Origin of the sequence: Dactylosporangium sp. NPDC005555 (assembly GCF_040605635.1) — a bacterium.
In the GTDB taxonomy this organism is placed as follows: Bacteria; Actinomycetota; Actinomycetes; order Mycobacteriales; family Micromonosporaceae; genus Dactylosporangium.
Genome location: NZ_JBEXDG010000020.1, coordinates 1 through 56,676 on the forward strand (window position 1 = coordinate 1; position 56,676 = coordinate 56,676).

At 71.1% G+C, this 56,676-nt stretch carries 56 protein-coding genes (1 of these 56 only partly in view); 32 read left to right on the forward strand and 24 right to left on the reverse strand.

Annotation, left to right across the window (positions count from 1 at the left end):
- The first annotated feature begins 163 nt into the window (after window positions 1-163).
- Entirely contained in the window at window positions 164-1,465 is a 1,302-nt protein-coding gene (locus ABZS58_RS22905) for a M20/M25/M40 family metallo-hydrolase (RefSeq protein ID WP_354784546.1), read from the forward strand.
- Between the two features lie 49 nt (window positions 1,466-1,514).
- A complete protein-coding gene (locus tag ABZS58_RS22910; RefSeq protein ID WP_354784548.1) occupies window positions 1,515-2,228 on the forward strand; it encodes a hypothetical protein in 714 nt (237 codons plus the stop codon).
- Window positions 2,229-2,749: 521 nt separating this feature from the next.
- On the opposite strand, the gene ABZS58_RS22915 is transcribed toward ABZS58_RS22910, so the two are convergent.
- The 3 genes from ABZS58_RS22915 to ABZS58_RS22925 all read right to left on the reverse strand — a co-directional run bounded on the left by ABZS58_RS22915 (window position 2,750) and on the right by ABZS58_RS22925 (window position 4,886).
- On the reverse strand, window positions 2,750-2,941 hold the full coding sequence (locus ABZS58_RS22915; RefSeq protein ID WP_327010753.1) for a DUF5703 family protein: 192 nt from the start codon (window positions 2,939-2,941) through the stop codon (window positions 2,750-2,752).
- A 12-nt stretch (window positions 2,942-2,953) separates the two neighbouring features.
- The gene (locus tag ABZS58_RS22920) at window positions 2,954-3,649 is read right to left on the reverse strand and encodes a hypothetical protein (protein ID WP_354784550.1); all 696 of its coding nucleotides are present in this window, start codon (window positions 3,647-3,649) and stop codon (window positions 2,954-2,956) included.
- A gap of 265 nt (window positions 3,650-3,914) precedes the next feature.
- On the reverse strand, window positions 3,915-4,886 hold the full coding sequence (locus ABZS58_RS22925) for an aldo/keto reductase (RefSeq protein ID WP_354784552.1): 972 nt from the start codon (window positions 4,884-4,886) through the stop codon (window positions 3,915-3,917).
- A 106-nt stretch (window positions 4,887-4,992) separates the two neighbouring features.
- Here ABZS58_RS22925 and ABZS58_RS22930 point away from each other — a divergent pair, with 106 nt between their 5' ends.
- The 6 genes from ABZS58_RS22930 (at window position 4,993) to ABZS58_RS22955 (ending at window position 10,137) form a co-directional block, all read left to right on the forward strand.
- Window positions 4,993-6,042, forward strand: coding sequence for an LLM class F420-dependent oxidoreductase (locus ABZS58_RS22930; protein ID WP_354784554.1), 1,050 nt, complete (start codon window positions 4,993-4,995; stop codon window positions 6,040-6,042).
- Window positions 6,039-6,737 (forward strand): MSMEG_4193 family putative phosphomutase, encoded by a 699-nt coding sequence (locus tag ABZS58_RS22935; RefSeq protein WP_354784556.1) that lies wholly within the window; start codon window positions 6,039-6,041, stop codon window positions 6,735-6,737. Before ABZS58_RS22930 ends, ABZS58_RS22935 begins: the two co-directional genes overlap by 4 nt.
- A gap of 140 nt (window positions 6,738-6,877) precedes the next feature.
- Window positions 6,878-7,441, forward strand: coding sequence for a DUF3090 domain-containing protein (locus ABZS58_RS22940; protein ID WP_354784558.1), 564 nt, complete (start codon window positions 6,878-6,880; stop codon window positions 7,439-7,441).
- A gap of 5 nt (window positions 7,442-7,446) precedes the next feature.
- Window positions 7,447-8,250, forward strand: coding sequence for an SCO1664 family protein (locus tag ABZS58_RS22945; RefSeq protein ID WP_354784560.1), 804 nt, complete (start codon window positions 7,447-7,449; stop codon window positions 8,248-8,250).
- Window positions 8,251-8,334: 84 nt separating this feature from the next.
- Window positions 8,335-9,585 carry a cysteine--1-D-myo-inosityl 2-amino-2-deoxy-alpha-D-glucopyranoside ligase gene (mshC, locus tag ABZS58_RS22950; RefSeq protein WP_354784562.1) on the forward strand — a complete coding sequence of 417 codons (1,251 nt, stop codon included), beginning with the start codon at window positions 8,335-8,337 and terminating at the stop codon, window positions 9,583-9,585.
- A gap of 144 nt (window positions 9,586-9,729) precedes the next feature.
- Window positions 9,730-10,137, forward strand: a complete 408-nt coding sequence (locus ABZS58_RS22955) for a hypothetical protein (protein WP_354784564.1) — start codon at window positions 9,730-9,732, stop codon at window positions 10,135-10,137.
- Window positions 10,138-10,200: 63 nt separating this feature from the next.
- Here the strand turns inward: ABZS58_RS22955 and ABZS58_RS22960 are convergent, their stop codons facing one another.
- Window positions 10,201-11,298, reverse strand: coding sequence for a LysR substrate-binding domain-containing protein (locus ABZS58_RS22960; RefSeq protein ID WP_354784566.1), 1,098 nt, complete (start codon window positions 11,296-11,298; stop codon window positions 10,201-10,203).
- Window positions 11,299-11,369: 71 nt separating this feature from the next.
- On the opposite strand from ABZS58_RS22960, the gene ABZS58_RS22965 reads away from it, so the two are divergent.
- The 3 genes from ABZS58_RS22965 (at window position 11,370) to mctP (ending at window position 14,370) form a co-directional block, all read left to right on the forward strand.
- A complete protein-coding gene (locus ABZS58_RS22965; protein ID WP_354784568.1) occupies window positions 11,370-12,284 on the forward strand; it encodes a pyridoxal-phosphate dependent enzyme in 915 nt (304 codons plus the stop codon).
- A 178-nt stretch (window positions 12,285-12,462) separates the two neighbouring features.
- Window positions 12,463-12,708 carry a DUF3311 domain-containing protein gene (locus tag ABZS58_RS22970; protein WP_354784570.1) on the forward strand — a complete coding sequence of 82 codons (246 nt, stop codon included), beginning with the start codon at window positions 12,463-12,465 and terminating at the stop codon, window positions 12,706-12,708.
- 6 nt (window positions 12,709-12,714) lie between these two features.
- The gene (mctP, locus tag ABZS58_RS22975) at window positions 12,715-14,370 is read left to right on the forward strand and encodes a monocarboxylate uptake permease MctP (protein ID WP_354784572.1); all 1,656 of its coding nucleotides are present in this window, start codon (window positions 12,715-12,717) and stop codon (window positions 14,368-14,370) included.
- A 5-nt stretch (window positions 14,371-14,375) separates the two neighbouring features.
- Here mctP and ABZS58_RS22980 read toward each other — a convergent pair whose 3' ends face one another.
- From ABZS58_RS22980 to ABZS58_RS22995, 4 genes are all read right to left on the reverse strand, one after another.
- Window positions 14,376-14,801, reverse strand: coding sequence for a MarR family winged helix-turn-helix transcriptional regulator (locus ABZS58_RS22980; protein ID WP_354784574.1), 426 nt, complete (start codon window positions 14,799-14,801; stop codon window positions 14,376-14,378).
- Window positions 14,802-14,922: 121 nt separating this feature from the next.
- Window positions 14,923-16,032 carry a hypothetical protein gene (locus ABZS58_RS22985; protein WP_354784576.1) on the reverse strand — a complete coding sequence of 370 codons (1,110 nt, stop codon included), beginning with the start codon at window positions 16,030-16,032 and terminating at the stop codon, window positions 14,923-14,925.
- Window positions 15,968-16,558: a sigma-70 family RNA polymerase sigma factor gene (locus ABZS58_RS22990; RefSeq protein WP_354784578.1), complete on the reverse strand. Its 591-nt coding sequence runs from the start codon at window positions 16,556-16,558 to the stop codon at window positions 15,968-15,970. The genes ABZS58_RS22985 and ABZS58_RS22990 overlap by 65 nt, the downstream gene beginning before the upstream one ends.
- Before the next feature lie 860 nt (window positions 16,559-17,418).
- The gene (locus ABZS58_RS22995) at window positions 17,419-18,213 is read right to left on the reverse strand and encodes a GntR family transcriptional regulator (protein WP_354784580.1); all 795 of its coding nucleotides are present in this window, start codon (window positions 18,211-18,213) and stop codon (window positions 17,419-17,421) included.
- Between the two features lie 126 nt (window positions 18,214-18,339).
- Here ABZS58_RS22995 and ABZS58_RS23000 point away from each other — a divergent pair, with 126 nt between their 5' ends.
- Complete coding sequence (locus ABZS58_RS23000; RefSeq protein ID WP_354784582.1) at window positions 18,340-19,554, forward strand: pyridoxal phosphate-dependent aminotransferase; 1,215 nt, start codon at window positions 18,340-18,342, stop codon at window positions 19,552-19,554.
- A 159-nt stretch (window positions 19,555-19,713) separates the two neighbouring features.
- Here the strand turns inward: ABZS58_RS23000 and ABZS58_RS23005 are convergent, their stop codons facing one another.
- The gene (locus ABZS58_RS23005; RefSeq protein ID WP_354784584.1) at window positions 19,714-20,598 is read right to left on the reverse strand and encodes a PAC2 family protein; all 885 of its coding nucleotides are present in this window, start codon (window positions 20,596-20,598) and stop codon (window positions 19,714-19,716) included.
- An 87-nt stretch (window positions 20,599-20,685) separates the two neighbouring features.
- On the opposite strand from ABZS58_RS23005, the gene ABZS58_RS23010 reads away from it, so the two are divergent.
- A complete protein-coding gene (locus ABZS58_RS23010) occupies window positions 20,686-22,242 on the forward strand; it encodes a DUF2142 domain-containing protein (RefSeq protein WP_354784586.1) in 1,557 nt (518 codons plus the stop codon).
- Window positions 22,243-22,276: 34 nt separating this feature from the next.
- Here ABZS58_RS23010 and ABZS58_RS23015 read toward each other — a convergent pair whose 3' ends face one another.
- Window positions 22,277-23,983: a hypothetical protein gene (locus tag ABZS58_RS23015; protein ID WP_354784588.1), complete on the reverse strand. Its 1,707-nt coding sequence runs from the start codon at window positions 23,981-23,983 to the stop codon at window positions 22,277-22,279.
- Window positions 23,984-24,044: 61 nt separating this feature from the next.
- On the opposite strand from ABZS58_RS23015, the gene ABZS58_RS23020 reads away from it, so the two are divergent.
- Together ABZS58_RS23020 and ABZS58_RS23025 are read left to right on the forward strand one after the other, a co-directional pair.
- Entirely contained in the window at window positions 24,045-25,019 is a 975-nt protein-coding gene (locus ABZS58_RS23020; protein WP_354784590.1) for a 2-dehydropantoate 2-reductase N-terminal domain-containing protein, read from the forward strand.
- 54 nt (window positions 25,020-25,073) lie between these two features.
- Entirely contained in the window at window positions 25,074-25,712 is a 639-nt protein-coding gene (locus tag ABZS58_RS23025) for an HAD family phosphatase (protein ID WP_354784833.1), read from the forward strand.
- Window positions 25,713-25,775: 63 nt separating this feature from the next.
- On the opposite strand, the gene ABZS58_RS23030 is transcribed toward ABZS58_RS23025, so the two are convergent.
- The 7 genes from ABZS58_RS23030 to ABZS58_RS23060 form a co-directional block, all read right to left on the reverse strand.
- Window positions 25,776-28,331, reverse strand: coding sequence for an FtsX-like permease family protein (locus tag ABZS58_RS23030; protein WP_354784592.1), 2,556 nt, complete (start codon window positions 28,329-28,331; stop codon window positions 25,776-25,778).
- A complete protein-coding gene (locus tag ABZS58_RS23035) occupies window positions 28,331-29,101 on the reverse strand; it encodes an ABC transporter ATP-binding protein (protein ID WP_354784594.1) in 771 nt (256 codons plus the stop codon). The genes ABZS58_RS23030 and ABZS58_RS23035 overlap by 1 nt, the downstream gene beginning before the upstream one ends.
- Window positions 29,102-29,324: 223 nt before the next feature.
- Window positions 29,325-31,874 carry an FtsX-like permease family protein gene (locus ABZS58_RS23040; RefSeq protein WP_354784596.1) on the reverse strand — a complete coding sequence of 850 codons (2,550 nt, stop codon included), beginning with the start codon at window positions 31,872-31,874 and terminating at the stop codon, window positions 29,325-29,327.
- Between the two features lie 3 nt (window positions 31,875-31,877).
- A complete protein-coding gene (locus ABZS58_RS23045; protein ID WP_354784598.1) occupies window positions 31,878-32,663 on the reverse strand; it encodes an ABC transporter ATP-binding protein in 786 nt (261 codons plus the stop codon).
- Window positions 32,664-32,775: 112 nt separating this feature from the next.
- The gene (locus ABZS58_RS23050) at window positions 32,776-33,447 is read right to left on the reverse strand and encodes a response regulator transcription factor (protein ID WP_354784600.1); all 672 of its coding nucleotides are present in this window, start codon (window positions 33,445-33,447) and stop codon (window positions 32,776-32,778) included.
- A 19-nt stretch (window positions 33,448-33,466) separates the two neighbouring features.
- Entirely contained in the window at window positions 33,467-34,675 is a 1,209-nt protein-coding gene (locus tag ABZS58_RS23055) for a sensor histidine kinase (RefSeq protein ID WP_354784602.1), read from the reverse strand.
- A gap of 358 nt (window positions 34,676-35,033) precedes the next feature.
- Window positions 35,034-35,885: a RecB family exonuclease gene (locus ABZS58_RS23060; RefSeq protein WP_354784604.1), complete on the reverse strand. Its 852-nt coding sequence runs from the start codon at window positions 35,883-35,885 to the stop codon at window positions 35,034-35,036.
- 79 nt (window positions 35,886-35,964) lie between these two features.
- Here ABZS58_RS23060 and ABZS58_RS23065 point away from each other — a divergent pair, with 79 nt between their 5' ends.
- Genes ABZS58_RS23065 through ABZS58_RS23075 form a run of 3 tightly spaced genes read left to right on the forward strand, consistent with a single transcriptional unit; the run spans window position 35,965 to window position 38,634 of the window.
- Complete coding sequence (locus ABZS58_RS23065) at window positions 35,965-37,155, forward strand: site-2 protease family protein (protein WP_354784606.1); 1,191 nt, start codon at window positions 35,965-35,967, stop codon at window positions 37,153-37,155.
- A complete protein-coding gene (locus ABZS58_RS23070) occupies window positions 37,152-38,087 on the forward strand; it encodes a tRNA (adenine-N1)-methyltransferase (RefSeq protein WP_354784608.1) in 936 nt (311 codons plus the stop codon). Before ABZS58_RS23065 ends, ABZS58_RS23070 begins: the two co-directional genes overlap by 4 nt.
- The gene (locus ABZS58_RS23075) at window positions 38,065-38,634 is read left to right on the forward strand and encodes a hypothetical protein (RefSeq protein WP_033362888.1); all 570 of its coding nucleotides are present in this window, start codon (window positions 38,065-38,067) and stop codon (window positions 38,632-38,634) included. The genes ABZS58_RS23070 and ABZS58_RS23075 overlap by 23 nt, the downstream gene beginning before the upstream one ends.
- Here ABZS58_RS23075 and ABZS58_RS23080 read toward each other — a convergent pair.
- Window positions 38,629-38,904 carry a ferredoxin gene (locus ABZS58_RS23080; protein ID WP_354784610.1) on the reverse strand — a complete coding sequence of 92 codons (276 nt, stop codon included), beginning with the start codon at window positions 38,902-38,904 and terminating at the stop codon, window positions 38,629-38,631. The two genes, ABZS58_RS23075 and ABZS58_RS23080, sit on opposite strands and share 6 nt — an antisense overlap.
- 146 nt (window positions 38,905-39,050) lie before the next feature.
- Here ABZS58_RS23080 and arc point away from each other — a divergent pair, with 146 nt between their 5' ends.
- On the forward strand, window positions 39,051-40,817 hold the full coding sequence (gene arc / locus ABZS58_RS23085) for a proteasome ATPase (protein WP_354784611.1): 1,767 nt from the start codon (window positions 39,051-39,053) through the stop codon (window positions 40,815-40,817).
- 240 nt (window positions 40,818-41,057) lie between these two features.
- Here the strand turns inward: arc and ABZS58_RS23090 are convergent, their stop codons facing one another.
- A complete protein-coding gene (locus ABZS58_RS23090) occupies window positions 41,058-42,326 on the reverse strand; it encodes a condensation domain-containing protein (protein WP_354784613.1) in 1,269 nt (422 codons plus the stop codon).
- 107 nt (window positions 42,327-42,433) lie between these two features.
- Between ABZS58_RS23090 and dop the strand changes: the two genes are divergently transcribed.
- The 6 genes from dop (at window position 42,434) to ABZS58_RS23120 (ending at window position 47,054) form a co-directional block, all read left to right on the forward strand.
- Entirely contained in the window at window positions 42,434-43,951 is a 1,518-nt protein-coding gene (dop, locus tag ABZS58_RS23095) for a depupylase/deamidase Dop (RefSeq protein WP_354784615.1), read from the forward strand.
- 45 nt (window positions 43,952-43,996) lie between these two features.
- Entirely contained in the window at window positions 43,997-44,212 is a 216-nt protein-coding gene (locus ABZS58_RS23100; RefSeq protein ID WP_033362892.1) for a ubiquitin-like protein Pup, read from the forward strand.
- Between the two features lie 98 nt (window positions 44,213-44,310).
- Window positions 44,311-45,150, forward strand: coding sequence for a proteasome subunit beta (gene prcB, locus ABZS58_RS23105; protein WP_354784617.1), 840 nt, complete (start codon window positions 44,311-44,313; stop codon window positions 45,148-45,150).
- Window positions 45,151-45,196: 46 nt separating this feature from the next.
- Window positions 45,197-46,033 carry a proteasome subunit alpha gene (gene prcA, locus ABZS58_RS23110; protein WP_354784619.1) on the forward strand — a complete coding sequence of 279 codons (837 nt, stop codon included), beginning with the start codon at window positions 45,197-45,199 and terminating at the stop codon, window positions 46,031-46,033.
- 428 nt (window positions 46,034-46,461) lie between these two features.
- On the forward strand, window positions 46,462-46,737 hold the full coding sequence (locus tag ABZS58_RS23115) for a hypothetical protein (protein WP_354784621.1): 276 nt from the start codon (window positions 46,462-46,464) through the stop codon (window positions 46,735-46,737).
- A complete protein-coding gene (locus tag ABZS58_RS23120; protein ID WP_354784623.1) occupies window positions 46,734-47,054 on the forward strand; it encodes a hypothetical protein in 321 nt (106 codons plus the stop codon). The genes ABZS58_RS23115 and ABZS58_RS23120 overlap by 4 nt, the downstream gene beginning before the upstream one ends.
- Before the next feature lie 55 nt (window positions 47,055-47,109).
- On the opposite strand, the gene ABZS58_RS23125 is transcribed toward ABZS58_RS23120, so the two are convergent.
- The 4 genes from ABZS58_RS23125 to rfbB are packed head-to-tail and all read right to left on the reverse strand — an operon-like array spanning window position 47,110 to window position 50,036.
- Window positions 47,110-47,811 (reverse strand): glycosyltransferase family 2 protein, encoded by a 702-nt coding sequence (locus ABZS58_RS23125; RefSeq protein WP_354784625.1) that lies wholly within the window; start codon window positions 47,809-47,811, stop codon window positions 47,110-47,112.
- The gene (locus ABZS58_RS23130; protein WP_354784627.1) at window positions 47,798-48,190 is read right to left on the reverse strand and encodes a DUF2304 domain-containing protein; all 393 of its coding nucleotides are present in this window, start codon (window positions 48,188-48,190) and stop codon (window positions 47,798-47,800) included. The genes ABZS58_RS23125 and ABZS58_RS23130 overlap by 14 nt, the downstream gene beginning before the upstream one ends.
- Window positions 48,187-49,056 (reverse strand): dTDP-4-dehydrorhamnose reductase, encoded by an 870-nt coding sequence (gene rfbD / locus ABZS58_RS23135; protein ID WP_354784835.1) that lies wholly within the window; start codon window positions 49,054-49,056, stop codon window positions 48,187-48,189. Before rfbD ends, ABZS58_RS23130 begins: the two co-directional genes overlap by 4 nt.
- Entirely contained in the window at window positions 49,053-50,036 is a 984-nt protein-coding gene (gene rfbB / locus ABZS58_RS23140) for a dTDP-glucose 4,6-dehydratase (protein WP_354784629.1), read from the reverse strand. Before rfbB ends, rfbD begins: the two co-directional genes overlap by 4 nt.
- A gap of 73 nt (window positions 50,037-50,109) precedes the next feature.
- On the opposite strand from rfbB, the gene rfbA reads away from it, so the two are divergent.
- From rfbA to ABZS58_RS23165, 5 genes are all read left to right on the forward strand, one after another.
- A complete protein-coding gene (rfbA, locus tag ABZS58_RS23145) occupies window positions 50,110-50,979 on the forward strand; it encodes a glucose-1-phosphate thymidylyltransferase RfbA (protein WP_354784631.1) in 870 nt (289 codons plus the stop codon).
- Between the two features lie 64 nt (window positions 50,980-51,043).
- Window positions 51,044-51,643, forward strand: coding sequence for a dTDP-4-dehydrorhamnose 3,5-epimerase (gene rfbC, locus ABZS58_RS23150; RefSeq protein WP_354784633.1), 600 nt, complete (start codon window positions 51,044-51,046; stop codon window positions 51,641-51,643).
- A gap of 35 nt (window positions 51,644-51,678) precedes the next feature.
- Window positions 51,679-53,037, forward strand: a complete 1,359-nt coding sequence (pafA, locus tag ABZS58_RS23155) for a Pup--protein ligase (protein ID WP_354784635.1) — start codon at window positions 51,679-51,681, stop codon at window positions 53,035-53,037.
- Window positions 53,038-53,098: 61 nt separating this feature from the next.
- Entirely contained in the window at window positions 53,099-53,320 is a 222-nt protein-coding gene (locus ABZS58_RS23160) for a hypothetical protein (protein WP_354784637.1), read from the forward strand.
- A complete protein-coding gene (locus ABZS58_RS23165) occupies window positions 53,317-53,895 on the forward strand; it encodes a hypothetical protein (RefSeq protein WP_354784638.1) in 579 nt (192 codons plus the stop codon). The genes ABZS58_RS23160 and ABZS58_RS23165 overlap by 4 nt, the downstream gene beginning before the upstream one ends.
- Here ABZS58_RS23165 and ABZS58_RS23170 read toward each other — a convergent pair.
- Window positions 53,863-54,963 carry a DUF3866 family protein gene (locus tag ABZS58_RS23170; protein ID WP_354784640.1) on the reverse strand — a complete coding sequence of 367 codons (1,101 nt, stop codon included), beginning with the start codon at window positions 54,961-54,963 and terminating at the stop codon, window positions 53,863-53,865. The genes ABZS58_RS23165 and ABZS58_RS23170 overlap by 33 nt on opposite strands.
- Before the next feature lie 105 nt (window positions 54,964-55,068).
- Between ABZS58_RS23170 and ABZS58_RS23175 the strand changes: the two genes are divergently transcribed.
- Window positions 55,069-56,070: a WYL domain-containing protein gene (locus ABZS58_RS23175; RefSeq protein WP_354784642.1), complete on the forward strand. Its 1,002-nt coding sequence runs from the start codon at window positions 55,069-55,071 to the stop codon at window positions 56,068-56,070.
- Window positions 56,071-56,242: 172 nt separating this feature from the next.
- A protein-coding gene (locus ABZS58_RS23180) for a WYL domain-containing protein (RefSeq protein ID WP_354784644.1) crosses the window boundary here: on the forward strand, window positions 56,243-56,676 show its 5' end (the start). Its footprint extends 532 nt past the window's final position; the window shows 434 of its 966 coding nt (coding positions 1-434); its start codon is at window positions 56,243-56,245; its stop codon lies off the right edge, out of view.

The window sequence follows — 56,676 nt, forward strand, 5'->3', positions numbered from 1 at the left end:
CCGATGGCTCCACGTCCATCTCCAGCACCGTCCGCTATGTGTGCAAAGTCCGTGTCGCGCCGCTACGTGCGATCGAACTTGGTGAGATCACCTCAGTGACGCGCCGGGGTAGCCCACCGGACCACCCGCCGAAATTGTCACAGCCGCCTGGTATGACTTCTCCATGGACGCCACCGACGAGGTCATCGAGCTCTGCCGCGACCTGCTGCGCATCGACACCACCAACACCGGCGACCTGGAGACCAGCGCCGGGGAGCGGCTCGCCGCGGAATACGTCGCGGAGAAGCTCGCCGAGGTCGGCCTCGAGCCGCAGATCCACGAGAGCGCGCCCGGCCGGGCCAGTGTCGTCGCCCGGTTCGAGGGCAGCGACCCGACGCGCGACGCGCTGCTCATCCACGGGCACCTCGACGTGGTCCCGGCCGACGCGTCGGAGTGGTCCGTCGACCCGTTCGGCGGCGAGATCCGCGACGGCTATCTGTGGGGGCGCGGCGCCGTCGACATGAAGGACTTCGACGCGATGGTCCTCGCGCTGGTGCGGCAGATGAAGCGCGAAGGCCGCAAGCCGCCGCGCGACGTGGTGCTCGCCTTCGTCGCCGACGAGGAGGCCGGCAGCACCTATGGGGCGCAGTATCTCGTCGAGCACCACCGGCACCACTTCGACGGGGTGACCGAGGCGATCGGCGAGGTCGGCGGGTTCTCCGTCAGCGTCGGCGGTGACCAGCGGCTCTATCTCATCGAGACCGCGCAGAAGGGCATCGACTGGCTGCGCCTGCACGCCAAGGGCCGCCCCGGGCACGGCTCGATGATCAACGACGACAACGCGGTGACCGCGGTCGCCGCGGCCGTCGCCAAGGTCGGCCGGCACAGGTTCCCGGTGACCATGACGCCGACCGTGCGCGCGTTCCTCGAGCAGGTCTCGGAGATCCTCGGCATCGAGCTCGACCTCGACGACCCCGAGCGGGCCGTGGAGAAGATCGGCCCGATCGCGATGATCATCGGCGCGACCCTGCGCAACACGGCCAACCCGACCCGGCTCGCCGCCGGGTACAAGGACAACGTCATCCCCGGCCGCGCGTCCGCCACCATCGACTGCCGCACCCTGCCCGGCCAGTCCGAGCTGTTCGAGCAGCAGCTGCGCGACCTCGTCGGCCCCGACATCGAGCTGGAATACATCCACCGCCAGGCCGCCCTGGAGACCACCTTCGACGGCGCCCTCGTCGAGGCCATGACCGCGGCGCTCAAGGCCGAGGACCCGGGGGCGCTGCCCGTGCCGTACATGCTCAGCGGCGGCACCGACGCCAAGCAGTTCGACAAGCTCGGCATCCGCTGCTTCGGCTTCTCACCTGTGCGTCTGCCCGCCGACCTGAACTTCGGCGCGTTGTTCCACGGCATTGACGAGCGCGTTCCCCTGGAGGGACTACAGTTCGGCGTGCGAGTCCTCGACAGGTTCCTGCAGCAGTCCTGATCAACCCGACAGTCACCACCGACAGCCACCAATCAGGGGGAGTCCCATCATGACCGACCGGCACGCGGAGCTTGACGCCGCGCTCGAGCGCGTGATCACGGCGGCCCGCGACCACCTTGCCGCGGTCAAGGCCGCCGACGGGCGGGCCGACGACGACGAGGTGTGGCGCGCCTACGTCGAGCTCAACAACGCCTCCAACGGCTATGACGAGCTCCTGCTCGACGCCTTCGGCGAGGTCACCCCGTGGGACGTCGAGGCCATCGACCCCGACGAGGCCGACCGCCAGTTCGGCGTGGGCATCGGCGGCGTCGACGGCACCGAGGCCGAAGACCCGCACCCGCAGATCATCTCCGTCCGCCAGCGCCGCGACTACCGCGTCCCCAGCGTCGCCGCCCTGCTCCGCCTCGCCGACGCCGCCCGCCGCACCAACCCCGGCGACGGCGACACCGCCGCCGTCGAGACCGTCGGCGAAGCCGTCCTTGAGCTCATGCAGGCCGGCGACGGCTCCCTCGGCGCCCTCGACATCCCCGAGCTCGAATCCCTCGACGGCGTCGTCGTCGTGGCCGAGGTGGCCACCCCCCTCGACCCCGAGGCCTATGAGGACAACGACGGCACCGGCCCCTTCGCCGTCGGTGCCGAGGACAGGGTCGTCGACCGGCTCGACGAGCACGCGTTCGTCGACCTGGAGGAGGACCTGGACGAGGACGAGGACGGCGGCCTCGCCCCCACCGGCCAGACCACCGAGCCCGCCGACCGCCGCTGACCGCCGTTCACGACTGACGGCTTCCACCGCTGACCACCGGCTGACCACGGGCTGACGACCGTCCACGGCCGACTACCAGGCCCGCCGACCGCCGTCCACCACTGACCGCTGCCGCCCCGGCCCTTCAACCGGGGCGGCGGCGGACCGGGTAAACGCGCGCACCGGCTGCCCGCACGAATTGGGCAGCCGTCCAGGGCAGCCGTGGAGGGTTCGGGGCGGACGTCGGGTGGTCGGGCTGTCACCTGGTGGTGCTGCCCGTCTGTGCGTCCGCAGGTCCATGCCTGGCGTGACCTACAGCAGCCCGGTGGTGTCGAAGATGCGGCTGGTGCCGTCCGAGGGTGACGGTCAGGCAGCCGGCGGTGCTCCATTGGGACGTCGCGAGTAGGTCGTACGTCGTCGCGTTCCAGAGGCGGAGCTTGTTGTCGCGGTACGTGATGGTGCCGAAGTCGATGCCGGTCCGGGTGCCTGCCGCAGCAGGACCATATGGGGGCGCATCGAGGCGGACGCGCCATGAAAGACAGTTACGTGCTGAGGCCGGGCATGGCGTCGCTGGTGAGTTTGCGGCGGAGCATGACCTGGCGGGTGCCGTCCGCGTAGAGGCGGACCCTGGCCAGTTCCCAGCCGCCGTATTCGGCCTGGATCGTCAGCTGTGCGTTGGCGGTGAGGCGGTCCACGTTCGACGGCAGCCGCAACGGCACGTACTCGTAGTCCATGAACCGATATTGCTACGGCGTAATCCGCTGCACCAGCCCTTCAACCGACCCGGCGACCACGACCGTGCCGGTGGCGGGGTCGGCGGCGACCGCGATCGGCAGGCGGACCGTGGGGTGGCGGGCGACCTCGCGGGGGGTGCCGCCGGACAGGTCGTAGCCCACCACCTCGTTACGCTCGGTGACCGTGACCCAGAGTGTCCCGCGGGCGAAAGCCAGCGCGAAGGGCGTGCCGGCGACCGGGAAGCGCTGGCGCAGGATCAGCGGGCCGGTCTCGAAGACCAGCAGTTCGCCGTCGCGGGCGTCGATGACGAGGAAACGCCCGGCGGCGTCGGTGGTCACGCTCACCGCCCCGTCGCCGGCGCGCAGCCCCTCACGGCGGGCGCCGGAGACGGCGTCGTACACGGTGAGTGACGTGTCGGAGGGGTCCAGGATCCCGATGAGGTCACCGGAGACGGCGACGCCACCGGGCTTCCCGCCGGAGTGCAGCGTGCGGGTGACGGCGCCGGTCGCGGAGAGGATGATCACGTCGCCGGTGGAGGGCACGGCGACCGCGGTCCACCCGGACGGGTGCACGGCGAGCGCGGCCCCGGGCGCCGGGAGCTCCCAGCGGTCGACCGCGGTGCCCCGGACGGTGAGCACGGTGCTGCCGGCCACGGCCCGGAACCCGCCGTCGGGCAGCGCGACCATGGCCTGAGCGGCAACAGGCACCGAGATAACCGACTTACCGGAAATGTCCAAAATATCCAACGAGGACGCGAGCGCGACCGCGGTCAAAGCACCGGACACGGCCACGGCAGCAGGCGGGCTACCCACCGGCGATGTGGAACCGGCCGGCGGAACCGCAGGCACCGGAGCCCACGTCGGTGTGGGGACCGTGGCGTCAGGACGGTTCACCGGGGGACCGGCGTCGCAACCGGCCAGGAGCGCCACCAGTACCAGCGACAACACAGCGGAACGGGTCATGATCCGGCAATTATGTCTGGCGCTCCGGATAGCCCGACATCGGTGCCGACACGTCGTCGAGGGCGGCGCGGATCTCCCGCGGCAGCTCGATCTCCTCGGTCTGCAACGCGCCGAGCAACTGCCCGACGGTGCGGGCGCCGAGGACGGGCGCGACGACGCCGGGCCGGTCGCGGACCCACGCGAGCGAGACCTCCAGGGGCGACACGCCGAGGCCGCCGGCGGCGGTGGCGACCGCCTCGACGATCCCGGCGCAGCGGTCGTCCAGGTACGGGGCGACGAACCGCTCGAAGTGCGGCGACGCGGCGCGCGAGTCGGCCGGGACGCCGCCGCGGTACTTGCCGGTGAGGACGCCACGGCCGAGCGGCGACCAGGGCAGCAGGCCGATGCCGAGCGCGGAGCAGGCCGGCACGACCTCGCGTTCGATGCCGCGTTCGAGCAGCGAGTACTCGACCTGGGTGGAGACCAGCGGTGCGCGGCCCGGCCAGGCGGCCTGCCAGGTGGCGGCGCGGGCGGTCTGCCAGCCTGAGAAGTTCGACACACCCGCGTAGCGGGCGCGGCCGGACGACACGGCGGTGTCGAGGGCGCTGAGCGTCTCCTCGAGGGGTGTGTCAGGGTCGTACCCGTGGACCTGCCAGAGATCCACGTGGTCGGTGCCGAGCCGCTCCAGGGACGTGTCGAGGGCGCGCAGCAGGTGGCTGCGGGACCCGTCACGGCGGCGCGCCATCCCCGGGCGCAGGCCCGCCTTCGTGGCGATGACCAGCTCGTCGCGGGGCACGAGCCGCCCGACCAGGGCGCCGATGACGGACTCGGCCTCGCCGTCGGCGTAGACGTCGGCGGTGTCCAGCAGCGTGCCGCCCGCGTCGCGGAACGTCTTGAGCTGGGCGGCCGCATCGTCGGCGTCGGTGTCACGGCCCCAGGTCATGGTGCCGAGAGCCAGCCGGGATACCGCCAGCCCGCTACGGCCGAGCGGTCGCTGTTGCATAGGTGGAACGATACGGCCGGATCCCAGCGAAGGCGGGTAGGCGGGCCCCCCGCTACCCTTGGTGCCGCCCCGTGCAGGGTCGCACGGGCGACCCTGGGAGGCTGTTGTGCGACTCGCGTTGAACCTCGGATATCTCGCCGCGTGGAATGAACCCGCCGGTCACCTGGCGCTCGCGCAGGAGGCCGACCGTCTCGGTTTCTCCTGCGTGTGGGTCGCGGAGGCGTACGGGTCGGACGCCCCGTCGATGCTCGCGTGGTTCGCGGGGCAGACGGAGCGCATCGAGCTGGGCTCGGCGGTGTTCCAGATCCCCGCCCGCACCCCCGCCATGGCGGCCATGACCGCGGCCACGATCGACAAGCTGTCCGGCGGCCGCTTCCGGCTCGGCCTCGGCGTGTCGGGGCCGCAGGTGTCCGAAGGGTGGCACGGTGTCCGGTTCGGCAAGCCGCTGCAGCGCACCCGCGAGTACATCGACATCGTCAACCTCGCGCTGACCCGCAAGACCGTCGCGTATGACGGGCAGCACTACACGCTGCCGCTGCCCGACGGACCCGGCAAGGCCCTCAAGCTGACGCTGCACCCGACCCGCGACCACGTCCCCGTGTACCTCGCCGCCGTCGGCCCGAAGAACCTCGAGCTCGCCGGTGAGGTCGCCGACGGGTGGCTGGCGATCTTCTTCTCCCCCGAGTTCGCGCCGGAGTCGCTCAAGTCGATCGAGGCGGGGCGCGCCAAGGCCGGGAAGAGCATGGACGGGTTCCAGATCTCCGCGGGTGTACCGGTCGTCATCGGCGACGACCCGCAGATGTGCGCGGAGCTGGTACGGCAGTACGCCGCCCTCTACGTCGGGGGCATGGGCAGCCGCGAACAGAACTTCTACAACGCGCTCGCCACGCGGATGGGGTACGGCGACGCGGCCCGCGAGGTGCAGGACCTCTACCTGGCCAAGAAGCACCGCGAGGCGGCGGCCGCGATCCCGTTCGAGTTCATCGACCGGACGTCGCTGCTCGGGCCCGTCGAGCGGATCGCGGAGCGGCTCCAGGCGTACAAGGAGGCCGGTGTCACCGAGATCGCGACCCTGATCTTCGGTGACCACGAGCACGGCATCCAGACCATGCGGGAGCTGGCCCGGGCGTGGGAGATGGCAGGCTTGACCCCGTGACGACGCTCCTGCTGCTCCGGCACGGCCGCACCACCACCAACGCCAGCGGTGTCCTCGCCGGCCACCAGCCCGTCGGGCTCGACGACGTCGGGCAGGCGCAGGCCCGCTCGGTCGGCGACCGGCTCGCCGCGGCGAAGCTGCCCCTGGCGGCGGTGGTGTCCAGCCCGTTGCCGCGCTGCCGGGAGACCCTGTCCCTCGCCCTGCCCGATGTCACGGACGTCTCGGTGGACGAGGGGATCGTCGAGTGCCGGTACGGCGACTGGACCGGCCGGCCGCTGAGCGAGCTCGCGAAGGAGCCCCTCTGGGCGACGGTCCAGGCGCACCCGTCGGCGGCCGTGTTCCCCGGGCCCGACGGCGAGTCGATGGCCGTCATGTCGGCGCGCGCGATCGCCGCGGTCCGCTCGTGGGACGCCCGGCTCACCGAGTCGCACGGCGCCGACGCGGTCTGGCTCGCCTGCAGCCACGGCGACATCATCAAGGCGATCGTGGCCGACGCGCTCGGCATGCACCTGGACCTGTTCCAGCGCATCGCCGTCGAACCCGCGTCGGTCACGGTCATCCGGTACACCCCGTTGCGGTCCTTCGTCCTGCGCCTCAACGACACCGGCGGCGACCTTTCGCCTTTTGTACCGAAGGTGGACGAGGAACCGACCTCGGATGCCGCCGTCGGGGGCGGTTCGGGCGGTTCTGTGTGATCTTGCTGCCTGGCGTGAGCGTTGACCGAAGCGTGCGGATAGAGTTCTTAGCATGAGCGGTCCAGAGCGAAGCGGCGGAGCGCTCATCATGGACACAGTTGGAGCTCGCTCCGTCGCTGGAGCGCAGCGGAGGTGACGGAGTGAGCCACCAGGTGTACGCATTCGAGCCGCCGGAGCGGTTCGTCGCGGGGACCGTGGGTGCGCCGGGGGAGCGGACCTTCTTCCTGCAAGCGCGCGGTGGAGGGCGGCTGGTCAGCGTCGCCCTCGAAAAGGTGCAGGTGACCCTCCTCGCCGAGAAGCTCGAGGAGCTCCTGCTGGAGGCGCAGCGCCGCTTCGGCGTCGACCTGCCCGCGACCGCGGTCGTCGACACCAGCGACAACGAGCCGCTCGACACCCCGCTCGACGAGGAGTTCCGCGTCGGCACGCTCGGCCTCGCCTTCGACGTCGACACCGCGACCGTGGTCATCGAGGCCATCGCCGTCGGTGACGAGGAGACCGAAGAGGCCGAGGAAGAGGACGACGACGAGCTCAGCACCGCCGACCGCGACCGGCTCCGGGTCCGGCTGACCCCGCAGGCGACCCGCGCGTTCATCGACCGGGCCAAGCGCGTCGTCGCGTCCGGCCGGCCGCCGTGCCCGCTGTGCGGACAGCCCCTCGACGCCCGCGGGCACCTCTGCCCGCGGCACAACGGCTACCGCCGGTAGACGCCGTGCCGGCACTGCCCCAGGACGAGGCGCTGGAACTGCTCCGCCACGGCACCATGGAGCTTGAAGGCCGGCTGATGGACGCGTCCAACGCGACCCTGCGCGCCGTCATCACCCACTCCTCGACCGTCGCCCGCTGCGTGTACAAACCCGTCAGCGGCGAACGCCCCCTGTGGGACTTCCCCGACGGCACCCTCGCCGGCCGGGAGTACGCGGCCTGGCTGCTGTCCGAGGCCACCGGCTGGTCCGTCGTCCCGCCGACCGTCCTGCGCGACGGGCCCCTCGGCGTCGGCATGGTCCAGCTGTGGATCGACGACGAGCTGCAGTGCGACGACGCGATCCTCGGTTTCGTCCCCGCCCGGAAGGTCCCCCAGGGCTGGCGGCGGATCCTCACCGCGCACGACGAACGCGGCCGGCCCTTCGTCCTCGCCCACGACGACGACCCGCGGCTCGCCCGGATGGCGGTCTTCGACGCCGTCGCCAACAACGCCGACCGCAAGGGCGGGCACATCATCGACACCGTCGACGGCCGCGTCCACGGCGTCGACCACGGCATCTGCTTCCACGCCGAGGACAAGCTGCGCACCATCCTGTGGGGCTGGGCGGGCGAGCCGCTGCCCGACGAGGCCGTCGAGGTCCTGGAGAAGCTGCGCGCGCAGTACACGGCCGGGCTCGCCGAAGCGCTGTCGGAGCACCTGACGGCCGCCGAGGTCGGCACCGTCGCGCTGCGGATCACCCAGCTGCTGCGGGACAAGCGCTACCCGGCACCCGACGAGGACCGGCACGCGATTCCGTGGCCGCCGATGTGAGGCGCTGTCCAGGGCTATCTGGGCTAGGTTCGTCACACCGGTTTCCCCCGTGTTTCGGCCGGGCACCGCAGATAGTCTTGGCGGATGGATTCATGGTCGGCACCGGCGGTGCCCACGCTGCCCCGCACCGCTGCCGGTGCAGCCACCCTCGCCCTCTTCGACTCCGCGCGCCGCGAGATCGCGCCGACGCACGTCGAGGGCCGGCCCGCCACCATGTATGTCTGCGGCATCACCCCCTATGACGCGACCCACCTCGGCCACGCCGCGACGATGCTCGCGTTCGACCTGGCCAACCGCGTCTGGCGCGACGCCGGCCACGACGTCGACTACGTGCAGAACGTCACCGACATCGACGACCCGCTCCTGGAGCGCGCCGCCCGCGACGGCGAGGACTGGGTCGTCCTCGCGATGCGCGAGACCGCCCTCTTCCGCGAGGACATGGAGGCGCTGCGGATCATCCCGCCGAAGCGCTACGTCGGCGCCGTCGAGTCGATCCCGCAGATCGCCCGCCAGGTGTCGTCGCTGCTCGCCACCGGCCACGCGTATGTCCTCGAGGACGGCACCCGCGACGTCTACTTCAGCGTCGCGACCACGCCCAGCTTCGGCAGCGAGTCCAACCTGTCCCGCACCGAGATGCTGCGCCTGTCCGTCGAGCGCGGCGGCGACCCGCAACGCCCCGGCAAGCGCGACCCCCTCGACCCGCTGCTGTGGCGTGGCGTGCGCGAGGGCGAGCCCGCCTGGGACGGCGGCGACCTCGGCCCCGGCCGCCCCGGCTGGCACATCGAGTGCACCGTCATCGCCCTGAGCCTCCTCGGCGACACCATCGACGTGCAGGGCGGCGGCAACGACCTGCTCTTCCCGCACCACGAGTGTTCTGCCGCCCACGCCGAGGCCCTCAGCGGCAGGACCCCCTTCGCCTCGCACTACGTGCACGCCGGCATGATCGGCCTCGACGGCGACAAGATGTCCAAGAGCAAGGGCAACCTCGTCTTCGTCTCCCGCCTCCGCGCCGACGGCGTCGACCCCATGGCGGTGCGCCTCGCCCTCCTCGCCGACCACTACCGCAACGACCGCCAGTGGACCGACGACGTCCTCAAGACCGGCCAGCAGCGCCTGTCCCGCTGGCGCGCCGCCGCCAAGGCCACCGTCGGCCCGCCCGGGATCGAGCTGCTCGAGCTGCTCCGCGAGCGCCTCGCCGACGACCTCGACGCCCCGGGCGCCCTGGCCGCCGTCGACGCCTGGGTCGACGCCACCCTCGCCGACGCCGGCGAGGACCGCGACGCCCCCGCCGTGCTCCGCCTCGCCGTCGACGCCCTCCTGGGCATCAAGTTGTAGCCCGCGTCGTTGAGCACGGCGCAGGTCGTTCGGTTGCTTTGAAGGATCGCGTGGGCGGGCAGGCCTGATCGCCGCGCCCGGGACCGTCGGACGTCCCGGGTCGCCATGGAGCGGAGGCCGCCCGCCCACGCCATACTTGCCGCCATGAGCTGGGACATCTTCGTCCTCAACGTCGCCGCGACCGTCACGACGACGGACGAGATCCCGGGCGACGACCCGATGACGCCCTTGGGCACGAGCGCCGACGTCCTCCGGCGGCTGCGCGACGGCCTGCCCGGCGTCGACCTGTCCGACCCGGCGTGGGGTCACCTGCGGGGGCCGGGGTGGACCATTGAGCTCAACATCGGCGCCAAGGACCCGGTCGACTCGATCATGCTGCACGTGCGCGGCGGTGGCGACGACGTGCTGGGCGTTATCGCGAGGGTCGCCGCGCTGGCCGGCGGCCGGGCCCTCGACATGTCGACGGGGGAGTTCCTGACCGGCGATCCGGCGCGGACCGAGGGCTGGCACGGGTTTCAGCGCTATCGCGACCAGGTGCTCGGCGAGAGGTGACGCCGGGAAGTGTCGTACCCGGGCGGTACGGTGCCGCTGCCGGGTGAGGTCGGGCCGGTGCGGTCAGGTGCGGGTCCGGGATGACAGGAGCGCTTCGAGGAGGGCGGCAGGGCCAGGAGGGTCGGGGGGTGTGCCGTAGAGGGCGGCGCTGATGTGGCGGCCCGGGCCGGGCAGCCGCACCGCGCGGACGCCCGTGGCGCGGTGGGCGCGCAGGGCCAGGTCCGGCAGGATCGTGACGCCGAGGCCGGCCGCGACCAGGGCCTGGACGGCGACGTAGTCGTCGGTGGTGAATGCGATGTCCGGTGTGAACCCGGCAGCCGCGCACCGGCGGACCAGACTCGTCCGGCAGCGTTCACAGCCGCCGATCCAGCGGGCGCCGGCGAGGGCGGGCAGGTCGCGGGTCTCGTCCTGGCCGGTCACGAGGTACAGCGGCTCGTCGAACAGCGGCGTCAGCCGCACCCCGTCCCGCGGCGCCGCTTGCGGTCCGCCGAGCGGTCCGGGCACCTCGCCGACGCGGCCCGGCCCGCCGACGGGGCGCTTGCCGGCCGGGCCTGCCGCGCCGGTGGGTGTGTCGTCGGCGTGGCCCGCGTCGCCGGTGGATGCTGTGCCGGCGTGGCTCGGCTCGCTGGTGGGTGCCTCGCCGAGGGGGCCCGGCCTGCCGGTCGGAGGCGGGTCGCCGGTGGGGGCTTCGGTGACGTCGGCCGGGTCGTCGTAGTCGAAGACGACCGCCAGGTCGACCTCGCCGGCCTTCAGCAGGCGCAGCGCCTCCGGGGGTTCGGCTTCGACCAGGCTGAGCGCGACGTCCGGGTGCGCCGCCGCGAAGCGGGCCGCGGCGATGGGCACGAACGAGCCGAGCGCCGACGGGAAGGCGGCGAGGCGGACGCGGCCCGCGGTCAGGCCGGTGAGCGCGGCGAGCTCCTCCTCGGCGGCGTCGAGGCGGCCCAGGATCTCCTCGGCGCGTTCGGCGAGGAGGTGGCCGGCGGGCGTGAGGCGGACCCCGCGGCCGACGCGCTGCACGAGGCGGGCGCCGGTCTCCGACTCGAGGCGGGCCAGGTGGTGGCTGACGGACGGCTGAGCGTAGTGCAGGGCCTCGGCGGCCGCGGTCACCGAGCCGTGCCGGGCGACCGCGAGCAGCACCCGCAACCGCGTCACGTTAAGCATCGACGGCACCTATGCTTTTCCAAGAAACTCGGCATTAGCTTTATATATGGTACCGGCAGCAGGCTGGACCCATGATGAGCCTCAACGACGTGCTGCGGGCCAAGCGGCTGATCGAGACGTATCTTCCGGTGACGCCGTCGTGGTCGTATCCGCTGCTGGACGAGGTCGCCGGGCGCAGCGTGGTCGTCAAGCACGAGAACGCGCAGCCGACGGGCGCGTTCAAGGTCCGCGGCGCGCTCAACCTCCTCGCGGGCCACCCGCGTGGGGAGCCGGTCGTGACGTACTCGACGGGGAACCATGCCCGGTCGGTCGCGTACGCCGCCCGCGTCTTCGGCATCCCCGCGCACATCGTGATGCCGGCGGGGGCCGCCGGGTTCAAGGTGCGGGCGGTCCGGGCGCTCGGGGCGACGGTGACCCTGCACGGAGCGGACATGGCCGACGCGGAGGCGTACGCGGCGACCCTCGGCGGGCGGCTGATCAGCCCCGGGGACGAGCCGGCCGTGATCGCCGGGGCCGGGACCGCGTACCTGGAGCTGTTCGAGCGGCACCCGGATCTCGACACGGTGGTGGTGCCCGTCGGCAGCGGGACGGGCGCGGCGGCCGCGTGTGTCGTCGCGGCCGCCGTCGCGCCCGGGTGCCGGGTCGTCGGGGTGCAGTCGGCCGCCGCGCCGGCCGCGCACGACTCGTGGCGGGCGGGTGCGTGCGTACGCCGGGACAACCGGACACGGGTCGACGGGCTGGCGACCGGGCGCGGGTTCGAGGTGCCGCAGGCGCTGCTGCGGGACCTCCTCGCGGAGTTCGTGCTCGTCGACGACGACGCGATCGACGGGGCGCGGCGGGTGCTGTCGGGTGCCGCGCACACGCAGGCGGAGGGCGCCGGGGCGGCCGCGCTGGCAGCGGTGCTCGCCCGGCCGGAGCTGATGGGGGAGCGGGTCGCGGTCGTCCTGTCAGGCGGCAACGCCACCGAAGCGGAACTGTCCCGCTGACGACGGGCGGTCCCGGAGCGGATCGGCCTTCGGTGTGACGTGGGACACCGTCCGGCGCGCGGAACCGACCGTTCGCCGATCAGGGCTCCCGCCGGTGAGCGGGCGGGCATTTGATCGGGTTACGTCGATCTGCCGGGCCGTCCGCCAGGCCCGGACACCCCCGTGAAGGAGGTCCGCCGTGACCGGTCCCGAAAGCCCCGACACCCCCCGGGCATTCGACCAAGGCCCGCCCCGGGCCGCGGACAAGAGCCCGTGGAACTGGCTGCTGTTCATACCGATCGTCCTGCCGCTGGTCACCGTCTGGTACAACGCCGACAGCCCCAGGCTGCTCGGGTTCCCGCGGTTCTACTGGATGCAGCTGGCGATCATTCTCGTGGGCGTCAGCACCACGACGCTCGTCTACCAGATGACGAAGCGGCGGTGACCGGCCATGTGGCGTGACCATCAGGTCGAGATCGCGGTCTTCGTCGTCCTGTTCATCGGGGTGAGCGCCGTCGGGTTCGTCGCGGCCCGCTGGCGCCGGCCCGACAACCTCAACCACCTCGACGAATGGGGGCTCGGCGGCCGGAACTTCGGCGGCTGGATCACCTGGTTCCTCGTCGGCGGCGACCTGTACACGGCGTACACGTTCGTCGCGGTGCCCGCGCTGCTGTTCGCCGCCGGCGCGGCCGGGTTCTTCGCCGTGCCGTACACGGTGATCATCTACCCGCTGGTGTTCCTGGTCCTCGTGCGGATGTGGTCGGTGTCGCACCGGCACGGGTTCGTCACGCCGGCCGACTTCGTGCGGGCGCGGTTCCAGTCGCCGACGCTGGCGCTGCTCATCGCGATCACCGGGATCGTGGCGACGATGCCGTACATCGCGCTGCAGCTCGTCGGCATCGAGTCGGTGCTCAAGACGATGGGGGTGATCGGGTCCGGCACGATCGCTCGGCACCTGCCGATCATCGTCGCGTTCGCGATCCTCGCCGCCTACACGTACTCCAGCGGGCTGCGGGCGCCGGCGCTCATCGCGTTCGTCAAGGACACGCTGATCTACATCGTCATCCTCGTCGCGGTGTTCTACCTGCCCTACAAGCTCGGCGGCTGGGGCGCCATCTTCGACGCCGCCGACGCGAAGTTCGACAAGACGCCGGCGCTGTCGGACGGCATCCTGTTGAATGCCAACAACCAGCTGCAATACATCACGCTCGCCCTGGGCTCCGCGCTCGCGCTGTTCCTCTATCCGCACAGTCTCACGGGTGTACTGGCCAGCAAGAACCGCGACGTGATCAAGCGCAACATGTCGGCGCTGCCGGCGTACTCGCTGCTGCTCGGCCTCATCGCCCTGCTCGGGTACGCCGCGATCGCCGCGAACGTGACGCCGCTGAAGAACCCGAACGGCACCAACGACAACAACACCGTCGTGCCGCTGCTGTTCGACAAGCTCTTCCCCGACTGGTTCGCCGGCGTCGCCTACGCCGCGATCGGCATCGGCGCGCTCGTCCCCGCCGCCATCATGTCGATCGCCGCGGCGAACCTCTTCACCCGCAACGTGTACCGCGAATACCTCAAGCGCGACGCCACCCCGCACCAGGAGGCGACGGTGTCGAAGGTGACGTCGCTGCTGGTGAAGGTCGGTGCCCTGGTCTTCATCGTGTTCGTCGACCCGCAGTTCTCCATCGACCTGCAGCTCATCGGCGGCGTCATCATCCTGCAGACGCTGCCGGCGGTCGCGCTGGGCCTGTTCACCCGCTGGTTCCACCGCGGCGCGCTGATCGGCGGCTGGATCGCCGGGATGGGCCTCGGCATGTGGATGCTGTACCAGATCCCGAACGCGGCCACGAAACGGGCTCACTTCGGCGGCTCGGCGTTCCCGCTGAAGGAGTTCGGGTTCGACTCCACGAAGACGATCTACGTCGGGTTCGTCGCGGTCGCGGTGAACCTCGCCGTCGCGGCGCTGCTCACCGTGATCCTGCGGGCGGCGTCGGTGGCGGACGGCGGCGACGACACGAGCGCGTCGGACTACTTCGCCGACGAGGGCGACCCGCGCGTCTCCACCGCCGGCCCCGCGACCAAGCCCGAGGTCGCCCCTGATCCGGTCACCTGACGGGGCTACGGCAGGGTGCCGGCGAGGCGGGCGAGGAGGCCGTGCAGCCGGACCCGGTCGTCGCCGGGCAGCCCGCCCAGCATGAGGTCCTCGACGGCGTCGACCTGTTCGCGAAGCTTCGTGAGCAGGTCGACGCCGTCGGCCGTCAACGTCAGCGTGTGCCGCCGCCGGTCGCCGGGGTCGACGGCCCGCTCGACGAGCCCGCGGTGCTGCAGCAGGTCGACGACCGCGACCGTGTTGCGCGGGTCGACGCCGATCAGCGCGCTCACCCGCTGCTGATGCGCCGGCCCGACATGCCCGAGGCTCATCAGGACCGCGAGGTGGTGTGGGGCCAGGTCGTGCTCGGCGAGCATCCGGGCCCACCGGCGCCGCGACTCGGCCCCGAGCCTGGCCAGCAGATATCCGGTGCTCGCGTCGAGCCGTTCGTCCACGATCATGACCATAGCGACGCGGGTCGTGCTCGACGTTCATCCGAGTGTCGGCTTTTCACCGGCGGTGACGGCGGCGGCCACCCACCGATCCGGTGAGCGGCCGCCGCCGTGTGCCGCGTCGTTACGGGGTCGCGGCGGTCGCCACGGTCCAGGTGCTCGTGTCCTTCACGTTCGCGAGCGTGACGCCCTCCAGGATCCGGGTCATCTCCGCGTCGGTCAGCAAGCCTTCGCTGCTGACCTGGATGTTGACGCCGTTCACCCACCGGTTGCAGAAGCCGTTGCCGCAGCTGATGCCCGGCGACGGCTGCTGGTTGGAGTTGGCCGCGGGCACCACGAACATCAGGAAGCTCCCGGCCGGGTGGTCGCCGTCGACCCCGCCGAACGGCTCCGTCAGCCCGGTCACCGGCAGTGCGGGGCTGCTGAACACCAGTCCCGCGTAGTCCCCGTCCCGCGCGGACGCGATCCCGTTCAGACCGGGCATCGCGTGCATCGACACCTCGGTCAGCTTGTACCCGGCCGGCAGGTGGGCCAGCGTGACGGGCACCTTCGCCGCCGCGGGCACGCCGGCTCTGAGGCCGGCCGCGAGGTCGCGCAGGTCCTTCGCCGACGGGAACGCGGCGTCGTCGGAGCTCGCCTCGATGACCGCCCACGCGTCGGTGTTGTACTGCCACGCCAGGGTCCGCTTGACCGCCCAGCTGTAGTGGGCGCCGCTGACCTCGAGCCCGGTCCGCCCGCCGACCGTCACCGGCTGCGCACCGGTCAGCTTCGACGGGTCGTACGCGCCGGCCCGGTACACCGTCAGGTACGCGTACAGGTCGTCGCCGTTGCGCGGCGGCGGGCTGCCGTCGACGGCCTTGTCGTTGGTGGTGAGCCCGTCGGCGTAGACGGACGCCAGCTGGTACGCGGTCGACACGTCGACCGGCTGCGCGACCCGCAGCTTCCCGACCCGGTACCCGTCGAACGTGAACGTGAACGGGTCCGCCGTCGCCGGCACGGGCCCCGCTTCCGCGACCGGCGCGGCGGGCTGCGGCGCGTTCCCGGTCGCGCCGAGCTTCGGCACGGTCACCGCCGCGACGACCCCCAGCACCGCCACGGCGGCCGCGCCCGACGCCACCCAGCTGAGCCGGCGACGGCGCTGGGTGCGCTGCCCCGACTCCAGGATCTGGTCAGCGTCGTACCGCAACGGCGGTGGCTCTGACGTCGCCAGGTCCACCAGGTCCTGCATTCGCATGGGTCCACTCTCCGAGTTCAGACGGTTCATCCAAGACCACGCCTCCGGCGGCGAGGGCCGCCCGGAGATTCGCCAGACCTCTGGTCGTCTGGCTCCTGACCGATGCCGCCCGGATCCCGAGGACCTCAGCGGCCTCCTCAGCGGTCATGCCGAGGTAGTACCGCAGCACCAGCACCGCCCGTTGCCGCACCGGCACCTCTTGCAATGCCCGGCGGACGGTCAGGCGTTCGTCGGCGGCGCCGCTGTGATCGGCCAGCGCGACATCCGGCACCCTGTCCCCGGCGGCCCGTTCCCGGCGCCACCACGGCCGCCGGGTCTCGTCGATCGCCGCTCTGACCACCATCGTCTGCGCGTACAGATCGGGCCGGTCGAGCCTGGACCACCGCGGATACAGTCTGGCCAGGGCGTTGGCAACCGCGTCCTCGGCCGCGTGCCAGTCCCCGCATGTGACGTACGCCAGGCTCCGCAACGCCGCCATCCGCGACGCCACGAACTCCCGGAACCCGTCCGGATCCTCTGCCTTCAACCGGCCGCTCCCTCCGCCGCGGATAGAACGGCCGCCGCCCACCCGAACGCTGCACGCCCGCCTGAACTTTTTTTTCCATCCACGCGCGATGAACCGCACCCAGTCTGCCCGCGCCCCCCTTCGCCCTGCTGTCAGCCGGTCGTGGCTGTTCCTTTCCTTCCCACACCCGCGCCAGCCCGGGCCACCCATGATCCGGAAGACTTTTTGTCGCTATAACAGCGAAATGTCTTCCGGATCACGCGGATGGCCGAGCTGGTCGAGGGAGCGGTGGGCCGATGTACCGCAGGGAGGTACACGACCGCGCGGCCGGGAAGATGCGGCTGCTGGCCGGGCGATCGTCCGGGCAACGGCGACCGCGGGCACCGCGCAGCGGCGCGCGACCCGTAGGTTGCGCAATGCCTCGACTCGGCCGTCGCGCTGGTTCGGGATCCCGGTGGCCGGTGCGGCGAGAGCGGCCCGGGCGGCCGCTACGGCGTCGATCGGGTCCTGCGGTCCGGCCGGGCGACCTCGACCAGGTCGACGCCATGCCGGTGCAGGAACCGGGCAGGCCCGGCGCTGTCCGCCGCCGCGACGGTACGGGTGTCCTTGTGGGTGTCGAGGCCACCGCTGACCTCGACCTGAGACTGGACTGGGACCGTCCTTCTCCACTCGACCCGGGGGCGGCACGCACCAGCCGGGGCGAGATGGACAAGGCAGTGATGGATGCCTGCCGGCACAGGCTCCTATGAGGTCACACCGCCACGTCCGCTGCGTGCAGACAAGTCCCGCGCCGGCACGGCCGACAGATCCCGTTCAGGACCCAGCGTCAGCCAGACGAAGGGTCAGACCGACCGGTCCGGGACCTACCTACATCCTCGCGGTCAGCCGAGGGCCAGGTCGGGCTCGTCGGTGGGGAGGCCGGGGCGGACGCCCGGGATCTTGTACTCCTCGGTGAGGGACGTCATCGGGCCTGGCCAGGCGGCCTGGGCGACCTCGATCGGCTTGTGCTCGGCGTCGTAGGCGATGTGCAGCAGGACCAGGACAGGGGTGTCGGGGCGGATCTGGAGCAGCTCCGCTTCCTCGCGGGTGGGGAGGCGGGCGCTCACCTGGTCCTTGGCGCTCGTATACCGGCGGCCCAGCTCGGCCTCGACCTCCTGATACAGGGGGCGGTCGAACACGTCCGGGCGCTCGATCGAGGTGCCGCGGACGTCGGCCGGGCGGAACCAGGAGGCGCCGACCTCGACCGGGGCGTCGCCGGTGCGGACGAGGTGGCGGCGGACGAGGAGCGGGACGCCGACGTCGATGCCGAAGCCCTCGGCGACGTCGGCGGGGCAGGGCATGACGCCGACCTGCATGAGGTGCTGGCGATAGCGGGCGGCGAGCTCGGCGTGGTAGCCGCGCTCGGCGCCGTAGCGGCCGCGGGAGAGCCGGTTCATCCGGCGCTTGGTGCCGCGGACGAACGTGCCCGAGCCCGGGCGGGTGATCAGCAGACCCTCGATGCGCAGCTGGTCGATGGTGCGCTGGACGGTCTGCTTGGCGACGCCGAACTGGGTCGCCAGGGACGGGATGGACGGCAGGCGCTCGCCCGGCGCCCAGTCGCCGCGGTGGATCCTGGCCCGGAGCTGCGCGGCGATCTGCCGGTGCGGGAACTCCGCGGCCCCCGGGTTGATGGTCATACCCAAAGCCTAGCCTCCTAGGAAGCTCTCCGCAACAGGAAGCACGACACAAACCGCAACACCAAAAGCACCACATCCTGGGAAGTGGCTACTGAGGCATGGGAGCGGGCCTCGTAGTGTGACTGCATGCAGGTGACTCAGTCCGCGAAGCTGGCCAACGTCTGTTACGACATCCGCGGACCGGTCATGGCCGCCGCCAAGCAGATGGAGGCCGAAGGCCACCACATCCTGAAGCTCAACATCGGCAACCCGGCGCCGTTCGGGTTCGAGGCGCCGGAGGAGATCCTCCAGGACGTCATCCTGAATCTGCCGGCCGCGCACGGGTACGGCGACTCCAAGGGCCTGCTGTCCGCCAGGCGCGCGGTCGTGCAGTACTACCAGCAGAAGCAGGTCTACGGCGTCGACATCGAGGACGTGTACCTCGGCAACGGCGTCTCCGAGCTCATCGTCATGGCGTTGCAGGCGCTGCTCGACAACGGCGACGAGGTGCTGATCCCGTCGCCGGACTACCCGCTGTGGACCGCGTCCGTCAGCCTGTGCGGCGGCAAGGCCGTGCACTACATCTGCGACGAGACCAACGAGTGGATGCCCGACGTCGACGACATCGCCGCGAAGGTCACGCCGCGGACCAAGGCGATCGTCGTCATCAACCCGAACAACCCGACGGGTGCGGTGTACTCGCGGGAGATGATCGAGCGGATCGCCGAGGTCGCCCGCCGGCACAACCTGCTGGTTTTCTCCGACGAGATCTACGACAAGATCCTCTACGACGGCGCGACGCACGTGTCGACGGCCGCGGTGGCCCCGGACCTGTTCACGATCACGTTCAACGGGCTTTCCAAGGCGTACCGGGTGGCCGGCTTCCGGACCGGCTGGCTGGTGCTGTCGGGGCCGAAGCACCACGCGACGAGCTACATCGAGGGCCTGGACATCCTCGCCAACATGCGGCTGTGCCCCAACGTGCCGACGCAGCACGCCGTGCAGACGGCGCTCGGTGGGTATCAGAGCATCAACGACCTCATCCTGCCGGGGGGCAGGCTGCTCGCCCAGCGCGACACCGCGTGGCGCATGCTCAACGACATCCCTGGCGTGTCGTGCACGAAGCCGCAGGGCGCGCTGTACATGTTCCCGCGCATCGACCCCGAGGTGCACCCGATCAAGGACGACCTGCAGTTCGCCCTCGACCTGCTGCGCAAAGAGAAGCTGATGGTCGTGCAGGGCACCGGCTTCAACTGGCACCACCCGGACCACTTCCGGATCGTGACGCTGCCCCGGGTGGCCGACCTGGAGGACGCGATCGGCCGGATCGGTCGTTTTCTCAGCACGTACCGGCAGGTCTGAACGAACGGCGGCGGCCCGTCAGCGACGGAGCGCACGGACGGCCCGGACCGTCCGGACGACCACCGCGACGGCCGCCGCCACCACGCAGAAAAGTGAGCCCGGCGAGCTGCCGCCGGCCACGGATCGGCACCCTGGCGGAGCGCGGCGACAAGCAGAGCGCTACCAGGCGCCTGTCGCCGACGGTCCGGCCTGGCCGCCGCGGCGGCGCAGGTACTTCTCGAACTCCTGCGCGATCTCGTCGCCGGACAGCGGCTGCAGGCCGGCGTCGCCGGAGCGCTCCTCCAGCTCGCGGACGTATTCGGCGAGCTCGGCGTCCTGCTCGGCGGCCTGCTTGAGCCGCTCCTCCCAGTCGGAGGACTCCTTGGCCAGTTCGCCGGTGGGGACGGGCAGGTCGAGGACCTCCTCGACGCGGTGCAGCAGCGCCAGGGTCGCCTTCGGGCACGGCGGGTTGTTGGCGTAGTGCGGGACGTGCACCCAGAAGGAGACGGCCTCGAGGTCGGCGCGCACGCAGGCGTCGTGCAGGACACCGACGATGCCGGTCGGTCCCTCGTAGCGGGTCGGGGTGAGGCCGAGCCGCTCGGACGTGTCGGTGATGGTGGCGCCGCGCGGCGCGGAGCCGCTGACCGGCAGCGGGCGGGTGTAGGGCACGTCGGCGAGCAGCGCGCCGAGCAGCACGATCCGGCTGACCTCGAGGCTGTGGCACACCTCGAGGACCTGCTCGCAGAACGTGCGCCAGCGCATGCTCGGCTCGATCCCGCGGATGAGGACGATGTCGCGTTCCGCGTCGGGCGGGGTGGCCACGGAGAAGCGGGTCGTGGGCCACTCGATGCGCCGGGTCTCGCCCTCGGACATCATCACCGTCGGCCGGTTGACCTGGAAGTCGTAGAAGTCCTCAGGGTCGAGCGCGGCGATCGGCTCGGCGCCCCATTCCTGCTCGAGGTGCTCGACGACGGCGGTGGACGCGTCGGCAGCGTCGTTCCACCCTTCGAACGCGGCAATCGCGACAGGGGAGCGCAGCACGGGCAGGCCGTCGAACTCGGTCACGGTCCCAGCCTACGTGGGTGACCGCCGGATGGCTTGCCGGCCGCGCCCGGGGTGTCGGTTTCCAAGATCGCCTTGTACCATCCCGGGGTGCGTAACGGACGCCGTTCCTGGCTTGTCGCCTTTCTCGCGTTCTTCCTCGTCTTCGGGGCCTGGGGCGTGGCGGCGCCGTTCGACGGTCCGGCCGACGAGGTGCAGCACACGATCAGGGCGGCGGGCGTCGGATCGTTCGTGCCCGGACAGATCTTCGCCGAGCCGAAGACCGTCCCGGACGCGTTCGGCCGCCCCGGCATGGGCGCCTACCAGCGGGTTCCCGTCGGTCTCGACGCGCACGCGGAGTGCTGGGGCTTCGACCCGACGAAGTCCGCCGCCTGCGAGAAGGGCCTCAGCGGCGGCCCGGTCGGTGAGGTGAGCACCAGCGCCGGCCGGTACAACCCCTTCTTCTACATGGTCGTCGGCCCGCCGCTGCGGTGGATGCCGAACTGGGGCGGGCTCGTCGTCGCGCGGCTGATCAACGGGGCCATGTGCGCGGCCCTGCTCGCGTCGGCGTTCCTGGCGCTGCGCCGCTGGTCCCGGTTCGGGCTGCCCGCCTCGGCGCTGCTGTGCGTGGCCACCCCGATGCTCGCCCACCTGGCCGGCGGGGTGAACCCGAACGCCCTGGAGATCGCGGCGGGGATCGCGTTCTTCGCCGCGGGCATCCCGCTGTTCCTGGACCCGCCCGACCCCGCGAAGAAACCGCTGGTCACGTTGCTGGGTGTCGCGTCGGTACTGCTGCTGACGCTGCGCTCCGGCGGGCCCGCCTGGTTCGTGTTCGGGCTGCTGGCGCTCGCCGTCCCGCTGCGGTGGGCGTGGCTGAAGCAGTGGTGGCGGGTCACCCGCGTGAAGCTGTGGTGCGCCGGGATCGTCGTGGCCGGGTTGCTGTCCGCGGCGTGGATCGTCGGCATGCGCACCGGTGAGCTGGTGCCGCCGCCGCCGGGCCTGTGGAACTACACGCCGGGCGAGGCCGTCGCACAGTACATCGACAGCTGGTACCAGCTGCTCATCGGCATGATCGGCGTGGCCGGCTGGTTCGACACGAAGCTGTGGAGCCCGTTCTACCTGGTCTGGATGATGCTCGTCGGCGGTGTCGTGATCCTCGCCGGGCTCGTCGGCGGCTGGGTCACCCGGTGGCGGTACCTGGTCTTCTTCACCGGCGGCGTGATCCTCCCCGGCGTGCTGCAGGTCAGCCAGGCCAACGTCACCGGGTTCATCACCGGCGGCCGGTACATGCTGCCGCTCCTCGTGGGTGTGCCGCTGCTCGCCGCCTGGGTCCTGGAGCGGAAGCTCTTCGACGCCGGGCAGGTCCGCTCCCTGGGCCGCACGTTCGTGCTGTTCCTGCTGCCGGTGCACTTCGCGCTGCTGGTCTTCGCCATGGTCCGCTGGCAGCGCGGCCTCGCCCCGGACGCGGGCCTCGGCTGGTTCAACCCCCTCGCGGGGCAGTGGCACCCGCCGACCGGCTCGGTCCTGCCGCTGCTGCTGATGGTCGTCGGCCTGGCCGTGCTCGCCACGGTCGTCTGGCGTACGCCGGTGAGCACGCCCGACCCGGAGCCGACCGAGCCCGCGGAGCTGACCGCCCCGGACACGGATCCGGAGCCCGCGACCCGCTGAGCCACGGGTCCGCGCTGAGCTCCCGGCGTGGAGGTCACCGGTCGGCGCTGACCGGCTCCGGGGTCTGGACGGACCGCGCGGCGGGGACACCGGGCGCGACGGGCGGGTCGGCGCGGCGGTGCAGCACGACCAGCGCGGCGACCAGGGCGGCGCAGGACAGGGCGCTCAACGCGAGGTAGCCGCCGTGCAGGTGGTGGCCCTTCCAGACGGCGGCGACCCAGATCAGCGCCCAGTACACGGCCTGCAGCGCGGTTCCGGTCCTGACGAGCCACCTGGGCAGCGCGGTGTAGAGGACGCCGAGGCCGGCGAAGAGCAGCAGCATCGTGGCGTAGGAGCCCTGATGCAGGTGGGTCGTCGCGGGGCCGTACATGAGCAGCACCCACAGTCCGAGGGACGCCCCGGCGACGCCGAAGAGCAGGCGCAGGCCGCCCGGATCGGCGCCCGCCCGGATCCTGCGGCGGCCGGCGCGGGTGAGCAGGGCGAGCCCGGCGAGGGTGAACGCGCCGAGGGACAGGGCGAGGTAGCGGAACTCCTCGTCGCGCACGACGCCGGTGCGGCCCTTGCCGAGGAGGTGGTACCGGGTGTTCTGCGCGCCGAACAGGGTGGTGAGGTTGGCCGCCTTGTTGCCGAGGGTGCCGGTGACGCCGTCGGCGCCGTAGCGGGCGCGCAGCAGTTCGCCGAGGGGCCGTTCGTCGGGTTCGGCCATGCCGGCGAGGTGCATCTTCAGCAGCCGGTCGCCGGGCGGGTCGTAGAGGCGCTGGTAGGCGACCCACGGGGCGGACATCAGCAGGGCCGCCGCGGTCGCCGCCGCCAGCGACGTCCACGAGGGCCGGTGCCGGGGCAGCAGGAGGGCGACGCCGACGGGCACGAGGGTGAAGACGACACCGCCGTGCGCGACCATCGCCGCGCCCGCGGCGAGCCCGCCGATCGTCCAGCTCCACAGGCCGCGCCGGTCCAGGAACCACACGGTGCAGGCGAGCGTGACCAGGGCCGCGGGCAGCAGCTTCGGCCAGGTGAAGACGGAGTTGAAGAAGAACAGGCCGGTGCAGGCGCAGACGCCGGCGACGACGGTGAACGTCCGGGTGGGCACGCGCAGCGCCCGGTACAGACCCCAGAGCGCCGGCAGCCAGAGCGCCTGGAGCAGGACGGTGAGCACCTCGTAGCCGATGATCCGCCAGGCGTGCGACTCCGTCAGCGGCGCCTGCAGCAGCTGTACCCCGGACTGCAGCGGCGGACGGTCGCTGCCCAGCCAGCCCCAGGTGACGGTGCGCGGGTCGCCGTGGTGGACGTTGTCGGCGAACAGCTGCGGCAGGATGTTGTCGCCGGTGAACCCGTTGAGGTGGCAGAAGCCGTTGACCTGCCCGGCGACCGGCCCGGCGGTGCAGGAGAACGTGATCGCCGTGTACGCGAGGGTGAGCAGCAGCATCAGGCCGAGCGGCACGGCGACGTCGGCGCGCAGCAGCGCCGTCCGCAGCTCACGCCGCACGGCGATGACGGTCGAGGACAGCACCGCGGCGGCCGCGAAGACCGCGACCGTGACGTCGCCGAGGCGGTGCGCCGCGAAGTACGCCCACAGCACCAGATATCCGGCGAGGCAGCCGGCGAGACCGGCGACGGGCACGACGAGGTAGGCGGGGACGCGGCCGCGGCCGGCGAGGACGAGCCCCGCGAGGAGGCCCGGGGCGAGCAGCCACACCGCCTGGACCAGCAGGAGCGGCGTCAGCAAGACGCTCGGTTGCATAGCGTGATTGTCGCGACGGGCGTCCTTGATCGACGGGTTTCGCGAGATTTACGCTGGATCGATGCGATGGCTGATGTACGGGGCGGGCGCGGTCGGTGGCGTGGTGGCGGGCCGGCTGGCCGCCGCCGGGCACGACGTGGCGGTCGTCGCCCGCGGTGCCCACCTGGAGGCGATCCGCCGCGACGGGCTGACGGTGCGTGAGCCGTCCGGCGACACCGTCGTCAAGCTCGACGCGGTGGAGCACCCGGCGGACACCGGCAAGGACGTGGTCGTGCTCGGCATGAAGGGCATGGACACGCAGGCGGCGCTCGTCGCCCTGGAAGGGTTCGACGGGCCGGTCGTCTGCCTGCAGAACGGGGTCGCCAACGAGCGCGCCGCCCTGCGGCACTTCGCCCGCGTGTACGGCGTCCACGTCATCCTGCCCGCGAGCCACCTGGAGCCCGGGGTCGTGATCGCGCACTGCGCCCCGGTGCCCGGCGTCCTGGACCTCGGCCGGTTCCCGTCCGGCAGCGACAGCACCGCGGAGGCGCTCGCCCGGGACCTGGAGTCGGCCGGGTTCGTGTCGCAGCCGCGCGCCGACATCATGCGCTGGAAGTACCGCAAGCTGCTGATGAACCTCGGCAACGCCGTCGAGGCGCTGTGCGGCCGGGTCGACGGGGTCGACGCCGCCGCCGCGCCCGTGCACGCCGAGGGCGAGGCGGTGCTGCGGCACGCGGGCATCGACGTCGCGTCCGCGGCGGAGGACCGGGAGCGCCGCGGCGACATCATGCGCTGGCCCTCGGACAGCAAGCTGGGCGCGGCACGGGCCGGCGGCTCGTCGTGGCAGAGCCTCGCCCGCGGCACCGGCACCGTGGAGGCGGACTACCTCAACGGCGAGATCGTCCTGCTCGGCCGCCTGCACGGGATGCCGGCGCCGGTCAACGAGACCGCCCGCCGGCTCGTGCAGCGCGCGGCCCGCCAGGGCCTCGGACCCGGCAGCATGACACCGGCGGAGTTTCTGGAGGCCGTGAGCTTGGGCACGAATGACGGACGATGAGCGGGCTTCTCGGGCAGGATTTGTCAGGTGGCTTCTGACGACCGGCTCGCGGCCGTGCTCTTCGACATGGACGGCACCCTCGTCGACAGCGAGAAGGTGTGGTCGGTCGGCCTGACCGAGCTCGCCACCCACTACGGCGGTGAGCTGTCCGCGCAGGCCCGGCACGCGATGGTCGGCAGCAACATGACCGACTCGATGCGGCTGCTGCACGCCGACCTCGGCCTGCCCGGCAGCATCTCCACCGACGACAGCGTCAGGTGGCTGGAGGCCAGGGTCAAGGAGCTCTTCCACGGCGGCGTCGAGTGGCGCCCCGGTGCCAAGGAGCTCCTCGCGGCGTTGCGTGCGGAGGGTGTACCTCTCGCGCTGGTCACCGCCACGCACCGGCACCTCGTGGACGTGGCGCTGCTGACGATCGGGGCGGACAACTTCGACGCGGTCGTCGCCGGTGACGAGGTCGACCAGACGAAGCCGCACCCGATGCCGTACCTGACCGCGGCGCGGCTCGTCGGTGCCGTCACCGCCGCCGACTGTGTCGCCGTGGAGGACTCGCCGAACGGGGTGCGCAGCGCCCGGGCCGCCGGCTGCGCCGTCCTCGCCGTGCCGTGCGAGGTCGACCTCGACCCGACCGGCGTCACGCTCGTCGGCTCGCTGCTCGACGTCGACGTGGCATACCTGCGGAAACTGGTGGCATAGCGAAAGGGGCGCCCCCGTGGGCGCCCCTTCCACCGTCGTGGTGCTCGTGGTGCTCAGTCGTGCTCAGTCGTGCGAGATCGCCTGCAGGACGTCGACCCGCGAGGCCCGGATCGACGGCAGGATCGCCGCGATGACCCCGACCAGCGCCGCGAGCAGCAGGTACGTCGCCATCTGCGACCACGGGAACGCCAGCTTGCTGAAGCCCTCGTCGCGCAGCGCCCTGACCACGGCCGCGCCGAGACCGGTGCCGACGGTGAGGCCGAGCAACGCGCCGAACGTGGAGATGACGACCGCCTCGACGGTGACCATCCGCATCGTCTGCGCCCGGCGCATCCCGATCGCCCGCAGCAGCCCCAGCTCGCGGGTCCGCTCCAGCACCGACAGCGCCAGGGTGTTGACGATGCCGAGGACCGCGATGAGGATCGCCAGCGCGAGGAGGATCTGGATCATCGTGAGCAGCTGGTCGAACTGCGCGGACTGCGCGTCGACGTACTCGGCCCGGTTCGCGACCGACACCTCCGGGTTGTCGGCGAGCAGCTGGTCCACCTGCCGCTGGACGCCGGCGACGTCGGTGCCCTCGGCGACCCGCAGGTAGCCCCAGGACGGCTGCGCGCTGCGGTAGTCCTTCACCACGTCACCGGAGACGACGAGCCCGCCCATGACGTCGCTCTTCTTGTACACGCCGACGACCTTCACCTGGTGCGGCTCGCCGCGGGTGAACTGCATCGTCATCGTCGAGCCGACGGTCAGGTTGCGTTTCTTCGCGTCCTCCTCGTCGATGACTGCCTGGTCCGGGCCGCTCCACCGCAGCGTCCCCTGGGTCGCGGTGAGCTTGAACATGCCCGCGTAGGCGGCCATGTCGTCGGTCGCCGACACACCCCGGCCCCCACCGTCGACCTGGGCGAAGTCCCAGTACTCGCTGGCGGAGCTGGACACGCCCGGCAGCTTCGCCGCCGCGCTCATCACCGCTGGGTCGAACTTCGCCGGCCCGTTGTCGTCGCCGTCCCCGGAGATGATCAGGTCGACGGTCACCTGGGTCGCCGCCTGCGACGACAGGCTCTGCTTCGCCGAGGCGAGGATGACGTTGACGCCGGTGATCAGGGCCAGGCCGACCATGAGCGCGGCCGCGGTGATCGCGGTGCGCCGCGGGTTGCGGCCCGAGTTGAGCCGGCCCAGCTTGCCCGGCACCGACCAGGAGAACAGCCGGCCGAGCAGCCCCACCACCGGCTTGGCCAGCAGCGGGGTGAGCAGCGCGACGCCGATGAAGCTGATCAGGACACCGCCGAGGATCAGCCACAACGTGTTGCCGCCCTGACCGGCCAGGCCGAGGCCGAGCATCGTGCCGCCGACGGCGCCGATCAGGGCGCCGCTCACGGTCAGCTTCGTCAGCGGGCGGTCCGGGGTGGCGACCTCCTGCAGCGCCGCGATCGGCGGGATGCGGGAGGCGCGCAGCGCCGGGAGGACCGCGGCGACGACCGTCACCAGCAGGCCGACCACGAACGAGCTGATCACCGCGGCGGCCGGGACACCGACGCTGGCGAGGGCGACGCCGCTGACGTTGCCGAACACCCAGGCGAGCAGGACACCGACGCCGATCCCGGCGGCCAGGCCCAGGACCGAGGCGATGAGCCCGATCGCGACCGCCTCGATGATCACCGAGCCGAGCGTCTGACCCCGGCTGCCGCCGAGGGCGCGCATCAGCGCCAGTTCCCGCGTCCGCTGCGCGACGATGATCGAGAACGTGTTCAGGATGAGGAAGGTACCGACGAACAGCGCGACACCGGCGAACCCGATGAGGACGTTGTTGAAGAACTTCAGGCCCTCCCGGAACTCCTTGGTCGTCTCGTCGGTGAGCTGCTGCCCGGTCTTGACCTGGAACCCCCCGGCCTCGCCGCCGAGCGCGGCGGCGACGTCGTCGCGGAGCTTCTCGTTGGACACGCCCGCGGCGGCCGTCACGTTGAGCCCGCTGTACACGTCCTTCTCGCCGAGCATCAGCTCCTGCGCGACCGGCGTGGTGAACAGCACCTCGAGGGAGCCGCCGAGGGAGTCGCGGTCGCCGCTGTAGCCGAAGATGCCGACGAGCTTGAAGACCTTCTTGCCGGGCTGCAGCGTCAGGACGCCGACGTCGTCGCCGACCTTGAGCCCGCCGGCGGCCTTCGCGGTGGTGACGTTGACGACGATCTCGTTGTCGGCGGTGGGTCCGCGGCCCTCCCGCAGCTGCAGCAGGTCCGACGTGCCGACCCAGTTGCCGCCGAGGCGCGGCGGGCCGAACGTGGTGACGACCTTGCCGTTCTTGCCGATGACCCGGGCACCGTCGGCGGAGGCGTCACCGACGACGTTCGCGACGCCGGGGACCGCGCGGACCTTCTCCAGGGTCGCGGCGGGGATGTTGCCCTGCTGCGAGGGGCCGAAGTCCTGGTCGCCGACCTTCGGCTTCTGGGTGACGTTGACGTCGGTGCCCTGGAACACCGACGAGAACAGGCTGTCGAACGAGCGGCCCATCGTGTCGGTGAGCACGAACGCGCCCGACACGAACATCACGCCCAGCACCACCGCGAGGCCCGACAGGACCAGCCGCAGCTTGCGCGACAGCAGGCTCTTGAGTGTGGCGCGCAGCATCAGGCGGTCCCGTCCAGGTCGTGCTTGTCCAGCTTCTTGAGCCGGTCGAGGACGGCGTCGGCGGTCGGCGCGTACAGGTCGTCGACGATGTGCCCGTCGGCGAGGAAGATGACCCGGTCGGCGTAGGACGCGGCGTTCGGGTCGTGGGTGACCATGACGATCGTCTGGCCGAAGTCGCGGACCGAGTTGCGCAGGAACGACAGCACCTCCGCGCCCGAGCGGGAGTCGAGGTTGCCGGTGGGCTCGTCGGCGAAGATGACCTCGGGCCGCGACACGAGCGCCCGCGCGCAGGCGACCCGCTGCTGCTGGCCGCCGGACAGCTGGCTGGGGCGGTGGCTGAGCCGGTCCCGCAGCCCGACGGTGTCGATGACGGTGTTGTACCAGGCGGCGTCCGGCTTACGGCCCGCGATCGACAGCGGCAGCAGGATGTTCTCCTCGGCCGTCAGCGTCGGCAGCAGGTTGAACTGCTGGAAGATGAACCCGACCTTGGTGCGGCGCAGGTTCGTGAGCCCCCGGTCCGACAGGCCGGTGATCTGCGTGTCGCCGATGAAGACGTCGCCGCGCGACACGGCGTCGAGGCCGGCGAGGCAGTGCATGAGCGTCGACTTGCCCGAGCCCGACGGGCCCATGATCGCGGTGTAACGGCCCTTCTCGAGCTCCACGGAAACGCCGCCGAGCGCGTTGACCTGCGCCTCGCCCGTGCCGTAGACCTTCCAGACGTCGACCGCCTTCGCGGCCACCTCGGTGCGCGTCGCAACCGATGCAGTCATGATTCCCCCTGGTGAATGGTGTGCCTTCATCCTCTGGGGAACATGTGCGCGTCTCGTCCGCCCGCAGGGCGACCCGACCACGGGTTTTTCGCCCGGGAATGGCCCGGAGCCGATCTCAGGGTCATCCCCTAGCCCGCGTTTCTCAGCATTCACAGCAATGGGCCGGGAAATGCGGAAAGCCGGCCGGGGGAGACCCCCGACCGGCTTTGTACAGCGCTGGTGCTTATTCGTACGCGATGGCGTTGAGGACGTTGAGCCTCGCCGCCCGGATCGCCGGGATGATGCCGGCGACGAGGCCGACGAGCACGGCCCCGAAGAGGTAGAACACCATCGTGCCCCACGGCATCGTGACCGCCCCGAACCCGACCACCCGCTTCAGCGCGGTGACGATCGCCGAGCCGAGCCCGGCGCCGACCGCGAGGCCGAGCACCGTGCCGAAGACCGTGATCACGACCGACTCGATCGTCACCATCAGCCAGGTCTGGCCGCGCCGCAGGCCGATCGCCCGCAGCATGCCCAGCTCCCGGGTCCGCTCGATCACCGACAGCAGCAGCGTGTTGATGACCCCCAGGACCGAGATGGCCAGGGCCGCCGTCAGTAGGATCTGCACGACGATCAGGATCGCGTCGAGGAAGGCCTTGCTGTTGCCGGCGTACTCCTTCGTCGTCAGGACGTCGACCTCGGGGTTGTTCTTGAGCACCCCGGCGACCGCCGCCTTGGCGTCCTCGACCTTGACGCCGCTGTTCACCTTGAGGAACGCCTGGATCGGCTGCGGGAACGCGAACCCGGCCTGCGCGTCGGTGTCGGAGATCGTCACGCCGCTGGAGCCGGCGTTGGTCTTGAAGATGCCGACCAGGGTCACCGTCTTCGTGCCGCCCTTGGAGAACGCCATCGTGAAGCTGTCACCCAGCTTGTACTTGCGGTCCTTGGCGGTCTTCTCGTCCACCACGAACTCGCCGCTGCCGATCCGGTCGACGCGACCCTCCGCGGCCTGCAGCTTCAGCACCGTCGAGGCCGCCGCCATGTCCTCGAAGGCGGCCACGAAGTCCTGCTTGCCGTCGAACTGCACCGCGTCGTAGGTGAACGCGGCGACCGTCTGGACCTGCGGCAGCGCCTTCATCCCGCGCAGCTCGTCGGGCTGGATGGTCGGGGGCACGTCGGACGTCTGCTGCCCCATGACGACCAGGTCGGCCTGCAGGTCCTGCTGCACCGACTCGTCGATGGCCGTGGACAGCGACGTGAACACCGTGCTGATCATCGTGATGATGGCGATGCCGATCATGACCGCGCCGGCCGTGATCGCGGTCCGGCGTGGGTTGCGCGCCGAGTTGCGCTTGCCGAGCTTGCCCGGGATCGTCCACGAGAAGATCGACCCGAGCGCCCCGACGAGGGGCTTGCTCAGCAGCGGGGCGAGCAGCGTCACCCCGATGATGATCAGCAGCACGCCGCCGAACACCAGCAGCAGCGTCGCGTCGCCGGCCCCGGCCAGCCCCCACGCCAGGGAGCCGCCGCCGAGCGCGGTGACGACCCCGCCGGCGATCGTGATCCCGGTCAGCGGCCGGTCGGTGCTCGCCGCGTCCCGCATCGCCGCGATCGGCGCGACCCGGGCCGCCTTGATCGCCGGCACCACCGCCGAGATCATGGTGACCAGGATGCCGACCGTGAACGACACGATGATCGCGGTGAGCGGGAAGCCCACCCCGGCGGACTCCATGTCGGCGGACGAGGCGAAGAACGACGCCCCGAGCGTGCCGAACCCGAGCCCCACGAGGAAGCCGATCAGCGACCCGACCACGCCGATGATCAGGGCCTCGATCAGCACCGACTGGATGACCTGCCCGCGGCCCGCGCCCATCGCCCGCAGCAGCGCCAGCTCCTGGGTGCGCTGCGACACGATGATCGAGAACGTGTTGAGGATCAGGAAGATGCCGACCAGCAGCGCGACCGTGCCGAAGCCGAGCAGGAAGTAGTTGACGTACGCCAGCAGGTCCCGCAGCTGCTTGCTGGACTCCTCCGACAGGTCCTCGCCGGTCTGCACCACATACCCGTCGCCGAGCGCGGCCTTGACGTTGTCGCGGACCTTGGCGTCCGAGACGCCGCTGTCGCTCCTCACGTCGATGAGGTTGAACGCGCCCTTCTGGCCGAGCATGAGCTCCTGCGCGGTGCCCTCGGTGAACAGCACGGCGGTCTCACCCGCCATCGAGTCCCGGCCGCCGCTGTACTGCATGATGCCGGAGATCTTGAAGGTCTTGCGCGGCTGGGTGCGGGTGATGACGTCGATCGGGTCACCGACGGCGAACCTGCCCGTGAGGGCGAGCCCGTTGTTGATGACCACCTCGTCGTCCGCCGCCGGCGCCTTGCCGGCGATGAGCTTCGTCAGCTCGTCCTCGCCGCCCCAGTTGCCGCCGAACTGCCCGGACCCGCTGGCCACGATCTTGCCGTTCTTGCCGACGGCCCGGGCCCCGGTCAGGAAGACCTGCCCCTTCGCCGACCTCACCCCGTCGACGTCCGCGACCTTCTCCACGTCGGCCGCGGTCAGCGGCTTCAGCGACTGGGCCGGGCCGCCGCCCTGCGCCTCGACGTCGGCCTTCGTGGTGACCTGCACGTCGGTGTTGGTGTAGATGTCGGCGAAGATGTTGTCGAACGTGCGTCCCAGCGTGTCGGTCAGCACCAGCGAGCTGGCGATGAACATGACCGACAGCACGACCGCCAGGGCCGACAGGACCAGCCGGAGCTTGCGCGCCAGCAGGCTCTTGAGCGTCGCGCGTAGCACGGCTCAGCCCGCCTGCGGCGCGTCGGTGGCGCTCTCGACCTTGGCGTCCAGGCCCTTGAGCTTGTCCAGCACCGCGTCGGCGCTCGGCGAGTGCAGCTCGTCGACGACCCGCCCGTCGGCCAGGAAGATGACCCGGTCGGCGTAGGACGCCGCGTTCGGGTCGTGGGTCACCATGACGATCGTCTGCCCGTACTCGCGCACCGAGTTGCGCAGGAACGACAGCACCTCCGCACCGGAGCGCGAGTCGAGGTTGCCGGTGGGCTCGTCGGCGAAGATGACCTCCGGCCGCGACACCAGGGCCCGCGCGCACGCGACCCGCTGCTGCTGACCGCCGGACAGCTGGCTCGGCCGGTGCTTCAGCCGGTCCCGCAGCCCCACCGTGTCGATCACCGTGTCATACCACTTCGGGTCCGCCTTGCGGCCCGCGATGGACAGCGGCAGCAGGATGTTCTCCTCCGCCGTCAGCGTCGGCAGCAGGTTGAACTGCTGGAAGATGAACCCGACCTTGGTCCTGCGCAGGTTCGTCAGGTCACCGTCGGACATCCCGGTCAGCTTGGTGTCACCGACGAAGATCTCACCGCGCGTCACCGAGTCGAGCCCGGCGAGCGTGTGCATCAGCGTCGACTTGCCGGACCCCGACGGGCCCATGATCGCGGTGAACTGCCCGCGCTCCAGTTCGACGCTCACCCCGTGCAGCGCGATGACCTGGGCCTCGCCGCTGCCGTACACCTTCCACACGTCCACCGCGCGGGCGGCGACCGCCTGCCCGGTCGTGACTGTCGTGGTCACGCTCGATCCCCCTCTGGTTTCGTGAATGACCTCACGCTACGGGGTGATCTCGGGCGTGCCGTCCTCCAGGGGTGCCGGTCGGGCTACTCCCTGCGAAGGAGACGGATCCCGCTCAGGAGCCCGGGCGGACCAGACCCGTCTCGTACGCGAGGACGACGGCCTGGACGCGATCCCTGAGACCGAGCTTCGTCAGCACGTGCCCGACGTGCGTCTTCACCGTGGTCTCGCTCACCGACAACGCCCTGGCGATCTCCGAGTTGGACAGCCCCCGCGCCAGATGGACGAGCACCTCCCGCTCCCGCTCCGTCAGCACCCGCAGGTCCCGCGGCGGCGCCGCGTCCGGGTCCGGCAGCGCGTCGGCGAACTTGTCCAGCAGCCGCTTCAGGATCCGGGGCGCGACCACCGCCTCCCCGGCCGCCACGGTCCGGATCGCCGCGACCAGATCGTCGGCGGGCACGTCCTTCGCCAGGAACCCGCTCGCCCCGGCGCGCAGCGCGCCCACCACGTACTCGTCCAGGTCGAACGTGGTCAGGATCAGCACCCGCACCGGCAGCTTCGCCTCGACGATCGCCCGCGTCGCGGCGACCCCGTCCATCCGCGGCATCCGGATGTCCATCAGCACCACGTCGGGCAGCAGGCGCCGGGCCAGCTCGATCGCCTCGACCCCGTCACCCGCCTCGGCGACGATGTCGAGGTCGGCCTCGCCGCCGAGCACCATCCGGAACCCGGTGCGCAGCAGCGGCTGGTCGTCCACGAGCAGGAGCCGGATCGGCCTCTCGTTCAAGCTGGCTGCCTTTCGCTGGTCACGCCGGCTGCCGTTCGACGGTGTCCGCGTGCTGTTCGATGGGGATCCTCGCGTGCACACGGTAGCCGCCCCCGGGCCTCGGCCCTGTGCGCAGCGTCCCGCCGTACAACATGACCCGCTCCCGCATGCCGAGCAGCCCGTGCCCGATGGCGGCGGTCCCGAGCTGCGGCCCGCGCCCCGTGTCGCACACCTCCACGACCACGTCGGTGCGGGTGAACGCCATCCTGACCTCGAGCGTCGCCGCCCCCGCGTGCTTCAGCGCGTTCGTCAGCGCCTCCTGCACGATCCGGTAGATCGTCAGCGCGATGCCCGGGTCCAGCTGCCCGGGCACGCCCTCGACCTTCAGCACCGCCTGCAGCCCCGCCTCTCGGATCTGCTCGACCAGGCCCTCCACCCCCGCGAGCCCCGGCTGCGGCGCCAGCTCCCCGGCCGGCTCCGTCTCCGTGCGCAGCACCGTCAGCAACCGCCGCATCTCCCGCAACGCGGTCCTGCCCGTCTCCTCGATCGTGGCGAGCGCCTCGTCGGCGGCCCGCGGGTCCCGCTGCAGCATCCGCCGCGACCCGGTCGCGAGGACCCCCATCACGCTCACGTGGTGCGCGACGACGTCGTGCAGCTCCCGCGCGATCCGCCGCCGCTCGTCGGCGACCGCCTGCTCGGTCAGCGCCCGCTGGCTCGTCTCCGCCGTCTTCGCCCGGTCCTCCAGGGCCGCCACGTACGCCCGTCGGGTCGCCATCATCCGCCCGACGGTGAAGCAGACCAGGGCGCTCATCGCGTTGAACAGCAGGAACACCTGCGGCCCCAGCACGAGCGGCTCCTCGTCGGTGCGCCCCAGCACCGTCGCGAGCGCCATCCCCGGCACCCAGATGAGCACCCCGGCCGCGATGGCCCGCTTGAGCGGCAGATACGCGGCGGCCGTATACGTCACGACGATCACCGCGAACCCGCCGTACACGACCGGCAGCATGCCCGTGAACGGCACCACGGTGTGCACCGTCGTGAACCACACCGCGAACCACAGCCACCGCCGCCGCACCGCCACCGCAAGCAACCCGGCCGTGTCGAAGACCAGCTGCGCCGTCAGGCTGCTCGACCCGAACATCTCCCGCGCCAGCGCCGTCGAACTCCCACTGACCACAGCGAGCACCACCGCCAGGGCGATGTCCTGCACCAACGGGTCCGCTCGGCGGCTCAGCACGCGCTTCAGCACCCTTCGTACGGTATCGGCTCCGGAACCCTTCGGATTCGTCGCCGCGTCCTACCCGCACCTCATGCTTGAGGATGAGACCCGCCTCACCCACCCCCGAGTCCCTCATGATCCACAAGGCCCTCCGAACCCTGCGCCGGAACGCCCCGCCACCGTCGCCGCTTGCCTCTTTCCCGTGATACGGAAGACTTTGTGTCGTCATAGCGGCACAAACTCTTCCGTATCATCAAGAACCCCGCCGAGGCGGACGTGACGGCCGATGCCGCGTCGGGTTGGATCATGCTGAATCGGTCTAAATAACTACGAATCAGGCAGGCCCTAGCCGGGCGAAACCGGGTGAGGCGAAACCGAGCCAATGGTGCTACTCGTCGCGGCCCGTCGGCGGCTCCTCGTCCGTCACCAGCGGCAGCGTGACCGTGGCCCGCTCCGGGAACGGCGGCGGCGTCCCCCCGAACGCCGGGCACAGTGCCTGGTGGGCGCACCACCCGCACAACCTGCTCGGGTGGGCGCGGAAGTCCCGCTCCTCGGTCGCCCGCTCGATCGCCTGCCACAGCGCCAGCAGCGTGCGCTCGAAGCGGGCCAGCTCGTCGGCGTCGGGGGAGAAGTCGCAGACCTCCCGGTCCTTCAGATACATCAGCCGCAGGACCTTGGGCACCACGCCGCGGGTCCGCCACAGCACCAGGGCGTAGAACTTCAGCTGGAACATGGCCCGGGCCTCGAACGCCTCCCGGGGGGCGCCGCCGGTCTTGTAGTCCACGACGCGGATGTCGCCGGCGGGGGAGACGTCGAGGCGGTCGACATAGCCGCGGATGACGAGCTTGCCGTCGACCTCGGCCTGCACATACGCCTCGCGCTCCGCGGGCTCCAGCCGGTTGGGGTCCTCGACGGCGAAATAGCCGCCGAGCAGCTCGCGGCTCGACTCCAGGAACCCCTCCACGTCGGCGAACAGGTCGGCGAGCCCCTCCTCGGTCTCGACCAGCCGCTGCCACTGCGGCGCGACGAGGGCGGCGGCGCGCTCAGGGGTCCGGCCGCCGGCCGGCTCCTCGAACAGCGCCTCCAGCACCGCGTGCACCAGCGTGCCCCGCATCTGGTCCGGCGTCGGGCGCTCGGGCAGACGGTCGATGGAGCGGAACCGATACAGCAGGGGGCACGTCTTGAAGTCGGCGGCTCGCGACGGCGACAGCGTAGGCAGGGTGGTGATGGTCTCCGTCATGCGTGGAAGGTTAGGCCACGGGTACGACAGTTTTCGCGGACCGGCGTCCCGGCGCGGACTACCCGTAGCATCATGGGCAATGGACGACTACCGCTCGGCACCCGCGCCGGCGTCGTCGGCCGCCCGCCCCCGGAAGCCTGAGCGCGGTTCCGGGATCCCGCTGGGTCGGCTGCTCGGCGTCCCGATCTTCCTCGCCCCGTCCTGGCTGCTGCTCGCCGCGCTGATCACGTTGACATATGGCCAGTTCCTGACGTCGCGCCGGGAGCTGCCGGTGAGCACCGGGTTCGCGGTGGGGTTCGGGTTCGTGGTGTGCCTGCTGGTGTCGGTGCTGCTGCACGAGCTCGGGCACGCGATCACGAGCCGGCGTAGCGGCATCGGTGTGAGCGGCATCACTCTGGAGATGCTCGGCGGTTACACCGAGATGGAGCGGGAGGCGCCGCGGCCGGGGGTGGAGCTGTTCGTGTCGCTCGCCGGGCCGGTCGTGTCGCTGCTGCTGGGGCTGTTGTCCGGCGCCGTCGCGCTGGTGCTGCCGCCGGGCGGGATCGCCGAGACGTTCGCGTTCCAGCTGGCGTTGAGCAACATCGTGGTCGCCGTGTTCAACGCGCTGCCCGGGCTTCCGCTGGACGGCGGACGGGCGCTGCAGGCCCTGGTCTGGAAGATCAGTGGTGACCCCAACCTCGGTCGCCGGGTCGCCGGCTGGTCGGGGCGGCTGGTCGCGGTCGCCACCGCCGTGACCGCGGTCGTCCTGTTCTACGAAAAAGTGCTCAACGGATACTTCGGACTCCTCTTCACACTGCTGGTCAGCATCACCATGTGGGTCGGCGCCGGCCAGGCGATCCGGCACGGGAAGGTCGCCGCGAGCCTGCCGCCGTTCAACGCCAGGGAGCTGGCCAGGCCGATCGTCCCTGTCGCGGCCGGCACGCCCCTCGCCGAGGCGGAGCGGATCGCCGAGCAGGTCGGCGGCAGGCACCTCGCGGTGGTCGACGGCGCCGGGTCGATGCTCGGGTTCGTGCACGGCGCGTCGGCGCGGGCGGTCCCGGCGGAGCGCCGCCCGTGGGTCCCCGTCGGCGACGTCACCCGCCGGATCGACGAGCACCACGTCCTGGCAGGCGATCTGCGGGGCACCGACCTGCTGCACGCCATCCGGGACGACCCGGGCGGCGACTACCTGGTGGTCTCGGGTGAGGATGTGCACGGCGTCCTGCGCGGCGCCGAGCTGCTCTCGCTCGTGGAAACACGCCGGACCACCACCAGAAGGAATCGCACGTGACTGTGTCCCTCGACCTGCCAGCGACCCGCAGGGGACCGTTCCAACCGGGTGACCGGGTCCAGCTGACCGACCCCAAGGGCCGGATGCACACGATCGTGCTCGAGCCGGGCAAGGAGTTCCACACCCACCGGGGCGCACTGCCGCACGACGACCTGATCGGCAGGCCGGACGGCAGCGTCGTGACGTCGGCCGGCGGCACCGCGTATCTCGCGCTGCGCCCGCTGCTGTCGGACTACGTGCTGTCCATGCCCCGCGGCGCCCAGGTCATCTACCCGAAGGACGCCGCGCAGATCTGCGCGATGGGTGACATCTTCCCCGGCGCGAGGGTCCTGGAGGCCGGGGCCGGCTCCGGCGCGCTGACCTGCTCACTGCTGCGAGCCGTCGGGCCGAGTGGCACCGTGACGTCGTACGAGATGCGCGAAGACTTCGCCGCCATCGCCCGCCGCAACGTGGAAGCCTTCCTCGGCGGCCCTCAGCAGGGGTGGACCTTGCGGGTAGGTGACGTAGCCGGCTGCGAAGATGTCGGTTTTGATCGGATAATCCTAGACATGTTGACCCCGTGGGAGATCCTGCCGCTCGTGTCGCGGGCGCTGATCCCCGGCGGGGTGTTCATCGGCTATGTGGCGACCACGCCACAGCTGTCCGAGCTGGTGGAGGCGTTGCGCGAGGACGGTGGCTACACCGAGCCCCGCGCCTGGGAGAGCCTGGTGCGCGACTGGCACGTCGAGGGACTCGCCGTACGACCCGATCATCGGATGATCGCGCACACGGCGTTCCTGGTCAGTGCCCGCAAGCTCGCACCGGGGGTGACGGCGCCACCCCGGCGCCGGAAGCCGAGCAAGGGCGCCGAAGCGTACGCGGCCCGGCGGTTGGCGGCCGCCGCGGTCGCACGGGAGGAGGAGGCAAAGGATGAGCCGTCCGAGCTTCAGTGACCTACCTGCCGTATTTCCCGACTGGTCGCCCTATCCCGACCTCGAGTCGGCGGCCAGGGCGTATCTGCGGGACCCGGACATCGCGCTCGACGCGATGGCCGGGGTCCTGCGGGGGCAGAGTGTGCTCGGCTTCACGCTCGAGCGGTTCGTCAACGACGTCAACGGGGTCTGGCAGGAGGTCGTCGTCTGCGACGGCACCCGGCTCATCCTGTGGCACGGCGAGGACATCCCGCCCGAGGAGGCGCCGCCGGGCTCGATGACGTCGTCGCTGCGGGTGGTGGCGCTGTCCGCGGTGACCGAGGTCGGCTGCCGCCGGCGGCTCAGCCGCAACCCCAACGGGCACGCCCGAGTGGACAGCGTCGATGTCTACCTGCTGCTGACCTCGCTGGACGAGGCGAACGTGGCCGCCGAGGAGGCAGGCTCCGTCATCCGCCACGACGCGTTGCGCTTCGGTAAAACTCTCGATGACGGCGGCGCCGGACAGATCGCCCGTTTGGAGGAATTTGCCCGGCTCGTCTCTTCGCTCGTGGGCAAGCCGATGCTATGAGGCGTTGGGCCCGGCGACCGGCACGTCGTCGGCCGCCCGGTGCACGTGGATGCAGTCGCCGGGGCACTCCTTGGCCGCGTCGATGACCTCGAGCCGGAGGTGTTCCGGCACGTCGACACGGCTTCCGGGGGCCAGCAGCAGCTCGCCGTCGGTCCGCTTCACATAGGCCAGGCCATCGACGTCGAACTCGAAGACCTCCGGGGCGTACTGCACGCACAGCCCGTCGCCGGTGCACAGGTCCTGGTCAACCCACACCTCAAGAGCACTCACGCTGCAACATTACAGGGCTGGTGAAAAGAGCCTCCAGGCCGCACGATTTGTAAAAGCCCTGTGGCGCACGGGTTCGAAGGGGCCCAGACCGGCGAACAACAGTTAGTGTTAGAGCACAACGTTCAAAGCCCCCGGGGAGGTGGGACGTGGCACGCAGCGACGACGCGGAGACGCGCGCCGCACGATGGGAGAAGGACGCCCACGATCTCTCCACGCAGGTCGCCTTCCTCCAAGAGGAACTCGCCCTGGTGCGGCGCAAGCTGACGGAAACACCGCGACACGTGCGACAGCTCGAGGAGCGGCTCGCCGCAGCGCAGGCGCAGATTGCCCGGCTGACCGAAAACAACGAGCGGCTCGTGGCCACCCTCAAGGAGGCCCGCGCCCAGATCGTGACGCTGAAGGAGGAAGTTGACCGCCTGGCACAGCCGCCGAGCGGTTACGGCGTCTTCCTCGCCCGCCACGAAGACGGCTCTGTCGACGTCTTCACCGGTGGGCGCAAGCTGCGCGTGGCAGTTTCCCCGGCCATCGAGGTCGAGGAGCTGCGCCGAGGCCAGGAGGTCCTGCTCAACGACGCCCTGAACATCGTCGACGCGCTCGGGTTCGAGCGGGCCGGCGAGGTCGTCATGTTGAAGGAGATCCTGGAAGGCGGTGACCGCGCTCTCGTCATCTCGCACGCCGACGAGGAGCGGATCGTCCACCTGGCCGACACCCTCTCCGACGCGCCCCTGCGCGCCGGTGACTCGCTCATGATCGAGCCCCGCTCTGCGTATGCGTATGAGCGGATCCCGAAGAGCGAGGTCGAGGAGCTGGTGCTGGAGGAGGTGCCCGACGTCGACTACACCGACATCGGTGGTCTCTTCTCGCAGATCGAGCAGATCCGCGACGCCGTGGAGCTGCCCTTCCTGCACGCGGAGCTGTTCCGCGAGCACCTCTTGCGCCCGCCGAAAGGCGTCCTGCTCTACGGCCCTCCCGGCTGTGGCAAGACGCTGATCGCCAAGGCGGTCGCCAACTCGCTGGCGAAGAAGATCGCCGAGCGGCGCGGTGAGGAGCGCAAGACCAGCTACTTCCTCAACATCAAGGGTCCCGAGCTGCTCAACAAGTATGTCGGCGAGACCGAGCGGCACATCCGGCTGATCTTCCAGCGCGCCCGTGAGAAGGCGAGCGAGGGCACCCCGGTCATCGTGTTCTTCGACGAGATGGACTCGGTGTTCCGCACCCGTGGCTCGGGGGTCTCCTCCGACGTCGAGAACACGATCGTGCCTCAGCTGCTGAGCGAGATCGACGGCGTCGAGGGTCTGGAAAACGTCATCGTCATCGGCGCGTCCAACCGGGAAGACATGATCGACCCGGCGATCCTGCGCCCCGGCCGGCTCGATGTGAAGATCAAGATCGAGCGACCGGACGCCGAGGCGGCCAAGGACATCTTCTCCAAGTACATCCTCACCACGGTTCCGCTGCACAAGGACGACATCGCCGAGCACGGCAACTCGCCGGACGCGACGGTGGCGGCCATGATCGACGCGGTGGTCCTGCGGATGTACTCCGAGACCGAGGAGAACCGGTTCCTCGAGGTGACCTACGCCAACGGCGACAAGGAGGTCCTGTACTTCAAGGACTTCAACTCCGGCGCGATGATCCAGAACATCGTCGACCGGGCCAAGAAGATGGCGATCAAGGACTTCCTCAGCAACGGGCAGAAGGGCATGCGCCTCCAGCACCTGCTCGACTCCTGCGTTGACGAGTTCCGCGAGAACGAGGACCTGCCCAACACCACCAACCCCGACGACTGGGCCCGCATCTCCGGCAAGAAGGGCGAGCGGATCGTCTACATCCGCACGCTCGTCTCCGGCGGCAAGGGCGCGGAGGCCGGCCGGTCCATAGAGACCGCGACCAACACCGGCCAATACCTGTAGGACCGCGACACGAGCGGGCGGCGACTCCGGAAAGGGTCGCCGCCCGCTTCGCGTGAGCGGAGCGGAGGGGAAGGCACGCCCGGCGGAAGCGCCAAGAGCAGCAAGCGGCATGCTCCGGCCCGTCGTGGCGAAGGTCCGTCGCTCCCGCCAGCCGCCGGTCAGGCCGTGGACGGCCTTCCCTCTCCCGCCGCCGGTAGTCGCCCAGCCGCGACCGTCCCGGCCGCGAACACCCGCGGCGTCTCAGGCGGACCGCGCGGCCTCCGTCAGGACGGTCTCGAGCGTCGTCAGTACCGTGGACGCCTCCGCCAACGAGAGATGGTGCGTGTCCGCATAGCACGTCAGGACCGTGGCCCGCTCCGCGTCGTCGGCGTGCACGAACAGCCGGCTCGACGGGGTGTCCTTGAACGGCACCCACTCGAGGGTCCGCCGCGGCACCGCCCCCCGCACCTGCGGCGTGTCCGGTCCGCGCCGGTCGTTGAGGTGGAAGTCGACCCGGAACTGCGGCCCCCGCTCCGCCGCGATCCGCGCCACGAGGGACTCCTTGCCCGCCGTGTCGTAGTACGCGTGCTTGTACGCCACCGTCGCGGCCCGCCGGGCGCTGTCCACCACGGCGCCGAACGGCGCGTCGGCGACGTCGACGAGGCACAGCCCCGGCTGGGCGACCGGCGCGACCACGTCCGCGAGCCCGGCCCGGAAGCGGTTGTTCGTGACCAGCAGCACGGGCACCGGGTCGATGCCCGCGCAGCGCCGCACCGCCACCGCGAACGCGGCCAGGAGCGTCGAGGCGGGATCGGCCCCGGTCCGCTCGGCCAGGACCCGCGAGGCCAGGGGGATCGCGGGGGAGACCAGCCGCCCCTTCCAGTGCCGCGGCCGCTCCCGGCGCCGCGACAGGCCCGGCCACGGCGCGGGCATCGCCCGCAGGACCCGCTCCCAGTGCCGCAGCGCGTTGCGGCTCTGCCGGGCCCCGGCCTCCGACGCCTGCCAGCCGGCCTGTTCGAGGGGTTGCATCCCGGCGACCGGCTCCTGCACCCGCGCGGCGACCTCCCGCAACATCACCGCCGCCCCGGACCGGTCCATCGCCAGGTGCCAGATCACGGCACACAGATGGGTGACCCGGCCGTCGTGCCGCACGACCCCCATCCGGATCGGCCAGTCGTCCGTGAAGTCCACGCTCTCCCGCCGGAACCGCCGCAGCATCCGGTCCGCCTCGACGGCAGGGTCCTGCGCGTCGACCACCTCCAGGACGGCCTCACCCGCCGCCGCGACGACCTGCCTCGGCGTCCCGTCGGCGGCGAACCGGACGCGCGTGCGGAGCACCTGGTAGCGGCTCATCAGGTACCGCAGCTCGGCGCACACGTCGTCGACGGTCGTCCCCGCCGGTACCGGCGAGATCCCACCCAGTGGTAGTTGATCGCCGAACCGGGTCATCGACGCCCAGATGTCCTGCTGCCCCCACGACAGCGGCGCCTCGCCGGCGCCGACACCCTCGAAAGCGACAGAAATTCGCATCAGTGGATGTTACGGGCGGCGACGGCTTCACAACAATCGGACATCATGCAAACCTGGCGTGCCGCGGTGGAGGCAGACTGTCGTACCTTGCGACTAGGGTTGTGGGCATGAGTGTGCGGCGCGTGATGGGCACTGAGGTCGAATATGGCGTGTCGGTGCCCGGCCAGCCGGGGGCCAACCCGATGGTGACGTCATCCCAGGTGGTCAACGCTTATGGCGCACGGCCCGAGCTCACCAAGGGCGGCCGGGCCCGGTGGGATTATGAGGAGGAGTCCCCGCTGCGCGACGCGCGCGGGTTCACCTATTCGGGTGCCCTCTATGACCCGGCCGAGGCTCTCGCGGACGAGGACCTCGGCCTCGCCAACGTCATACTGACCAATGGGGCCCGGCTCTATGTCGACCACGCCCACCCCGAATACTCCACGCCCGAGTGCACCAACCCGCGCGACATCGTGCTGTGGGACAAGGCCGGCGAGCGGGTCATGGCCGAGGCGTCCCGCCGCGCGGCGACGATCCCGGGGACGCTGCCGATCCACCTGTACAAGAACAATACCGACAACAAGGGCGCCAGCTACGGCACCCATGAGAACTACCTCATGCGCCGGCAGACCCCGTTCGCCGACATCGTCATGCATCTCACGCCGTTCTTCGTCACCCGGCAGATCGTGTGCGGGGCGGGCCGGGTCGGCATCGGGCAGGACGGGTCCGGCCCCGGCTTCCAGATCTCCCAGCGCGCCGACTTCTTCGAGGTCGAGGTCGGCCTGGAGACGACGCTGAAGCGGCCGATCATCAACACCCGTGACGAGCCGCACTCCGACGCCGACAAGTATCGGCGCCTGCACGTCATCATCGGCGACGCCAACCTGTCGGAGATCTCCACCTATCTCAAGGTCGGCACCACGTCGCTCATCCTCGCCATGATCGAGGACAAGGTGCTGTCCGCCGACCTCGGCATCGCCGACCCGGTCGCCGAGCTCAAGGCCGTCAGCCACGACCCGTCGCTGCGGCACCTGATCCGCATGCGCGACGGCCGGCGGCTGACCGCGCTGGACATCCAGTGGGCGTTCTACGAGCGGGCCCGCGCCTTCGTGGAGTCCCGGCAGGGTTCCGACGTCGACGAGCAGACCGCCGACGTCCTCGACCGCTGGGAGAGCGTCCTGGACCGGCTCGGCCGCGACCCGATGCTGTGCGCCGGCGAGCTCGACTGGGTCGCCAAGCTGCGCCTCCTGGAGGGCTATCGGGAGCGCGAGTCGCTCGGCTGGTCGTCGCACAAGCTCCAGCTGGTCGACCTGCAGTATTCCGACGTCCGCGCCGAGAAGGGCCTCTATCAGCGGCTCGTGGCCCGAGGGTCGATGGCGACGCTGTTCACCGAGGACGAGATCCAGCGCGCGATCGTCGAGCCGCCGGACGACACGCGGGCCTATTTCCGCGGCCGGTGCCTGGCCAAATACCCCGCCGAGGTGGTTGCCGCGAGCTGGGACTCGGTCATCTTCGACGTGGGCAGGGAGTCGCTGGTCCGGGTGCCGATGATGGAGCCCGAACGAGGGACCAAGAAGCACGTCGGTGCACTGTTCGACAAATGCCCGAGCGCGAAGGATCTGCTCGAAGCGATCACTTCCGGGTAAGTTCGAAGCAGCGGTTGTTTGGTGGTCCCCCGAGGAGGATGAGACATGGCTACGAGGGATACGGGCGGGCAGTCCCAATCCGGCAAGTCCCGGCGCGACGAGGAAGAGGACGTCGCCGCTCCCGAGGTCAACCCGGAGACAGCCGAGCGGGTCGAGCAGTTGGGTGAGGACGTCGACGACCTCCTCGACGAGATCGACTCGGTGCTCGAGGAGAACGCCGAAGAGTTCGTCCGCGGATACGTGCAAAAGGGCGGCCAGTAACCGTCACTGAGAAGGTCCCCGTCGGTCCGGACGCATCCGGGCCGACGGGCGTATTGTCTGACTCACCTACAGTCGATCATCCTGTGAAGGGAGCTCCGTTGCCGACGGGACTTGAGCACTCCGGTCGTCTCCCGGCCGCGTTCCACGCCGCGGGGACCTCGTCGTTCAGCGAGTTCCTGTCGGCGGTCGCACCCGAGATGCTCCCGGGCCGCCGGCCGCTGCCGCCGGGCATGGCCGCGGACGTCAGCGCGCACGCCACCACGATCGTCGCGATCACCTGCGCCGACGGTGTCCTCATGGGCGGCGACCGCCGCGCCACGATGGGCAACCTCATCGCGCAGCGCGACATCGAGAAGGTCTTCGCCGCCGACGCCTACTCGCTCGTCGGCATGGCGGGCACCGCCGGCTTCGGCCTGGAGATGATGCGGCTGTTCCAGGTCGAGCTGGAGCACTACGAGAAGATCGAGAGCACCATGCTCTCCCTGGAGGGCAAGGCCAACCGCCTCGCCACCATGGTCCGCAACAACCTCGGCGCCGCCATGCAGGGCCTGGCCGTCGTGCCGCTGTTCGCCGGGTTCGACGTCGACGCCAAGTCCGTCGACCGGGCCGGGCGCATCTTCAGCTTCGACGTCGCCGGCGGCGTCTATGAGGAGCGCGGCTACGACTCGATCGGCTCCGGCTCACTGTTCGCGAAGTCGTCGATGAAGAAACGGTACAAGCCCGGCATCACCACCGCCGACGCCGTGAAGATCGCCGTCGAGGCGCTCTACGACGCCGCCGACGACGACACCGCCACCGGCGGACCCGACCTGCTCCGCGGCATCTTCCCGGTCATCATGACGGCGACCGTCGAAGGCACCCACCGGCTCACCGACGAGGAGACCCGCGCGGTCGCCGAGGCGGTCATCGCCGAGCGCACCGACAACCCGGGCGTCTGAGCCCTCTCCCGTCCCCAGCTCCCACGTCAGAAGGAGAACCCGCCCCGTGGCCATGCAGTTCTACGCCTCGCCCGAGCAGATCATGCGGGACCGCTCGGAATACGCGCGCAAGGGCATCGCGCGTGGTCGCAGCGTCGTGGTGCTCAGCTATGAGGGCGGCGTCCTCTTCGTCGCGGAGAACCTGTCGACCGCCCTGCACAAGGTCAGCGAGATCTACGACAGGATCGGCTTCGCCGCCGTCGGCCGCTACCCGGAGTTCGAGAACCTGCGCTCCGCCGGCGTCCGCCTCGCCGACCTGCACGGCTACTCCTACGGCCGCCGCGACGTCACGGGCCGTCAGGTCGCCAACGCGTACGCCCGCACCCTGGGCGCCATCTTCACCCAGGAGCAGAAGCCCTACGAGGTCGAGATCTGCGTCGCGGAGGTGGGCACCACCGCCGCCGACGACGAGCTCTACCGCATCACCTACGACGGCTCCGTCCAGGACGAGCCCGGCCTCGTCACCATGGGCGGCCAGTCCGACACCATCTCCGGCGCCGTGAAGACCCGCCTGCGGCCCGACCAGACGCTCGCTGAGGCGCTGAAGCTGGCGGTCGAGGGTCTGAGCAGCGTCGGTGGGGAAAACGGCCAGCCGAGGAAGCTGGCGGCCAACCAGCTGGAGGTCGCGGTCCTCGACCGTCACCGCCCGGGCCGCACCTTCCGCCGCCTGACGGGCCTCGCCCTCACCGCGATCCTCGAGGACCCGGCCAAGGCCGACGCCGCCGAGGAAGGCCTCGAGGACAAGCCCCAGCCCCCGGCCTCCCCGAGCACCCCGGCCGACAACGCCAGCGGCCCCGCCCCCACCCCCGACGAGGAAGAGGGCGACAAGCCCGCCGCCGGGTAACCACTCCGAAAACAACCTGGGCCGGGACGCACCTCACCACTGCGTTCCCGGCCCGCCCCATGTCCGTCGCGCCCGCCTTCACCCCGTGTTCGGGCGTGCCTCATGTCCGCCGCGTGCCCGCCGCGTGCCGTCTCCTTCCACCCTGCGTTCCCGGCCCGCCTGATGTCCGCCGCGCGGCTCGACTCCGTGTGGTGCGGGTGCCCGCGCGGCCGGTCCCGAGCGCGCCGCGCGTGGACCGGTTCGGTGAGTGGACCGGGCCGGCGCGGGTGCGTGGCACTGGCTGGGGGGACGACGCCGGCGCTCGTGCATCTCCTGGCCGGTCTGCCGCACCTGCCCGGCCGATGTGGCGGCCCACCGGATCGTGGCCTCGACAGGCCTCAGGCGGAGGGTCGTAGACGGAAGTCTGACGGGCGTCGTACATTGGAGGCATGCCGTACCGCTGGTGGCCGGCGACCCTGGCAGCGCTGGTCGGGATCACCGACGCCGAGGTGCTGCAGGCGTTGAACGCTGATCGGCGACGCCCCCTTCCGGGCTTCGCGCTCGGCATTCCGGCGCTCAGCATCTGGGCACGCACGGACACGGGACGGGCGCTGATCGTCGTCGTGAAGCAGGAAGGCCAGTTCAGCTGGGGCATTCTCGGAGCGCGGGACATGACACCGGATGAGCTCGCCGAGTTTGAGAAGTGGGAGGCGAGCGCAGCATGAACACCGAGCCGCTCAGCGAGCAGCAGATGGACGCCATGGTGGCGGCCGTCGCCGCCGGTGAGTTCACGTTCGACCGGGTCGCGCCCATCCCGGCGCTGCCGCCGAAGCCGGACGCCGAGGTCATGGCCGTCTATTCGATGCGGCTGCCGTCCGACGTGGCGCAGCGCCTCGCCGCGGTCGCGAAGAGCAAGGGCGTGAAGCCGTCGACGTTGATGCGGCAGTACGTCGAATGGTGCCTGGCGACCGAGGTCAGCGACCGCCCGATCTCCCTCACCGACGCGCTGCGCGCCCTCACCCAGCTCCGCCCGGCCGCGTAGCGGCGAGCCGGCTCCGCCCGGCCGGAGCAGCGGCGAGCCGGGCGGAAACGACCGCTCAGGTGCGGATCAGCGCCAGGAGCAGCACGATGCCGGCCCGGCCCAGGTAGATCGTGGACTTCATCGGCGAGGCGCTCGGCGTGCCCGCCATCCGGGGGCGCATCGCCACCGGGATCTGGGTGATCCGGTAGCCGGAGCGGGCGACCCGCACCAGGACCTCGATCGTGTCGCCGAGGTACTCCGCCGGATACCAGTGCGCGAAGAACTCGATGAGCTTGCGGTTGCACGCGCGGTGCCCGGACGTGGTGTCGCTGAGCTTCGTGCGGGCGAGCTTCGACAGTACCGACGACAGCATCCGCATCGCCCATTTGCGCGGGCCGGTGACGCTGTAGCCGCCCTCACCCGCGAACCGGGCGCCGATCACCAGGTCATGGTCGTCGAGCGCGTCGACGAGCTTCGGGATGTACCGCGGATCGTGCTGCCCGTCCGCGTCGACCTGGATGGCGACGTCGTAGCCGTGGTCGCGGGCGTACCGGTACCCGGTGCGCATCGCCCCGCCGACGCCCAGGTTGAACGGCAGCCGGGCCACGATCGCCCCCGCGGCGGCGGCCCGCAGCGCGGTGTCGTCCTGCGAGCCGTCGTCGACGACGATGATGTCGACGCCCGGCAGCTCACCGCGGACCTCGGTGACGACGTCGGCGATCGAGCCGGCCTCGTTCCACGCCGGGATGATGATCAGGACCTTCTTACCGTTGATCATCGGAGACCTCGAGGGTGGAAGGGGCCGGCACCGCCGACGTGTCACGCGGGCGGCCGAGCTCGCTGCGCAGCAGGGCCAGGTCCTCGGCGAGGGTCCGGGTCTCCTCCTCCAGGCGGCTCACCTCCCAGCTGAGGTGCACCGTGACCATGAGCAGGAACACGATGCCGAGGAAGAGCACGAGGCTCACCCCGGACGCGATCCCGAGCGCCTCGGCCAGGTTGTCCGTCAGGAACGGGAAGAACGCCATCGGCAGGATCACGATGCTGACGACCAGCCACAGGATCGCGTACTTCTCCTGCAGCTGCCGCCGGCGCAGCAGTTCGAGCATGAACCCGAACACCGCGAGGGCGGTCAGCCCCGTGACGATGATGAGCTTCACCCGGCACCCTCCAGCACGGCCTGGAACGCGGGGTCGCGCAGCGCCGCGGTCAGCATGGTATGCCAGTCCCGCATCGGCGCCATCCCCACGGCCGCCCACCGGTCGTGACCGAGGACGCTGTACGAGGGCCGTGCGGCGGGCGTCACGTAGGCCGCGCTGGTGGTCCGGCGCACCCGCGCGGGGTCGAGGCCGGACAGCGCGAACACCGCCTGGGCGAGCCCGTGCCACGTGGTCTGCCCGGACGCGGTGCCGTGGTACACCCCGGCGGGCGCGTCCGAGTCGGTCAACGCGACCAGCCGGGTGGCCAGGTCCCGCGCCCAGGTCGGCTGCCCCACCTGGTCGTCGACCACGTCGAGGAACTCGCGGGCGGCGGCGAGGCGCAGCATCGTCTTGACGAAGTTGCGGCCCTGCGCGCCGTACAGCCACGCGGTGCGCACCACGTAACCGGACTCCGGCAGCACCTCCAGGACGCTGTGCTCGCCGAAGAGCTTGCTGTGCCCGTAGGCGTTCAACGGCTCGGTCGGCGCGTCCTCGGCATACGGCGACGTCCCGGCACCGTTGAACACGTAGTCGGTCGAGACGTGGACCAGCCGCGCACCGTGGGCGCGGCAGGCCTTGGCGAGCACCGTGACGCCCGTGCCGTTGACCGCGAGCGCGGACTCGTAGTCGCTCTCCGCGCCGTCCACGTCGGTCCAGGCCGCCGCGTTGAACACCACGTCGTGCCCCTGCACCTGGGCATGGACCGCTTCGACCGCGGTGATGTCCAGGTCCGCGCGCTTCAGGGCGGTCACGGGACGCCCGTCCAGGGCCGCCAGGAGGTCCTGGCCGAGCATCCCGCCGGCGCCGGTGACCAGATACCGGGTCACAGCGCCGCGCGCGTCTTCAGGGGCTCCCACCAGGAGCGGTTCTCCTTGTACCAGGCCACCGTCGAGGCGATGCCGTCCTCGAACGTGACCGCAGGCGCGTACCCGAGCTCGTTGCTGATCTTCTCGTGGCTCAGCGAGTACCGCCGGTCGTGGCCCTTGCGGTCCTCGACGGGGCGCACCGCCGACCAGTCCCGGCCGGTCGCCTGCAGGAGCACCTCGGTCAGCTCCCGGTTGGTCAGCTCCCGGCCGCCGCCGATGTTGTAGACCTCGCCGGCCCGGCCCTTCTCCAGGGCGAGCTGGATGCCGGCGCAGTGGTCGGACACGTGCAGCCAGTCACGGATGTTGCCGCCGTCACCGTACAACGGGACCTGAGCACCGTCGATCAGGTTGGTGACGAACAACGGGATGACTTTTTCCGGAAACTGGTAATGCCCATAGTTGTTGGAGCACCGGGTGACCACGACCTCCATGCCGTGGGTGCGGTGGTAGGCCAGCACCAGCAGGTCCGAGCCGGCCTTCGACGCCGAGTACGGCGAGTTCGGCTGCAGCGGCCACTCCTCGGTCCACGAGCCCTCGTCGATCGACCCGTACACCTCGTCGGTCGAGACGTGCAGGAAGCGCCCGACACCCGCCCGGCGGGCCGCGTCGAGGAGGACCTGGGTGCCGATGACATTCGTGGTCACAAATGGGCCGGCGCCGAGGATCGACCGGTCGACGTGCGATTCCGCGGCGAAGTGCACGACCGCGTCGTGCCCTGGCATGAGCTGCTCGACGAGGTCGGCGTCGCAGATGTCACCCTCGACGAAGGTGAGGGTGGAGTCGCCGGAAACGGGTGCCAGGTTGTCCCGGTTGCCGGAATAGGTGAGCTTGTCGAGCACGGTCACGGCCGCCCCGGCATGGGCCGGGTAACCGCCTCCGAGGAGGGTGCGGACGTAGTGGGAGCCGATGAACCCGGCACCGCCGGTGACGAGGATTCTCACGGGATCGGGAGTCTAGTGCACTCAGTAGGGCACTGAGTCGACCGAGGGTCCGCACAACCCGTAAGGTGGCCGGGTGCGTGGCATCATCCTCGCCGGTGGCACCGGCTCCCGCCTCTGGCCGCTGACCAAAGCGGTATCGAAGCAGCTCATGCCCGTCTTCGACAAACCGATGATCTACTACCCGCTGACCACGCTGGTGATGGCCGGGGTCCGGGAGATCCTCGTCATCACCACCCCGGAGGATCAGGACCAGTTCCAGCGCCTGCTCGGCGACGGCACCCAATGGGGCCTCGAGATCAGTTACGCGGCGCAACCACGCCCCGAGGGGCTCGCCCAGGCGTTCATCATCGGCGCCGACTTCATCGGCGACGACACCGTCGCGCTCGTGCTCGGCGACAACATCTTCCACGGCGCGCAGCTCGGCCAGCGGCTCGCCGACAACGTCGAGCTCAAGGGCGGACGGGTCTTCGCCTATCCGGTGGCCAACCCGCAGGACTACGGCGTCGTGGAGTTCGACGCCGACGGCAAGGTGCTGTCGATCGAGGAGAAGCCGGCCCGGCCGAAGTCGCGCTACGCGGTGCCCGGGTTGTACTTCTACGACAACCGGGTCGTGCAGATCGCCCGCGAGCTCAAGCCCAGCGACCGGGGCGAGCTGGAGATCACCGCCGTCAACGCGGCCTACCTGGAGCGCGACGAGTTGCACGTCGCGATCCTGGATCGCGGTACGGCGTGGCTGGACACGGGTACGTTCAACACGATGGTCCAGGCCGCCGAGTTCGTCCGCGTGATCGAGGAGCGGCAGGGCCTCAAGATCGGTTGCGTGGAGGAGGTCGTGTGGCGTGCGGGCTTCATCGACGACGCACAGCTGCGGGCACTGGCCGAGCCGTTGCGCAAGAGCGGCTACGGCGAGTACCTGATCCAATTGCTCGATTGGGAAGCCTGAGCACCGCCCCCACAATGAGCCGACCGAGCAACACAACGACATCGCGACGGGTGGGGCCGCACACGTGAAGTACCGACAGCTTTCGATCGCCGGTGCCTGGGAGATCACCCCGGTGCAGCGCGGCGATCCGCGTGGGCTGTTCCTGGAGTTCTACCGGTTCGAGCAGCTCAGCGCCGAGGTCGGCCACCCGCTGCGGCTGGCGCAGGGCAATCTGTCGGTGTCCGCGCGGGGGGTCGTGCGGGGCATCCACTTCGCCGACGTGCCGCCGGGCCAGGCGAAGTATGTGACCTGCACGAGGGGTGCCGTGCTCGACGTCGTCGTCGACATCCGGGTCGGATCCCCGACATTCGGCCGCTGGGAGGGTGTGCAGCTCGACGACGTCGACCGGCGCGCCCTGTACCTCGGCGAAGGCCTCGGACACGGGTTCTGCGCGCTCACCGACGACGCCACGATCACCTACCTGTGCTCCGAGAGCTACAACCCGGCGGGGGAGCACGGCATCCACCCGCTCGACCCGGACCTCGGCATCGTGTGGCCGACCGACGAGCCGCAGCTGTCCGCGAGGGACGCCGTGGCGCCCTCGTTCGCGCAGATGCGCGTCGAAGGCCGGCTGCCGGACTTCGCCACCTGCGAGGCGTATACGCAAAGTCTGCGGGCGCAATAGGGCCGGATCGGCGTTCAGGCGGCTAATGTTCCTACATGGACCGGCGAATTTTCGGCCTTGAGACCGAATACGGGGTCACGTGCACCTATCGGGGACAGCGCCGCCTGTCCCCCGACGAGGTCGCCCGCTATCTGTTCCGGCGCGTCGTGTCGTGGGGCCGTTCCAGCAACGTGTTCCTGCGAAACGGCGCGCGCCTCTATCTGGATGTCGGCTCCCACCCGGAATACGCGACGCCCGAGTGCGACTCGGTGCCCGACCTGGTCACCCATGACCGGGCCGGCGAGCGGATCCTCGAAGGCCTGCTGGTCGACGCGGAGCGCCGGCTGCACGACGAGGGGATCGCGGGCGAGATCTACCTGTTCAAGAACAACACCGACTCCGCCGGCAACTCGTACGGCTGCCACGAGAACTACCTGGTCAGCCGGCACGGCGAGTTCGGGCGCCTCGCCGACATCCTGATCCCCTTCCTCGTCACCCGCCAGCTCATCTGCGGCGCCGGCAAGGTCCTGCAGACGCCGCGCGGCGCCGTCTACTGCCTGTCGCAGCGCGCCGAGCACATCTGGGAGGGCGTCTCCTCGGCGACCACCCGGTCCCGCCCGATCATCAACACCCGCGACGAGCCGCACGCCGACGCCGAGCGCTACCGGCGCCTGCACGTCATCGTCGGTGACTCCAACATGAACGAGGTCACCACGCTGCTCAAGGTCGGCACCGCCGACATCGTGCTGCGGATGATCGAGGCCGGCGTCGCCATGCGCGACCTCTCGCTGGAGAACCCGATCCGCGCCATCCGGGAGGTGTCCCACGACATCACCGGCCGCCGCCGGGTCCGCCTCGCCAGCGGCAAGGAGGTCAGCGCGCTGGAGATCCAGCAGGAGTATTTCGACAAGGCGACGGAGTTCCTCGACCGGCGCGGCGCCGACGCGCCGACCAAGCGGGTCATGGAGCTGTGGGGCCGCGTCCTCAACGCGGTGGAGAGCGGCAACCTCAAGGACGTCGAGCGTGAGATCGACTGGGTGACGAAGCTCGGTCTCATCGAGCGCTACCAGCACAAGCACGACCTGCCGCTGTCCCACCCGCGGGTCGCGCAGATGGACCTGGCGTATCACGACCTGCGCCGCGGGCGGGGCCTCTACGGCCTCCTGGAGCGCCGCGGGAAGGTCGACCGGGTCGCCGGCGACCTCGACATCTTCGAGGCCAAGGAGACCCCGCCGCAGACGACCCGGGCCCGCCTGCGCGGTGAGTTCATCCGGCACGCGCAGGAGCGCCGCCGCGACTTCACCGTCGACTGGGTCCACCTGAAGCTCAACGACCAGGCCCAGCGCACCGTGCTGTGCAAGGACCCGTTCCGGGCCTACGACGAGCGCGTCGACCGGCTCATCGCCAGCATGTGAACCAGCATGTGAAACCGCACAGAAGTCAGAGTGTGAACGATCGGTTAGGCTGACCGGCGCTATGGATGACAACCCCGCCGGTCAGCCCGCCCCTCCGGAGAAGCCGAAGGCGAGCGACAACCCGGACAAGCCGAGGTCCAACCGCCATGGTCGCCGGCTGCAGCGCATCCGTGAGGAGATCGAGCGCAACCGCACCGACGGCCCGGCGATCCCGACCTGGGTCCTCGCGCTCATCCTCGTGCTCATCATCGGCGTCATGACGGCCCTGGTGGTCTTCTCATGAGAAGGCTCGCCGCGATCGCGGCCGCGGCGGTCGTCCTGGCCGGCTGCACCGACGACGGCGCACGCCGCACGCCGCTGCCGGCCAACCCGACGAACGCCGGGCCGGCGTCCGAGCTGCCGCTGCCGTCACCGAGCCTGCCGCCGGTCGTCAACTCCGACGGCTGCCAGGGCCTGGTCACCGCCGCCCAGGTGCAGAAGGCCAGCGGGCTGTCCGTGCAGGCCAGCGCCGGCGACGGCGTCGCCGCGGTCGCGCAGTACGGCCAGGCGGTGCAGAGCCTCGGCCTCAACGCCAGGGCCCGCATGTGCCCGTTCGGCAACGCCGGCGGCGACCAGGTCACCGTCGTCGCGCTGACGTTCCCCGACGCGGCCCAGTCGCAGAAGCTGTGGACGACGATCAAGTCCCTGGAGGCGGTCGGCGGCGTCGGCGAGGCCGCGCTCAGCGACAAGACCAAGACACTGCTCGCCCGCCGCGGCAAGGCGATCGTCGCGGTCTACCTGGTGGCGGCCGCCGCGCCCGAGGCCAACCACCTGAGCCAGCTGCAGTCAGTCGCGAACGTCGCCCTCAGCAAGGCCTGACGCCGCCGCTCGTCCCGCCGCGGCGGCCGACAGGAAGTAGGCGCGGTCCTGCGCGTACCCGCGGCCCATGGTCGACAGCTTGACCGGCAGCGCGAGCAGGGCCGGCTCCAGGTCCTCCGCGGGCGGCGCGACGATCCGGTGCGGCGGACACAACGGCCGCAGTTGCTCGTGTACGACCCGCGACAGCGCAGCGGGCAGATCCGACGGCACGACCAGGTCCGCCGGCGCGAGGGCGACCCGCCCGAACGCGGTCAGGCTGTGGTGCGACACGCCGCGATGCCGGGGCCGGGGGTCCTCGCCGGAGATGCGCGGCGCGGCGACCGGCCGCCCGCCGAGGGCCGCGACGGCGTTGACGGCCTCGCCGGCGGCCACCCCGGAGAAGCCCCACGACGTGCCGGTGCCCAGGTTGCCGGGGCCCTGCGTGACGATCGCCAGGTCGGCGCCGAGCCCGTGGCGGGCGGCGAGCAGGCCGCTGTGCACGTTGGTCGACTCCAGGTCGCCGCCGAACGCCTGGCCGGTGGTGACCGTGCCGGCGAGCATGGGGCGCAGCCCGTCGAGGGTGCGGGAGAACCAGGCGGGCAGCGCCCCGCCGTCGGTCATGACGTAGGCGACCTTGGCCGCGGGCCGGTCGGTGAGGACCCCGGCGAGGATGGCGGGCAGTGCCGAGTGCAGGTCCGCCACCACCACCGGCATTCCGGAGATATCTGCATTGTCGGTCAGGTCTTTCCGGTGCGGTGACGCCTCCTCGTCGGCCGCGAGGACGACCGCCTGCAACGGGGTGTACCGCGCCTTGACCACATGGCCGGGGACGTCGACGTCGTCGGGCAGCCGGTCCGGGATCGCGACGATCAGCGCGTACCCACCGGTGCCCAGGCCGAGGGCGAGGGCGTTGACGTTGAGCAGCACCCGGTCGCCGACCCGAGGCGTGCCGACGAGGGCCGGATACGCCAGGGCCCGCACCTGCTCCGGGTCGTCGGGCCGGCGCGACTCGAGGGCGACCTGGACCTCGACGCTGCCGTGCCACGATGTACGGGGCGCGACGACCGTCCCCCAGCGCCAGCGGATCATCGGCACAACCTACAGTGCCGCCGCGCCGTGACGGTCCTGTGACCCTACGTTCAGTCACCGTGTGGGCGACGCCGTTTGCGCGTTCGGGCTGGTAGGTTCGCTGGCGTGTCGCGGACCCGAACCGAGCGCCTGGTCAATCTGGTGATCTGCCTGCTCTCGACACGCCGCTTCCTGACCGCCGGTCAGATCGCCTCCATCGTGCCCGGCTATGAGCACGACCCCGAGGACGAGCGCGACCACGAGGCGTTCCAGCGCAAGTTCGAGCGTGACAAGGCCGAGCTGCGCGAGCTCGGCGTGCCCCTGGAGATCGGCACCCCGTCGGTGTGGGACAACGAGCCCGGCTACCGCATCGCCCGCCGTGACTACGCACTGCCCGACATCCCCCTCGAGCCCGACGAGGCGGCCGCCGTCGGCATCGCCGCGCGGCTGTGGCAGCAGACCGGGCTCGCCGCCGCCGCGTCGTCGGGTCTGGCGAAGCTGCGTGCCGGCGGCATCGACGTCGACCCGCACGCCACCCTCGGCGTCGAGGCGGTCGTCACCGTCGACCCCGCGTTCGAGCCGCTCACCGCCGCCGTCCGGGACCGGCAGGCGGTCACGTTCGACTACCACGTGCCCGAGCGCGACGCCGCCCGCACCCGCAAGCTGCAGCCGTGGGGCGTGGTCTGCTGGCGCGGCCGGTGGTATGTCGTCGGTCACGACCTGGAGCGCGGCGCCGAGCGCTGCTTCCGGCTTTCCCGGATCGTCAGCGGCGTCCGGCGGGTGGGGCGGCGCGGGGCGTACGAGCCGCCGAAGGTCGACCTGATCGCCTACGTCGCGAAGACGAGCGGCCCGGTCGAGCGCACCAGCCGCGCGACCGTCCTCGTCCGGCCCGGGCGCGCCGCGGGCGTGCGCCGCTGGGCTGAGGCGTGCGTGCCCGGCCCCGACGGCGACCGGCTCACGCTGCGCTACGCCGACATCGACTTCTTCGCCGGCTGGCTCGTCGGCTACGGTGCCGACGTGGTGGTCCTGGACCCGCCGCCGCTGCGCGACGAGGTCGTGAAGCGCCTCAAGGAGATCGTCGCCGCGGCCGCTCCCGTCGCGGAGGTCAGGGCGGAGGTGGCGGTGTGACTGGTCCGGAGCGCAGCGCAGTGGCCGGTCGCCAGGATTGCAGCGACTGGTCGCACCGGCGCCGGAGCGCAGCGGAGGTGGCGGTGACTGGTCCGGAGCGCAGCGCAGTGGCCGGTCGCCAGGATTGCAGCGACTGGTCGCACCGGCGCCGGAGCGCAGCGGAGGTGGCGGTGTGACGACCTCGGTGGACCGGCTCGGCCGGCTGCTCAACCTGGTGCCGTATCTGCAGGCCAGGCCCGGGATCACGCTGGCCGAGGCGGCGGCGGACCACGGCATCACCGAGCGTCAGCTGCGCGAGGATCTCGAGCTGCTGTGGCTGTGCGGCCTGCCGGGCTACGGCCCCGGCGACCTGATCGACATGGCGTTCGTCGGCGACGGCGTGACCGTCACGTACGACGCCGGCATCGACCGCCCGTTGCGCCTGACCCCCGACGAGGCCCTCGCGCTCATCGTCGCCCTGCGGACACTCGCCGAGACCCCGGGCGTCGCCCAGCGCGACGGCGTCCACCGCGCCCTCGCCAAGATCGAGCACGCGGCGGGCGACCTCGCCGACGCGCCGGTCGCCGTGCGCATCCCCGGCAACGCCGACCGCCTCGAGGAGCTCCG

Bases quoted from the DNA above. Each gene is read 5' to 3' on its own strand.
- ABZS58_RS22905 (WP_354784546.1), top strand. From the start codon at position 164: ATGGACGCCACCGACGAGGTCATCGAGCTCTGCCGCGACCTGCTGCGC.
- ABZS58_RS22910 (WP_354784548.1), top strand. From the start codon at position 1,515: ATGACCGACCGGCACGCGGAGCTTGACGCCGCGCTCGAGCGCGTGATC.
- ABZS58_RS22915 (WP_327010753.1), bottom strand. From the start codon at position 2,941: ATGGACTACGAGTACGTGCCGTTGCGGCTGCCGTCGAACGTGGACCGC.
- ABZS58_RS22925 (WP_354784552.1), bottom strand. From the start codon at position 4,886: ATGCAACAGCGACCGCTCGGCCGTAGCGGGCTGGCGGTATCCCGGCTG.
- mshC (WP_354784562.1), top strand. From the start codon at position 8,335: ATGGATTCATGGTCGGCACCGGCGGTGCCCACGCTGCCCCGCACCGCT.
- ABZS58_RS22955 (WP_354784564.1), top strand. From the start codon at position 9,730: ATGAGCTGGGACATCTTCGTCCTCAACGTCGCCGCGACCGTCACGACG.
- ABZS58_RS22960 (WP_354784566.1), bottom strand. From the start codon at position 11,298: ATGCTTAACGTGACGCGGTTGCGGGTGCTGCTCGCGGTCGCCCGGCAC.
- ABZS58_RS22965 (WP_354784568.1), top strand. From the start codon at position 11,370: ATGATGAGCCTCAACGACGTGCTGCGGGCCAAGCGGCTGATCGAGACG.
- mctP (WP_354784572.1), top strand. From the start codon at position 12,715: ATGTGGCGTGACCATCAGGTCGAGATCGCGGTCTTCGTCGTCCTGTTC.
- ABZS58_RS22985 (WP_354784576.1), bottom strand. From the start codon at position 16,032: ATGCGAATGCAGGACCTGGTGGACCTGGCGACGTCAGAGCCACCGCCG.
- ABZS58_RS22995 (WP_354784580.1), bottom strand. From the start codon at position 18,213: ATGACCATCAACCCGGGGGCCGCGGAGTTCCCGCACCGGCAGATCGCC.
- ABZS58_RS23000 (WP_354784582.1), top strand. From the start codon at position 18,340: ATGCAGGTGACTCAGTCCGCGAAGCTGGCCAACGTCTGTTACGACATC.
- ABZS58_RS23015 (WP_354784588.1), bottom strand. From the start codon at position 23,983: ATGCAACCGAGCGTCTTGCTGACGCCGCTCCTGCTGGTCCAGGCGGTG.
- ABZS58_RS23020 (WP_354784590.1), top strand. From the start codon at position 24,045: ATGCGATGGCTGATGTACGGGGCGGGCGCGGTCGGTGGCGTGGTGGCG.
- ABZS58_RS23030 (WP_354784592.1), bottom strand. From the start codon at position 28,331: ATGCTGCGCGCCACACTCAAGAGCCTGCTGTCGCGCAAGCTGCGGCTG.
- ABZS58_RS23035 (WP_354784594.1), bottom strand. From the start codon at position 29,101: ATGACTGCATCGGTTGCGACGCGCACCGAGGTGGCCGCGAAGGCGGTC.
- ABZS58_RS23060 (WP_354784604.1), bottom strand. From the start codon at position 35,885: ATGACGGAGACCATCACCACCCTGCCTACGCTGTCGCCGTCGCGAGCC.
- ABZS58_RS23065 (WP_354784606.1), top strand. From the start codon at position 35,965: ATGGACGACTACCGCTCGGCACCCGCGCCGGCGTCGTCGGCCGCCCGC.
- ABZS58_RS23075 (WP_033362888.1), top strand. From the start codon at position 38,065: ATGAGCCGTCCGAGCTTCAGTGACCTACCTGCCGTATTTCCCGACTGG.
- ABZS58_RS23090 (WP_354784613.1), bottom strand. From the start codon at position 42,326: ATGCGAATTTCTGTCGCTTTCGAGGGTGTCGGCGCCGGCGAGGCGCCG.
- dop (WP_354784615.1), top strand. From the start codon at position 42,434: ATGAGTGTGCGGCGCGTGATGGGCACTGAGGTCGAATATGGCGTGTCG.
- ABZS58_RS23100 (WP_033362892.1), top strand. From the start codon at position 43,997: ATGGCTACGAGGGATACGGGCGGGCAGTCCCAATCCGGCAAGTCCCGG.
- ABZS58_RS23115 (WP_354784621.1), top strand. From the start codon at position 46,462: ATGCCGTACCGCTGGTGGCCGGCGACCCTGGCAGCGCTGGTCGGGATC.
- ABZS58_RS23120 (WP_354784623.1), top strand. From the start codon at position 46,734: ATGAACACCGAGCCGCTCAGCGAGCAGCAGATGGACGCCATGGTGGCG.
- ABZS58_RS23125 (WP_354784625.1), bottom strand. From the start codon at position 47,811: ATGATCAACGGTAAGAAGGTCCTGATCATCATCCCGGCGTGGAACGAG.
- pafA (WP_354784635.1), top strand. From the start codon at position 51,679: ATGGACCGGCGAATTTTCGGCCTTGAGACCGAATACGGGGTCACGTGC.
- ABZS58_RS23160 (WP_354784637.1), top strand. From the start codon at position 53,099: ATGGATGACAACCCCGCCGGTCAGCCCGCCCCTCCGGAGAAGCCGAAG.
- ABZS58_RS23165 (WP_354784638.1), top strand. From the start codon at position 53,317: ATGAGAAGGCTCGCCGCGATCGCGGCCGCGGCGGTCGTCCTGGCCGGC.
- ABZS58_RS23170 (WP_354784640.1), bottom strand. From the start codon at position 54,963: ATGATCCGCTGGCGCTGGGGGACGGTCGTCGCGCCCCGTACATCGTGG.